The 47,335-nt window shown below is 67.9% G+C and carries 51 protein-coding genes and 2 tRNA genes; 19 read left to right on the forward strand and 34 right to left on the reverse strand.

Going from position 1 to position 47,335, the window contains the following annotated elements:
* Positions 1 to 237: 237 nt before the first annotated feature.
* From WOA58_RS12410 to ilvA, 6 genes are all read right to left on the reverse strand, one after another.
* A tRNA-Met gene (locus WOA58_RS12410) sits at positions 238 to 385 on the reverse strand.
* Between the two features lie 47 nt (positions 386 to 432).
* On the reverse strand, positions 433 to 786 hold the full coding sequence (locus tag WOA58_RS12415) for a DUF5830 family protein (protein WP_340604530.1): 354 nt from the start codon (positions 784 to 786) through the stop codon (positions 433 to 435).
* Positions 787 to 821: 35 nt separating this feature from the next.
* A complete protein-coding gene (locus WOA58_RS12420; RefSeq protein ID WP_340604531.1) occupies positions 822 to 1,988 on the reverse strand; it encodes an MFS transporter in 1,167 nt (388 codons plus the stop codon).
* Entirely contained in the window at positions 1,989 to 3,737 is a 1,749-nt protein-coding gene (locus WOA58_RS12425; RefSeq protein ID WP_340604532.1) for an SLC13 family permease, read from the reverse strand.
* A 93-nt stretch (positions 3,738 to 3,830) separates the two neighbouring features.
* On the reverse strand, positions 3,831 to 3,983 hold the full coding sequence (locus WOA58_RS12430; RefSeq protein ID WP_390220943.1) for an HVO_2523 family zinc finger protein: 153 nt from the start codon (positions 3,981 to 3,983) through the stop codon (positions 3,831 to 3,833).
* A 25-nt stretch (positions 3,984 to 4,008) separates the two neighbouring features.
* Positions 4,009 to 5,265: a threonine ammonia-lyase gene (ilvA, locus tag WOA58_RS12435; RefSeq protein WP_340604533.1), complete on the reverse strand. Its 1,257-nt coding sequence runs from the start codon at positions 5,263 to 5,265 to the stop codon at positions 4,009 to 4,011.
* 208 nt (positions 5,266 to 5,473) lie between these two features.
* On the opposite strand from ilvA, the gene WOA58_RS12440 reads away from it, so the two are divergent.
* From WOA58_RS12440 to WOA58_RS12450, 3 genes are all read left to right on the forward strand, one after another.
* Positions 5,474 to 6,829, forward strand: a complete 1,356-nt coding sequence (locus WOA58_RS12440; RefSeq protein ID WP_340604534.1) for an aspartate aminotransferase family protein — start codon at positions 5,474 to 5,476, stop codon at positions 6,827 to 6,829.
* Positions 6,830 to 7,079: 250 nt separating this feature from the next.
* Complete coding sequence (locus WOA58_RS12445) at positions 7,080 to 8,714, forward strand: BCCT family transporter (RefSeq protein ID WP_340604535.1); 1,635 nt, start codon at positions 7,080 to 7,082, stop codon at positions 8,712 to 8,714.
* 63 nt (positions 8,715 to 8,777) lie between these two features.
* A complete protein-coding gene (locus tag WOA58_RS12450; RefSeq protein WP_340604537.1) occupies positions 8,778 to 9,437 on the forward strand; it encodes a hypothetical protein in 660 nt (219 codons plus the stop codon).
* On the opposite strand, the gene WOA58_RS12455 is transcribed toward WOA58_RS12450, so the two are convergent.
* Positions 9,434 to 10,714, reverse strand: coding sequence for an amidohydrolase (locus tag WOA58_RS12455; protein WP_340604538.1), 1,281 nt, complete (start codon positions 10,712 to 10,714; stop codon positions 9,434 to 9,436). The two genes, WOA58_RS12450 and WOA58_RS12455, sit on opposite strands and share 4 nt — an antisense overlap.
* A gap of 105 nt (positions 10,715 to 10,819) precedes the next feature.
* Between WOA58_RS12455 and WOA58_RS12460 the strand changes: the two genes are divergently transcribed.
* Positions 10,820 to 11,785: a D-2-hydroxyacid dehydrogenase gene (locus WOA58_RS12460; RefSeq protein WP_340604539.1), complete on the forward strand. Its 966-nt coding sequence runs from the start codon at positions 10,820 to 10,822 to the stop codon at positions 11,783 to 11,785.
* Here the strand turns inward: WOA58_RS12460 and WOA58_RS12465 are convergent.
* The 3 genes from WOA58_RS12465 to WOA58_RS12475 all read right to left on the reverse strand — a co-directional run bounded on the left by WOA58_RS12465 (position 11,782) and on the right by WOA58_RS12475 (position 17,569).
* Positions 11,782 to 12,954, reverse strand: coding sequence for a M24 family metallopeptidase (locus WOA58_RS12465; protein WP_390220955.1), 1,173 nt, complete (start codon positions 12,952 to 12,954; stop codon positions 11,782 to 11,784). The two genes, WOA58_RS12460 and WOA58_RS12465, sit on opposite strands and share 4 nt — an antisense overlap.
* 75 nt (positions 12,955 to 13,029) lie before the next feature.
* Positions 13,030 to 14,370, reverse strand: a complete 1,341-nt coding sequence (locus WOA58_RS12470) for a class-III pyridoxal-phosphate-dependent aminotransferase (RefSeq protein ID WP_340604541.1) — start codon at positions 14,368 to 14,370, stop codon at positions 13,030 to 13,032.
* 100 nt (positions 14,371 to 14,470) lie between these two features.
* Positions 14,471 to 17,569 (reverse strand): adenosylcobalamin-dependent ribonucleoside-diphosphate reductase, encoded by a 3,099-nt coding sequence (locus tag WOA58_RS12475; protein WP_340604543.1) that lies wholly within the window; start codon positions 17,567 to 17,569, stop codon positions 14,471 to 14,473.
* A 321-nt stretch (positions 17,570 to 17,890) separates the two neighbouring features.
* On the opposite strand from WOA58_RS12475, the gene WOA58_RS12480 reads away from it, so the two are divergent.
* Positions 17,891 to 18,094, forward strand: a complete 204-nt coding sequence (locus tag WOA58_RS12480) for a hypothetical protein (protein ID WP_340604545.1) — start codon at positions 17,891 to 17,893, stop codon at positions 18,092 to 18,094.
* Here WOA58_RS12480 and trpG read toward each other — a convergent pair.
* The 4 genes from trpG to trpD are packed head-to-tail and all read right to left on the reverse strand — an operon-like array spanning position 18,074 to position 21,916.
* Complete coding sequence (trpG, locus tag WOA58_RS12485; RefSeq protein ID WP_340604546.1) at positions 18,074 to 18,676, reverse strand: anthranilate synthase component II; 603 nt, start codon at positions 18,674 to 18,676, stop codon at positions 18,074 to 18,076. The genes WOA58_RS12480 and trpG overlap by 21 nt on opposite strands.
* Positions 18,673 to 20,265, reverse strand: coding sequence for an anthranilate synthase component I (trpE, locus tag WOA58_RS12490; protein WP_340604548.1), 1,593 nt, complete (start codon positions 20,263 to 20,265; stop codon positions 18,673 to 18,675). The genes trpG and trpE overlap by 4 nt, the downstream gene beginning before the upstream one ends.
* A complete protein-coding gene (locus WOA58_RS12495) occupies positions 20,262 to 20,915 on the reverse strand; it encodes a phosphoribosylanthranilate isomerase (RefSeq protein WP_340604549.1) in 654 nt (217 codons plus the stop codon). Before WOA58_RS12495 ends, trpE begins: the two co-directional genes overlap by 4 nt.
* A complete protein-coding gene (trpD, locus tag WOA58_RS12500) occupies positions 20,912 to 21,916 on the reverse strand; it encodes an anthranilate phosphoribosyltransferase (RefSeq protein ID WP_340604550.1) in 1,005 nt (334 codons plus the stop codon). Before trpD ends, WOA58_RS12495 begins: the two co-directional genes overlap by 4 nt.
* 134 nt (positions 21,917 to 22,050) lie before the next feature.
* Here trpD and WOA58_RS12505 point away from each other — a divergent pair.
* A tRNA-Val gene (locus tag WOA58_RS12505) sits at positions 22,051 to 22,125 on the forward strand.
* A 311-nt stretch (positions 22,126 to 22,436) separates the two neighbouring features.
* On the opposite strand, the gene WOA58_RS12510 is transcribed toward WOA58_RS12505, so the two are convergent.
* Positions 22,437 to 23,099 carry a helix-turn-helix domain-containing protein gene (locus tag WOA58_RS12510; protein WP_340604551.1) on the reverse strand — a complete coding sequence of 221 codons (663 nt, stop codon included), beginning with the start codon at positions 23,097 to 23,099 and terminating at the stop codon, positions 22,437 to 22,439.
* A gap of 105 nt (positions 23,100 to 23,204) precedes the next feature.
* Here WOA58_RS12510 and WOA58_RS12515 point away from each other — a divergent pair, with 105 nt between their 5' ends.
* The 5 genes from WOA58_RS12515 to WOA58_RS12535 are packed head-to-tail and all read left to right on the forward strand — an operon-like array spanning position 23,205 to position 27,780.
* Positions 23,205 to 23,888 carry a helix-turn-helix domain-containing protein gene (locus WOA58_RS12515; RefSeq protein ID WP_340604553.1) on the forward strand — a complete coding sequence of 228 codons (684 nt, stop codon included), beginning with the start codon at positions 23,205 to 23,207 and terminating at the stop codon, positions 23,886 to 23,888.
* Positions 23,889 to 23,947: 59 nt separating this feature from the next.
* Positions 23,948 to 25,273, forward strand: a complete 1,326-nt coding sequence (locus tag WOA58_RS12520; protein WP_340604554.1) for a nickel pincer cofactor-dependent isomerase, group 22 — start codon at positions 23,948 to 23,950, stop codon at positions 25,271 to 25,273.
* 49 nt (positions 25,274 to 25,322) lie between these two features.
* Entirely contained in the window at positions 25,323 to 25,622 is a 300-nt protein-coding gene (locus WOA58_RS12525) for a hypothetical protein (protein ID WP_340604555.1), read from the forward strand.
* A gap of 38 nt (positions 25,623 to 25,660) precedes the next feature.
* Positions 25,661 to 27,001, forward strand: coding sequence for an APC family permease (locus WOA58_RS12530; RefSeq protein WP_340604556.1), 1,341 nt, complete (start codon positions 25,661 to 25,663; stop codon positions 26,999 to 27,001).
* Positions 26,998 to 27,780, forward strand: coding sequence for a universal stress protein (locus WOA58_RS12535; RefSeq protein ID WP_340604557.1), 783 nt, complete (start codon positions 26,998 to 27,000; stop codon positions 27,778 to 27,780). Before WOA58_RS12530 ends, WOA58_RS12535 begins: the two co-directional genes overlap by 4 nt.
* On the opposite strand, the gene WOA58_RS12540 is transcribed toward WOA58_RS12535, so the two are convergent.
* A complete protein-coding gene (locus WOA58_RS12540) occupies positions 27,744 to 28,067 on the reverse strand; it encodes a lycopene cyclase domain-containing protein (protein WP_340604558.1) in 324 nt (107 codons plus the stop codon). The two genes, WOA58_RS12535 and WOA58_RS12540, sit on opposite strands and share 37 nt — an antisense overlap.
* 90 nt (positions 28,068 to 28,157) lie before the next feature.
* Between WOA58_RS12540 and WOA58_RS12545 the strand changes: the two genes are divergently transcribed.
* On the forward strand, positions 28,158 to 29,300 hold the full coding sequence (locus WOA58_RS12545) for a CBS domain-containing protein (protein WP_340604559.1): 1,143 nt from the start codon (positions 28,158 to 28,160) through the stop codon (positions 29,298 to 29,300).
* Positions 29,301 to 29,374: 74 nt separating this feature from the next.
* Entirely contained in the window at positions 29,375 to 29,581 is a 207-nt protein-coding gene (locus WOA58_RS12550) for a hypothetical protein (RefSeq protein ID WP_340604561.1), read from the forward strand.
* Positions 29,582 to 29,603: 22 nt separating this feature from the next.
* Here WOA58_RS12550 and WOA58_RS12555 read toward each other — a convergent pair whose 3' ends face one another.
* The 8 genes from WOA58_RS12555 to WOA58_RS12590 form a co-directional block, all read right to left on the reverse strand.
* A complete protein-coding gene (locus WOA58_RS12555; RefSeq protein ID WP_340604562.1) occupies positions 29,604 to 29,996 on the reverse strand; it encodes a type II toxin-antitoxin system VapC family toxin in 393 nt (130 codons plus the stop codon).
* Positions 29,993 to 30,238, reverse strand: a complete 246-nt coding sequence (locus WOA58_RS12560) for an antitoxin VapB family protein (protein WP_340604563.1) — start codon at positions 30,236 to 30,238, stop codon at positions 29,993 to 29,995. The genes WOA58_RS12555 and WOA58_RS12560 overlap by 4 nt, the downstream gene beginning before the upstream one ends.
* A 58-nt stretch (positions 30,239 to 30,296) precedes the next feature.
* Complete coding sequence (locus WOA58_RS12565; RefSeq protein ID WP_340604564.1) at positions 30,297 to 30,845, reverse strand: GTP-dependent dephospho-CoA kinase family protein; 549 nt, start codon at positions 30,843 to 30,845, stop codon at positions 30,297 to 30,299.
* A complete protein-coding gene (gene spt4, locus WOA58_RS12570; protein WP_340604565.1) occupies positions 30,845 to 31,042 on the reverse strand; it encodes a transcription elongation factor subunit Spt4 in 198 nt (65 codons plus the stop codon). The genes WOA58_RS12565 and spt4 overlap by 1 nt, the downstream gene beginning before the upstream one ends.
* Positions 31,043 to 31,615 (reverse strand): DNA-directed RNA polymerase, encoded by a 573-nt coding sequence (locus WOA58_RS12575; protein WP_340604566.1) that lies wholly within the window; start codon positions 31,613 to 31,615, stop codon positions 31,043 to 31,045.
* A gap of 1 nt (position 31,616) precedes the next feature.
* The gene (locus WOA58_RS12580; protein ID WP_390220956.1) at positions 31,617 to 31,988 is read right to left on the reverse strand and encodes a DUF188 domain-containing protein; all 372 of its coding nucleotides are present in this window, start codon (positions 31,986 to 31,988) and stop codon (positions 31,617 to 31,619) included.
* A 15-nt stretch (positions 31,989 to 32,003) separates the two neighbouring features.
* Positions 32,004 to 33,251, reverse strand: a complete 1,248-nt coding sequence (locus tag WOA58_RS12585; protein ID WP_340604568.1) for a translation initiation factor IF-2 subunit gamma — start codon at positions 33,249 to 33,251, stop codon at positions 32,004 to 32,006.
* A 92-nt stretch (positions 33,252 to 33,343) separates the two neighbouring features.
* Positions 33,344 to 33,784 carry a carboxypeptidase-like regulatory domain-containing protein gene (locus WOA58_RS12590; protein WP_340604569.1) on the reverse strand — a complete coding sequence of 147 codons (441 nt, stop codon included), beginning with the start codon at positions 33,782 to 33,784 and terminating at the stop codon, positions 33,344 to 33,346.
* Between the two features lie 148 nt (positions 33,785 to 33,932).
* Here WOA58_RS12590 and WOA58_RS12595 point away from each other — a divergent pair, with 148 nt between their 5' ends.
* On the forward strand, positions 33,933 to 34,526 hold the full coding sequence (locus WOA58_RS12595) for a hypothetical protein (RefSeq protein WP_340604570.1): 594 nt from the start codon (positions 33,933 to 33,935) through the stop codon (positions 34,524 to 34,526).
* Positions 34,523 to 34,981 carry a hypothetical protein gene (locus WOA58_RS12600; RefSeq protein ID WP_340604571.1) on the forward strand — a complete coding sequence of 153 codons (459 nt, stop codon included), beginning with the start codon at positions 34,523 to 34,525 and terminating at the stop codon, positions 34,979 to 34,981. Before WOA58_RS12595 ends, WOA58_RS12600 begins: the two co-directional genes overlap by 4 nt.
* 1 nt (position 34,982) lies before the next feature.
* Here the strand turns inward: WOA58_RS12600 and WOA58_RS12605 are convergent, their stop codons facing one another.
* Complete coding sequence (locus tag WOA58_RS12605; protein ID WP_340604572.1) at positions 34,983 to 35,618, reverse strand: DsbA family protein; 636 nt, start codon at positions 35,616 to 35,618, stop codon at positions 34,983 to 34,985.
* An 87-nt stretch (positions 35,619 to 35,705) separates the two neighbouring features.
* Between WOA58_RS12605 and WOA58_RS12610 the strand changes: the two genes are divergently transcribed.
* Entirely contained in the window at positions 35,706 to 36,662 is a 957-nt protein-coding gene (locus WOA58_RS12610; protein WP_340604573.1) for a DUF5787 family protein, read from the forward strand.
* Positions 36,663 to 36,798: 136 nt separating this feature from the next.
* Positions 36,799 to 37,971 carry an ABC transporter substrate-binding protein gene (locus tag WOA58_RS12615; RefSeq protein ID WP_340604574.1) on the forward strand — a complete coding sequence of 391 codons (1,173 nt, stop codon included), beginning with the start codon at positions 36,799 to 36,801 and terminating at the stop codon, positions 37,969 to 37,971.
* A gap of 11 nt (positions 37,972 to 37,982) precedes the next feature.
* Here the strand turns inward: WOA58_RS12615 and WOA58_RS12620 are convergent, their stop codons facing one another.
* From WOA58_RS12620 to WOA58_RS12660, 9 genes are all read right to left on the reverse strand, one after another.
* The gene (locus WOA58_RS12620; protein ID WP_340604575.1) at positions 37,983 to 38,285 is read right to left on the reverse strand and encodes a DUF7552 domain-containing protein; all 303 of its coding nucleotides are present in this window, start codon (positions 38,283 to 38,285) and stop codon (positions 37,983 to 37,985) included.
* Between the two features lie 19 nt (positions 38,286 to 38,304).
* A complete protein-coding gene (locus WOA58_RS12625; protein WP_340604576.1) occupies positions 38,305 to 39,213 on the reverse strand; it encodes an ABC transporter ATP-binding protein in 909 nt (302 codons plus the stop codon).
* On the reverse strand, positions 39,213 to 40,352 hold the full coding sequence (locus WOA58_RS12630; protein ID WP_340604577.1) for a FecCD family ABC transporter permease: 1,140 nt from the start codon (positions 40,350 to 40,352) through the stop codon (positions 39,213 to 39,215). The genes WOA58_RS12625 and WOA58_RS12630 overlap by 1 nt, the downstream gene beginning before the upstream one ends.
* Complete coding sequence (locus WOA58_RS12635; protein ID WP_340604578.1) at positions 40,353 to 41,087, reverse strand: DUF7260 family protein; 735 nt, start codon at positions 41,085 to 41,087, stop codon at positions 40,353 to 40,355.
* On the reverse strand, positions 41,084 to 42,268 hold the full coding sequence (locus tag WOA58_RS12640; RefSeq protein ID WP_340604579.1) for an ABC transporter substrate-binding protein: 1,185 nt from the start codon (positions 42,266 to 42,268) through the stop codon (positions 41,084 to 41,086). Before WOA58_RS12640 ends, WOA58_RS12635 begins: the two co-directional genes overlap by 4 nt.
* Positions 42,269 to 42,466: 198 nt before the next feature.
* A complete protein-coding gene (locus WOA58_RS12645) occupies positions 42,467 to 43,072 on the reverse strand; it encodes a hypothetical protein (protein WP_340604580.1) in 606 nt (201 codons plus the stop codon).
* A gap of 2 nt (positions 43,073 to 43,074) precedes the next feature.
* Entirely contained in the window at positions 43,075 to 43,899 is an 825-nt protein-coding gene (locus WOA58_RS12650) for a DsbA family protein (protein ID WP_340604581.1), read from the reverse strand.
* Between the two features lie 76 nt (positions 43,900 to 43,975).
* Complete coding sequence (locus WOA58_RS12655) at positions 43,976 to 44,797, reverse strand: MBL fold metallo-hydrolase (protein ID WP_340604582.1); 822 nt, start codon at positions 44,795 to 44,797, stop codon at positions 43,976 to 43,978.
* Positions 44,797 to 46,140, reverse strand: a complete 1,344-nt coding sequence (locus WOA58_RS12660) for an ATP-binding protein (protein WP_340604583.1) — start codon at positions 46,138 to 46,140, stop codon at positions 44,797 to 44,799. Before WOA58_RS12660 ends, WOA58_RS12655 begins: the two co-directional genes overlap by 1 nt.
* A gap of 124 nt (positions 46,141 to 46,264) precedes the next feature.
* On the opposite strand from WOA58_RS12660, the gene WOA58_RS12665 reads away from it, so the two are divergent.
* Complete coding sequence (locus tag WOA58_RS12665) at positions 46,265 to 47,053, forward strand: helix-turn-helix transcriptional regulator (protein ID WP_340604584.1); 789 nt, start codon at positions 46,265 to 46,267, stop codon at positions 47,051 to 47,053.
* A gap of 63 nt (positions 47,054 to 47,116) precedes the next feature.
* Positions 47,117 to 47,335 (forward strand): thiolase family protein (locus WOA58_RS12670; RefSeq protein ID WP_461782292.1); only part of this gene is annotated, 219 nt, incomplete at its 3' end.

Genomic DNA, 47,335 nt, shown 5'->3' on the forward strand with positions numbered 1-47,335 from the left:
TATATTACACGATCTATTGGGGACTTGGTTGGTTTGTCTGTTCAAAGGCATAAATTAGAGCCGTGGACCACGTAGAGATACAATATCTGGGGAGGGCTCCGAACCACGATCACTCCGCTTCGCTTCGTTCCCTGTTCTCGGCTCGCTTCGCTCCCCGAGACCCTACGGGTTCGTCGCGTCTTCCGGGCAACTTTTCGAGCGTTGCCACTCGTCTTCGACTCGTGGCGGTTCGAAAAGTGCCCGGGGAGGGCTCCGAACCCTCGATCTCCGCATGACCCAGATTCGAGCCGTGGCACGGCGCGTGGGTACGGGAGGCTTCCAAGGCAGCCGCCTCGACTCTGAAACCCTATGAGTGCGGCGCTATGTCCAGCTAAGCCACCCGGGCGCGTTCGTCGGTTGTCGGCTGGCGACCTTTAAGGTTCTCATCTTCGCTCACTCCCGGCCCGTCACCTTCCGGATGCACGACGAGCCGAAGGGGCCGAGTTCGCCCGACTCGAACCGGATGAAATGGCCCGTCGAGAGGCCCGCGCCACAGCGCCGACAGGTGAACTCCCCTTCCTTCGTCACTACTTCGCTCTCGAAGCTGACGAACGCGCCCCGTTCGGGACGGATCAGGCCGTCCTCGCGGGCGATGATCCCGCGCGTCTCGGCGGTGTCGAGGATCTCGCGGGTGAGATGCGGGTCCGTGGTGATCGTCTCGAGGCGATCGACGGCCTCCGACAGGTCCAGGGACTCGTCCTCGCAACGTTCGAGCAGCTCACAGCCCAGCTCGACCGGATCGCTCATCGCCCTCCCTTCCCGGCGGGATCACAAAGCGCTTCTCACACTGCCTGGCGCTCGATCGAGAGCAGGAGGGCGGCGGCGACGACGCCCGCCGCCCCCAGCGCGAACCACGCGGCGCCGTAGTCGAAGAGGTCCGCTACCAGACCGAACGCGGGCGGGCCCAGCAGCGCCCCGGCGTTCAGCGTGAGCTGACCGCCCGAGGTGGCCCGGCCCATCTCCTCGCTGTCGACCAGCGTGCTCATACAGGAGTAGTACATCCCCGTGAAGCCGAGCACGAAGAAGCCGAGCAGGGTGAACGCGACCAGCGCGGCCCACGGGGAGTCGACCAGCACGACCCCGACGAACGCGAGCGCGCTCCCGACGGCCTGGACGAGCAGGATCCGCGTCGTGGCGACCCGCTCGGAGCCGGGGAGGTAGTCGCCGACGGCCCCCGAGAGGACCCGGCCGGCGCTGCCGCCGACCTGGACCGCCGCCAACACCACGCCGGCGAAGCCGACGCTCGCGCCGATGCTCTCGACGTAGAGGACGGTGTAGCCCGTCGTCGTGAACAGTCCCGCCCCGAGGAAGAAGCCCGCGGCGGTCAGTCGCCGGTACTCGGACTGGGCGAACAGGTCGCCCAGGCTCGGTACCGAGACGGTCCCGGTACCGGTCTCCTCGCGATAGACGACGGCGAAGGCGCCGGCCACGAGGAGGGCGACCCCGCCGGCGACGAAAAAGCCGGCCTCCCAGCCGAAGCGCGTGCCCGCGATCCAGGTCACGAGCAGGGCACTGATCCCGCTACCGGCCGTGACCCCGACCTGCTTGATCCCGAGCGCGAGATGCTGGCGGCCCTCGGGGATGTTCTCGAAGATCGCCCGGTTCGTCCCGGGGATCGCGGTCGCATAGAGGGTTCCGAGCAGGGCGACGACGACGAGCAGAACGAGAAACGACGGCGAGAGCGGGACCAGCACGGCGACCAGCCCCATCCCGATCAGCCCGGCGATCAGCACCTTCCGCTCGCCGTAGCCGTCGATGGCCGCGCCCGTCGGGAGCAGCAGAAGGGTGTAGCCGAGCGTCAGCGACGTGATGACGAAGCCCACGAGGAAGTTCGAGAGGCCGAACGCCTGCTGGAAGAACGTCGTCGAGGCGAAGACGGCGTAGTAACAGATGCTCGCCGCGACCTGCCACGCCAGTACGACCGCGACGAGTCGGGTCGAGCGCTCCATCTACATGGCCCACTCGGGTAGCGTCGTGATGTCGATCCCCCACGCGACCGGCAGCCACAGCAGCGCCAGCGCGGTGATCAGGAGGATCCCGATGACGTTGAGCCCGATGCCCACCTTCGCCATCTGCGGGATCGTGATGTAGCCGCTGCCGAAGACGATGGCGTTGGGCGGGGTCGCGACGGGCAGCATGAACGCGAAGGAGGCGGCGGTCGCGCCCGCGACCATCAGCGCGAGCGGGTTGACCGAGATCCCGATCGCGAGCGCGGCGAGGATCGGCATCAGCATCGTCGCCGAGGCCGTGTTCGAGGTGACCTCCGTGAGGAAGATCGTCATCGCGACGACGACAAGCAGGACGACGACCATCGAGACGCCCTCGAGGACGACCAGCTGCCCGCCGAGCCACTCGGCGAGCCCCGTCTCCTGAAAGCCCGCGGCGATCGAGAGCCCGCCGCCGAACAGCAGGATCACGCCCCACGGGATCTGCACGCCGTTGGTCCAGTCGAGCAGGAACGTCCGGCCCCCCTCGTGGGTCGTCGGGATCGTAAACAGCGCGAGCGCGCCGCCGATCGCGACGATCGTGTCGACGTCGTCGGGGACGATCGCCTCGGGCAGGAAGCCCGCGCCGATCCACGAGGCCGCCATCCCGACGAAGACGACGAGCACCAGCTTCTCCTGTTTGCCCGTCTCGCCGAGCTTCGCGAGCTCCTCGTCGATCACGTCGCTCCCGCCGGGGAGCTGGTCGAACTCGGGGTTCATCGCGAGGCGCGTGACGTAGACGTAGACGATCGCGAGGCCGATCAGCGAGATCGGCACGCCGTAGAGCATCCACTCGGCGAAGCCGATCTGCTGGTCGAACAGCTCACCCGCGATCCCGGCAAACACCAGGTTCGGGGGCGTCCCGATCAGGGTCGCGACCCCGCCGACGGAGGCGCCATAGGCGACACAGAGCATCAGCGCCACCCCGAAGCTGAACTCGCCCTCTGCGACGTCGATGTCGAGCCCGCTCTCCTCGACCAGATCGGCGGTCTGGTAGATCACCGCCAGCGCGATGGGCACCATCATCATCACCGTCGCGCTGTTCGAGACCCACGCCGAGAGGAACGCGGTCGCGATCATGAACCCGAGGATCATCCGTTTCGGGTCCGTGCCCACGAGCTTGATCGTCCGCAGCGCGATCCGCCGGTGGAGCCCCCAGCGCTGCATCGCCATCGCGAGGAAGAACCCGCCCATGAACAGGAAGATCAGCGGGTCGGCGTAGGGAGCCGTCGTCGTCCCGGCGTCGAGCGCGCCCAACAGCGGGAACAGCACGATCGGCAACAGGGAGGTCGCGGGGATCGGGATCGCCTCGCTCATCCACCAGGTCGCGACCCACGCCGTCACGGCGCCGACCGCCTGTGCGCTCGGGTCGAGCCCCGCGGGCGTGGGCGCGAGCATGACCAGCGCGAACAGGACCGGGCCGACGACGAACCCGGCCCGCTTTCGAAGCCCGTAGTCGCCGCCGACGTCGAACGGCGAGTCGTCGCCGGAGCCACGCCCCCCGTCGCTTCCGGAACCCGCCGAACCGCCCTCGCCGGCCTCCGTCCCGCCCCGGTCGCCCCCGTCGGCGAAGACCTTCCGGGCGAGCTCCTTCTCGCGTTCGCTCGCGTTGGTGTCCTCGGCGATCCGCCCCCCGTCGAGGCGCAGATACGCCTTCGTCTGTTCGTTCAGCTCCCAGAGATACCCCCATAGCTCCCGCGCCCTCCGTGTCATTATTTCACTGGCTCGCCCGACTCGCCGCTCGTAGTTTAACGGTCGTGTATTACCACCATTTTCCGGTATGGGCCTCGATCCCACCCGGCACGGTCAGTAGAAGGTGTCCGCACAGTCGTAGATCACGCCGTGGTTCGGACAGACGTACTTGCAGTGGCGGTGGTACATCGCCGCCCCGCACTGCGGGCACGGCCGCCCGCCCCGCTCCGCCCCGTCCACCCGTTTCGCCCGACCCTCGTCGCCCATACTCCCCCTCCCGTCGCCTCGTCCGTCAGTCTGTCGCCCCGAACGGGTCGGTCTCGAGGCCCCGCTCGACCACCCGAACCCCGTCGAGCTCCTCGAGAGCGTCGAGGACCTCCCGCAGGTGCTCGGGACCGTTGCCCTCGACCGCGAGCTCCATCGGATGGCGGTTCGGGTCGTCGCCCGGACGCGGCTGGCCGCTCCCGACGTCCGCGAGCTTCGCCCCGCGCCCCGCGACCGCCTCCGCGATCGCGCCGACCCGCGAGCGGTTCGAGACCGCGACGCTGGGGGTCGCGTACCGCCCGAGCTCGACCAGCCCCCGCTCGACGAGCTCCGCGTGGTCGGTGAGGTCGGCGTTCCCCCCCGAGATCACGACCGCCACGTCCTCGCCCTCGACGTCGACCGCGCCCGACAGCAGCACCGCGAGGGGGGCCGCGCCCGCCGGCTCGGCCACCGTCTTCGCGCGCTCGGCCAGCAGCGCAGTCGCCGCCGCGATCGCGCCGTCGGAGACCGCCACGACGCCGTCGACCCGCCCGCGCATCGTCTCGAACGTCGTCTCGAGGAGTCGAGTGTCGGCGATCCCGTCGGCGACGGTGTCGACCCCCTCGAGCTCGTGGATCTCGCCCTTCTCGAGCGACCGGCCCGCGTGGGCCGCGCCCTCGGGCTGGACGCCGACCACCCGAACGTCGGGGTCCTGGGCCTTCAGCGCGGTCGCGATCCCGCCGATCAGCCCACCCCCGCCGATCGCCACCAGGACGGTATCGAGTTCGGGATACTGTTCGAGCAGCTCGAGCCCGACCGTCCCCTGCCCGGCGATCACCCGCTCGTCGTCGAAGGGATGGACGAACTCCAGCCCGTCGCGCTCGGCGAGCTCGAGGGCGTGTTCGTAGGAGCGCTCGTAGATGTCGCCCTCGACGACGACCCCCGCGCCGTAGCCACGAGTCGCGGCGATCTTCGCCGCCGGCGTGATCTCCGGGACGACGACGGTCGTCTCGATCCCCAGCAGGTCGCCCGCGAGCGCGACCCCCTGGGCGTGGTTGCCCGCGCTCGCCGTGATCACGCCCCGCTCGCGCTGGCCCTCGGAGAGCTGGGCCATGCAGTTGTACGCGCCGCGGATCTTGAACGAGCCCGTGCGCTGGGCGTTCTCCAGTTTGAGGCCCACGGAGCGCGCCCCGCTCATCCACGCGAACGTCGTCGAGCGGTCCAGCGGCGTCCGGTGAACCACCTCTCCGAGCCGTTCGCGGGCCGCCTCGACGTCCCCGACCGAGACCGGGCGCTCCCCGCTCATCCCGACCTACCCTCCCGTGGCGTGCTCACTCCCGACATACCTGGTCCATGCCGCGCCCCTCACTTAACTGTACACAGCGACCGTTGACCGAGGAGACGGTTACGGCCGATTGAGACGTCCGGATCCCGCCACGAGAATCGAATTCCGTATACGGCACTTTCGGTAACCGTTGATAAGCTATTTAGTGGTGGTCGCCATGGGGTGGCACATGGCAGGACCACCGATCGAGGAGCTCCACTTCGACGCGCCGGACGTCGGCGAGGTGCCGGGATCCGAATCGAAGCGGCTGCTCGAGAGACAGCGCGAGATCGACAGCAGCGCCGTCGCCTACCCCAACTCCATGCCGCTGGCCTTCGAGGAGGGGAAGGGGGCGACGCTCCGGGACGCCGACGGCAACACGTTCATCGACCTCTTCGCGGGGATCGGCGTGCTCAACGTGGGTCATTCGAATCCCTACGTGATGGAGGCGGTCCACGAGCAGGCCGACAAGCTCGTCCACACCGTCGACTTCCCCAGCGAACCGCGCCTCGAACTGATCGAGAAGCTCGACGAGATCGCGCCGGGCGAGCTCGCGGGCGATAATCGAGTCGTCTTCGGCGGGCCGACCGGCAGCGACGCGATCGAGGCCGCGATCAAGCTCGCGAAGTACAACACCGGCGGCACCGGTCTGATCGGCTTCCGTGGAGCCTATCACGGCCCCACGAGCGGCCCGATGAGCCTCACCTCGAACAAGAAGTTCAAGGGCCACTACACCCCGCTGCTCCCGGACGTCGTCCACGCGCCCTATCCCTATCCCTTCCGGCAGGGCAAGACCGAGGACGAGGCCGTGAAGGACGCCCTCGAGGAGGTACGCTCGATCGTCGAGGACCCCTACGGCGGGCTCGCCAACCCGGCGGGGATCTTCGCCGAGCCCATCCAGGGCGAGGGCGGGGTCGTCGTCCCGCCGGAGGGCTTCCTCGAGGGGCTGCGTGAGATCGCCACCGACAACGCCCTCCCCCTCGTCTTCGACGAGATCCAGTCGGGACTGGGCCGCTCGGGCGAGTGGTTCGCCTGCGAGCACTTCGACGTGACGCCCGACGCGATGACGATGGCGAAAGCCTTGGGCGGGGCCGGCTTCCCCCTCTCGGCGACGATGTACCGCGAGGAACTCGACACCTGGGGCCCGGGCGACCACGCCGGCACCTACCGGGGCCACGTCGTCGCGATGCGCGCGGGCACGCGGGCCATCGAGTACATCCAGGCCCACGACCTGCTGGCTCACGCCCGCGAGCTCGGCGAATACCTCCGGCAACGGCTGCGCGAGGCCGGCGAGGGCAACGAGCTGCTCGCAGAAGTACGAGGAAAGGGGCTGTTCATCGGCGCGGAGTTCTCGCTCGACGGCGAGCCCGCCGACTGGGTCGTCGACAATATCCAGCAGTACTGCTACGAACACGGCGTGCTCGTCTGGACCGCCGGCCGCCAGGGCAACGTCCTTCGCCTGCTGCCGCCGCTCGTGCTCACCCACGAGCTGGCCGAGGTCGCGATGGACGTCGTCTGCGACGCGATCGAGCAGGCGTCCCTCTGATCCCGTCCGGATCCGGACGTTCGTTTCGCTTTCCCCTTCTCTCGGCAGTCAGTAAACGTAATATGTGTGTGCTATCTACAGTAATCGGAACCGTTATTACGGTTGTTGACGATTGTGGTCGATAGGTGACAGCACATACCATGATGGGGGATGGATGGCGAGAGGCCCTCGGGGCGAGCCCCGAGGGCGGCCGAAACGCCGTACCGAGAGATAGTTACGACCGACCCGTCGCCGGAAGGGGAGCCTGACCGTGTCCGACGACGAGCTCGGCGCGTTCGGCCGGTTCCGCGAGGAGATCGACCCGATCGTCTTCCTGGTCGGCGCCGCGATAACGATGAGCGTCATCGTGACGTTCTTCATCGATCCCACCGCCGTACAGAACGCGATCGGCTACCTCAACGGGGTGATGAACCAGTACCTGAACTGGGTGCTGCTCGTGATCGTCTTCCTGATCGTCCTCTTCCTGATCTTCCTCATCCTCGGTCCGTGGGGCAAGATCAAGTTCGGCGACGAACCCCCCGAGTACAGCTTCGTCTCCTTCTTCACGATGCTCTACTCGGCGGGCTTCGCCGCGGGCGTGGTGTTCTGGGGGCCGACGGAGGCGCTGTTCTACTACGCCGACCCCTCGCCGCTGTTCGGCGTCGAGGCGGGGTCGGCCGAGGCGATCACCATCGCGGTCCAGCAGACGCTCTTCCACTGGGCGCTGCCCCAGCTTGCGGTCTTCACGATCATGGGGATCGCGATCGGCTACTTCGCCTACAACTACGAGGGCGTCCCCCTGCGGGTGTCCTCGGCGCTGACCCCGATCCTCGGCAAGGACAACCTCGACGGCCCCGCGGCGAAGGTGATCGACATCCTCGCGGTGTTCGCGACCATCGGCGGCGTCGCCACCTCGCTGGGCTTCATCGGCAGCCAATTCATCAGCGGGCTGGAGTTCCAGTGGGGGATCGACCTCGGCAACACCGGCATCCTGCTGGTGGTGACGACGATGACGCTGCTCTTCACCGTCTCGATGGTCCTCGGCGTCGACAAAGGGATCCGGCGGCTCTCCAACTTCAACATGATCCTCTTCGTCACGCTCATGCTCGTGACGTTCATCGTCGGACCGTCCGTGTTCCTCGTTCTCCTCGGAACCCAGGCCGTCGGGGGAATGATCAGCGACTTCGTCTCGATGAGCCTCTTCACCGGTGCCGGCGTCGAGGGCGGTACCGAGTGGACCAACGCCTGGACGGTCTTCTACTGGGCGTGGGCGCTCTCGTGGTCGCCCTTCGCGGGCCTGTTCATCGCGCGGATCTCGAAGGGGCGGACGGTCAGGGAGGTCGCCTTCACGGGCATCGCCGCGACCTCCGCGGCGACCATCCCCTGGTTCACCTTCATCGGCGGCACGGCCGTCTGGGCCCAGCACACCGGCGTCGCCGACTTCAGCGCGGTGATCGCCGGCGAGATCGGCCCGGAGACCTCCGGCTTCATCCTCTTCGAGGCGTTCCCCTTCGGGACGGTCCTGATGATCTCCTTTATGATCCTGGTGACGACGTTCTTCATCACGTCGGCGGACTCCTCGACGCTCGCCGTCTCGATGATGACCACCGGCGGGAAGGCGAGCCCCTCGACGATCAACCGGGTCTTCTGGGGCGTCGTTCTGGGGCTGACCGCCGCGATCCTCATGATCATCGGCGGCGAGGGCGGGGCCGAGGCGCTCCAGCAGGCGGTCGTCATCACCGGCGCACCGTTCGCGTTCGTCTGTTTCCTCGCGATGCTCGGGCTCGCGAAACAGTTCAGCGCGAACCACGGCCGCGTGATCCTCCAGGACGGCGCGTGGATCATCGGCTCCGGCCCCGACCGTGAGCAGCCCGCAGAGGCCCCGGCGACCGGCGATGACGATTGACCGATCCCGGGCGACCCGGCCGCATCCGGAAGGGTTTTCAGACGACGTACACGGTTTTTGTGTATGACGGATGAGGGCGCGGCGAACGAGCAGTCGGTGGTCGACGGCCTCGCGTTCGATCCCGACCGGGATCGGGGCGTGTTGACCCCGAGTGACCGGGAGTTCCTGCTGGGCCGGAAGACCGACTACACCGACCACTCGAAGAAACAGAAACGAAACCGGATCCGGCGGCGGGTCCGCAACGCGCTGCTCGACTTCACCATCCTCTTCGATCACCTCGACGAGCGCGACCGCGAGACCGTCTTCGACCCCGAGGACGAGGAGCGCGACGCCTACACCCGCGGGATCACCGACACGCTGGCCTTCCTCCACCTGGGGACGATGGGCTACTCGACGCCGTTCAAACAGATGCTCGCCCGCGGGGTCTCGAAGGGCGAACAGGAGCTTGCGGGTTCGGACTACCGGATGGTCAACGTCGAGTTCAACGTCGACCCCGTCGGACGGATCGACGTCGACGAGGTGGTCGAAAAGCTCGACGACGGTCGGTTCGATGAGCTCACCGACGAGGAGCTGCGCGCGTTCGCCCGGCTGCTGGCCGAGAGCGGGGAGTTCTCGGCCGCCCCGATCCGCGAGGGGATCAAGGGACAGATGGACGAGTTCGCAGAGCGGGCCGCAGAAGCCGCCGACCGGCGCGAGGAGCGCATCGACGAGCTGACCGACTAGGGACGTTCGGCCGCGATCCGCTCGATCGAGCCGACGAGCACGTCGACGGCGATCCCGAGGCTCTCCTCGTCGACGTCGAAGTGGGGGGTGTGGTGGCTGTCGGGGTGGTCCGTACCGACGACGAGATAGGAGGCGAGCCCGCCGGCCTCCTGGACCGCCTCCATGAGGAAGGTGGCGTCCTCGCTCGCGCCGAACTCCGCGCTCCTGAGGGGAGTGTCGACCCCGTCGGTCCCGGACGCGACGCCGTCGACGAGGGCCGCGAGCTCGGGGTCGCTGTCCGCGCGGGGCGACTCGCTGTGGACGTCGACGTCGACCTCACAGCCGTGCATCCGCGCGGCCGCCTCGAAGGTCCGCTCGAAGCGTTCCTTCATCGACTCCATCAGCCGGGTGGTCTCGCCGCGGACCTCCGCGGTGACCGAGACCTCCTCGGCGATGATGTTGCTGGTCGTCCCGCCCTCGACCCGGCCGACGTTCACCCGGGTCATGCCCTCGGCGTGCCGGGGGATCCCGTAGGCGTTGCTCACCGCCGTCGCCATCGCCTGGATTGCGTTCGCCCCCTCGTCGGGCTCCTTGCCCGCGTGGGCCGACCGGCCGTGGATCTCGGCGTGTAGGTGGCTCATCGCGAGGGGCTTCTCGATCCCGGCGACGACCTCGCCGGTGGGATGGTCGAGCCCGACGTGGACACAGAGCAGGTACTCGATCCCCTCCATGTAGGGGCCCTCGGCCATCGGCCGCCCGCCGCCGCCGTCCTCCTCGGCGGGCTGGAAGAAGACGGTGAGGGTGCCCTCGAAGTCGCTCTCCTTCACTGCCTCGAGCACCCCGAGCCCGATCGTCATGTGGGCGTCGTGTCCGCAGGCGTGCATCACCCCCTCGTGTTCCGAGCGAAAGCCCTCGCGCGCCGGGAGGTGACCCTCGTCGGCGGCCTCCTCGATGAACAGCCCGTCGATGTCGACCCGCAGCCCGATCGAGGGGCCCTCGCCACACTCGAGGACGGCCACACAGCCCGTATAACCACCCTCACAGGCCGCGAGGACGTCCTCTCGCGCGCCGGCGGCACGCGCGCGCTCGAACCATCGCTCCAGCTCCTCGTCGTCCGGAACCGCCATCCGTTCCTCGCCGTCCATCGCCTCGCGACCCACCGCGAGCTCGTCCACTCCCACCCGCTCGAGCTCGTCGACCAACAGGCTCGTCGTGTAGAACTCCCGCCAGGCCGGCTCCGGATACCGGTGGAACGCCCGTCGCCACTCGACCAGCCGGTCGTGCATCACCCGTGCCATTCTCTCACAACGTCGTTGCTCCACCCACTTAAAAATACACAGAAACCGTGGACGTCGAATACGAAGACTTTAGCGCGGGGCGTCCGATCGGGGGGAATGGTAGCCATGACCGAAGACACACCGGACGTAGTGGTGTTGCGCGAGGGCACCGAGGGGCTCTCGACCGAACCGTACGCCGCGGAGCTACGCGAGCGACTGCCCGACCACGACGTGCGCCGGGCGGGGACGCCGAGCGAGGAGCGCGAACTGATCGAGCGCGCCCGGGTCGCCACCGGGGTGCGGATCGACGAGGCCCTCCTCGAGCGCGCCGAGGAGCTCGAGCTGTTCGCGTGTGCCTTCGCGGGCACCGAACACCTCCCGATCGAGGCGCTGCGCGAACGGGGCGTGGCGGTGACCAACGCCGGCGGGATCCACGCGCCCGGGCTCGCGGAGGGCGTCCTGGGGAACATGCTCGTCTTCGCCCGCCGGCTCCACGAGGGCTGGCGGCGCAAGGGTAACAGGGAGTGGCGTCACTTCCAGTCCGGCGAGCTCACGGACAGTACGGTGACGGTCGTCGGCCTCGGATCGATCGGGCAGGCGCTCGTGAAGCGACTGGAGGGCATGGAGGTCGACACCATTGGAGTGCGCTACTCGCCCGAAAAGGGCGGGCCGACCGACGAGGTGATCGGCTTCGAGGAGGATCCCCTTCACGACGCGCTCTCGCGCACCGACTACCTCGCGATCGCCTGCCCGCTGACGGAGACGACGAGAGGGCTGATCGGCGAGGCGGAGTTCGCGACCCTGCCCCCCGAGGCGGTCCTGATCAACACCGCCCGCGGGCCGATCGTCGACACCGACGCGCTGGTCGGGGCGATCCAGACCAACTCCATCCGGGGCGCCGCGCTCGACGTGACCGACCCCGAGCCCCTCCCGCCGGAGCACGTCCTGTGGGGCTTCGAGAACGTGTTGATCACCCCGCATACGGGCGGGCACACCCCGAAACACTGGGAACGACTGGCGGAGATCGTCGCCGGAAACGTCGGGGCCCTCGAGGAGGGCGACGAGCTCGAAAACCTCGTGGCGTCGCCCTAAACCGGGAAGACCTTCTGGGGGAACGACGAGAACCGTTCCGCTCCGTTGGCGGTCACGCGGAACGACTCGCTGATCTCGACGCCCAGCTCGTCGGTCCAGATCCCCGGAATCATGTGGAAGGTCATGTTCTCCTTCAATACTGTCTCGTCGCCCGGTCGAAGGCTCGCGGTGTGCTCGCCCCAGTCCGGCGGGTAGCCGAGGCCCATCGAGTAGCCGATGCGGTCCTCCTTCTCGATGCCGTGTCTCGCGATCGACTCGCGCCAGGCGAGCTCGACCTCCTCGCAGGTCACGCCCGGTTCCGCCCGATCGAGCGCCGCGTTCAGCCCCTCGACGACGACCTCAGAAACCCGCTTCATCTCGTCGGGCACCCCGCCGACCACGGCGGTCCGCGCGAGCGGCGAGTGGTACCGGTGGCGACAGCCCGCGAGCTCGACGATTACGGGGTCCCCATCGGAGAAGGGCTCGTCCGACCACGTCAGATGCGGCGTCCCGGTGTGCTCGCCCGAGGGCATCAGCGGGACGATCGCGGGGTAGTCGCCGCCGAACGCCTCGGTGCCCGCGATCAGGGTGTGGTAGATCTCCGCCGCGACCGTGGACTCGGGGACGCCCTCGCCCATCGCGTCGATCCCCGCCTGCATCGCGGCCTCCGAGAGCTGGGTCGCCTGCTCGATCAGCTCGATCTCCCGGTTGGACTTCACCACGCGCACCCAGCTTACCAGGAGGGTGGCGTCCGAGAACGTCGCCTCCGGGAGCTCCCTCTGGAGACGCTGGTGGGACTTCGCGGTGTAGTAGTAGGCGTCCATCTCGACGCCGACGTGGGTGTCGCCCCGGCCCATCTCTTCGATCACCCGGGCGACGAAGTCCATCGGGTGTTTCCCGACCGGCGACTGGACGTGGTCGTCGCTGTAGGGCCGGATGTTGTCGTGGTCGATCCAGACGGTGGCTCTCGCGCCGTTCGCGTCCATCTGCCGGCCGACCCAGACGGGCTGGTCGTGGTCCAGCGAGACGATCAGCCCCTGATGGACGTAAAACGACCAGCCGTCGTAGCCCGCGAGGTAGTTCATGTTCGCAGGGTCGGTCACGAACAGGGTCTCGATCCCCTCCTCGCGCATGCGGTCTTTCGTTCGCTCCAGTCGTCGCTCGTACTCCGGTTGCTCGAACGGCTGCACGGTAATCACTAACGAGTGCCACGACACGGCGCCGCCACTTATGTTTTCGTATACGAGAACAACGGAATCCGTATATCAGGCCGCGTCGATCGCCTCGCGGAACAGCTCGATGCCGAGCTCGATCTCGCGTTCGGTGACGTCGAGCGGCGGCAGCAGTCGGATCGTGCTGTGGCCACAGCCCAGCGTGAGCAGCCCGCGCTGGAGGCCCGCCTTCACGACGGCGTTCCGGCGCTCCTTCGTGTCGAACTCGACGGCGAGCATCAACCCCTTCCCCCTGACGTCCTCGACGCCCTCGGGGTCGGCGTCGCGCAGTAGCTCCTGCACCTGCCGGCCGCGCTCGACGGCGTTCTCGAGCAGGTCGTGCTCGTCGATCGCGTCGAGGGTGAGAACCCCTTGGGCCGCCGCGACGAGATCTCCCCCGCCCCAGGTTGAGCCCAGGCGGTTCTTCTCCTCGGGGAAGACGTCCGAGCGGGAGATCGTCGCCCCCGATCGGAGCGCCTTCGCGCTGCAGATCACGTCGGGCTCGATCGAGTAGTGGTCGGCGGCCCACATCTCCCCGGTGCGGCCGACTCCCGACTGGATCTCGTCGACGATCAGGTGGACGTCGTGGGTCTCACAGACGCGCTGGACTTCGTCCATGAACGCGTCGCTCGGGAACCGGTAGCCGCCGACGCCCTGGACCGGCTCGAGGACCATGAAGGCGACCTCGGCGGGGTCCATGTAGCCCCGTTCGGGGTCGAGCATCCGCTCGAGCTGCGAGCGCCCGCCCGCGAAGAAGCCACACGAACAAGTCGACTCCTCGCAGGTGCGGTCCTCGCAGAACGGGACGGTCCGCGTGCCGGCGATCTCGGGATAGGCGCGCGTGTAGACGTCGCCGGCGCGCGTCATCGAGAGCGTTCCGAGCGTCCGGCCGTGGAAGGCCCCGAGGAAGGTGATGCCGTACTTCCGTTCGGGGGTGTTCGCATACGAGATCTTCATCGCGTTCTCGATGGCCTCGGCCCCCGAGTTCGAGAGGAAGACCGTGTCCATGTCGTACTGCGAGGACGCCTCGACGAGCCGCTCCATCAGTTGGGCCGCCCCCGGGATCTCGGGATCCTCCGGGCCGCCCGCGGACCCGGCGTAGAAGTCCTGGCCGGCGATCTTCAGGGGATCGACGAGGTCGAACTCGGCCATTCGATCCGTTATCTTCGGGTTGTTGTATCCCAGCGGCGCGGCGCCGATGTGGCAGGTGAAATCGAGGAAGACGTTGCCGTCGAGGTCGGTACAGAACGGTCCCTCCGCCTCCCCCGAGACGTCCCACGCGAACTCGTGGGCGTGCTCGCTGGGCGCGGAGTACTGGTGGTGGTACTCGACCCATTCGCGCGTGCGCTCCCCGGGGAGCCGCCGAACGCTCGGCTCCGCGTTATCACGATCCATACACAGGAACCGTATACATCGTTATTAACTCTTGTCGTCGGCGGGCGCGAGGGCGGGCGCTACCGGGTGGGGCCAGAACGGAAAAATCGAGAGGACTACCTCAGCACTCCGACCAACCGCAGGACTCGCAGGTCTTGCAGCCCTCCGAGTAGTAGAGCGTCATCGAGCCGCAGTCGGGACACTCGGGGCTCTCGCCCGCGTCGATGAGGTCCTGGGGGGCGCCCTCGCTCGCGTCCGATCCGCCGGAGTCGACGGCGGCCCCGCCGTCCGTCTCGGGGGCGTCGGGCTCCACCGAGCCCTCACCCTCGAGCTCGGTGAGGTTCTGCTGTTTGGGGTAGCCCCGCTCGATGTCGCCGTCGAGATACCGGCGCAGCGCGGTGCCGATCGCGTCCGGAATGGAGTTGACCTGCTGGCCCTTGTCCCAGGCGACCTTCGGCGAGCGGATGCCCTGGAGCTCGCTCGCGATCTCCTCGGGATCGACGCCCGACCGCAGCGCCGTCGAGATGGTCTTCGCGAGCGCCTCGGTGAAGCTCGCGGTGAACCCGCCCGAGTTGCCGATGTTGGCGAACAGCTCGAACGGCCGGCCGTTCTCGTCCTCGTTGATGTTGACGTAGAGCTTGCCGTAGCCCGTGTCGATGCGCTGGGTTACGCCGTGGAGCACGTCCGGCCGGGGGCGCTTCGTGGCGTACTGGCCCGATTCGCGGGTGATCTCGAGGTCGTCCTCGAGGACCGCGCGGACCTCCTCGTGGGTGAGGAACTCGTCGATCCCGCCGAAGACCTCGCTGATCTGCTCGACGAGCGCTTCGGCGGCCTCCTCCTCGTCGGCGAACTCGGCGTTGTCCGCCCGCGTCGTGAGCACCTGCTTCGAGCGGGTGCCGTCGCGGTAGACGGTGACGCCCTTGCCGCCGTTGTCGTAGATGTAGCGGTAGACCTCCTCCATGTCCTCCTTCGAGGCGGAGTTGGGGAAGTTGCAGGTCTTCGAGATGGCGCTGTCGACGCCCCGCTGGCAGGCACACTGCACGGCGGCGTGGTCCTTGCCCGCGAGGTCCGACGTGACGACGAACAGCTCGCCGATGGCGTTGGGCACCGTCGAGAGCCCTTCGACGCCGTCGAACTCGTTGTTCTGCATCTGCTCCTGGGCCTCGTGCTTGACGGCCTCGACGTCGACGTCGTTGTCCTCTAGAACACGGAGGAAGTAGTCGTCGAACTCGACTAGCATCTCGTCGCCCTGGACGTCGTCGCTCACGTTCTTGTAGTAGGCGACGTTGTAGATCGGCTCACAGCCGCCCGTAGTGTTGCCGACCATCGAGGTCGTGCCCGTGGGCGCGATGGTCGTCGTGTTGTGGTTCCGGATGGGGTAGCCGTCGGCCCAGTCGTCGGCGTCCTCGCCGGTCTGGCGCTCGAACCACTCGCGATACTCGGTGGGGTTCGCGTACTTCGAGTCGGCCCAGTCCTCGAACGGGCCGCGTTCGCCCGCGAGCTCGTGGCTCGCGCGCTTCGAGCCGTGGTTGATGTGGGTCATCAGCTGGCCGGCGATCTCGTTGCCCTCTTCGCTGCCGTAGCGAACGCCGAGCTGGATGTAGAGCTGTGCCAACCCCATGACGCCCAGCCCGATCTTTCGCATCTCCCTCACTTTCCGCTCGATCTCGGGCACCGGGAAGTCGGACATCGTGACGACGTTCTCGAGGAACCGGGTGCCGAGCTCGATCCGGCGCTCGAACTCCTCGACGTCGATGGCCTCGTCGAGGTAGGCGTCGACCGCGGCCTCGAGCGAGTCGAACTCCGCGCCGTGCTCGTCGTGCCAGACCCGCCAGTCGGGCGCGTCGGTCGCCGCGAGCGTCGAGAGGTTGATGTGACCCAGGTTGCAGGCCTCGTACTCCTCCAGCGGTTGCTCGCCACAGGGGTTGGTCGCGAGGATGCGGTGGTCCGGGTTCTCCTCGACGTCGAAGGAGTGTTCCTTGTTGACCCGTTCGAGGTAGATCACGCCGGGCTCGCCGTTCTCGTAGGCGCCGTCGAGGATGCGGTCCCAGATGAGCTCCGCCGGAATGGAGAGCTCCTCGCCGACCTCGACGTGCTCGCCGAGGCCGTACCGGGAGTACATCTCCTTGGTCTCGGCGGTCGCGATGTGGGGCTCCTCCGTCCGGGGGTTCTCGAAGACGTACTCCTCGTCGTTGTACAGCGCCTCCATGAACCCGTCGGTGACCCCCACCGAGATGTTGAAGTTCGAGAGGTGGCCCTCGACGGCGTTACGGAGGTGTTTGGGGACCTTGCCGTCGTCGTCGATCAGCTCGCGGGCTTCTTCGAGTGCTTCCGAGAAGGTGGTGTAGGTGTAGTCGTCGGGGTCGTTGAGCTTCAGCGTGTGGGCCAGCGAGACGTCCTTGTTCTTCGCGTGGATGAACTCGATGACGTCGGGGTGGCTGATCCGCATCACGCCCATCTGGGCGCCGCGTCGCGCCCCGCCCTGTGCGATCGTCTCGCACATCTGGTCGAACGTGCGCATGAACGTGATCGGGCCCGACGCGATCCCGCCGGTGCTTCCGACCGAATCGCCGTAGGGGCGTAGCCGCCAGAACGCATAGCCCATCCCACCGCCCGACTGGAAGACCTCGGCGGCCTCCTTTGCGGTCTGGTGGATGTCGCTGATGTCGTCGTCGGGCGAGTCGACGAAACACGCAGAGAGCTGCTGGAGCTCGTCGCCCGCGTTCATCAGCGTGGGGCTGTTCGGGATGAACGAGAGCTGCTCCATCAGCTTCCGGAACTCGTCGGCCTTCTCCTCGACGTGCTCGCGAACCCCGCCGGGCAGCTCGGGGACGACCGTCTCGTAGGCGAACTTGTTGACGTTGTACACCGAGAGCTCGGCCTCGGCGTCGTCGTCCGCCGTCGTTCCGGCCCCGAAGACCTCCGCGGCGAGCTCGTCGCGCCGTGGGTGGTCGGGCTTGAGCTGGTCGGGCGAGACGGTGACCTCGACGTCGCGCTTCTCGGCCTCGAAGACGGCCTCGGCGAGCGCGATGTTCCGTGCGACGCGAACGAAGAGGTCCTCCTGGGACTCGACGAGCTCGCCGTCCGCGTCCTTGCGGAGATACCGGGCGGGGAGGATGTTCTCGTAGGCGTTGGCGGTCAGGCGCTCCTTCAGGGTCTCGCCCTCGGTACGCTTGACCGGGAGGGTGAGCTCCTCGGCGTCGAGGTCCGCGCGGCTCACGCGCGCACCTCCGCGACACCGGTAGCGACGGACTGGCCTTCGATCTGACTGGATAGATGGTTTCGGCTACGTACCATTTGTAACGGCAACCGAATACACAGCCAGTCCTATGAAGCTTTACTTTCCAGAAATGGGAATTGTGAAAGAATAACAGGGATGCCTCTGTCCATCAGAGTGGCGCCCCCCGTTCTCACCGCTCGTGAGAGGGTAGGGGCGGGGCCCACTATAACCTGTCCAAACCGGGGTGGAAGTGAACCGGCCGCCCGACGCGCATCGCCCCTCGGCAAGAAAGCTTATTTATTCCTATACTAATGTGGAGTTATGGACGCACAGATGCCCATGGAGGCCTCCCTCGTCGGCGACCCGAGCATGGTACTGCTCGTGTTGGCGGCGCTCGTGGTGGTGATCCTCGTCGGGCGGTTCCTGTTGAAGCTCGCGTGGCGGTTCGTCGCGATGACGACCGCGGCGATCGTCGCCTTCTACGCCGTGACCGTCGTGGTTCCCTCAGTGTTCGCACTGGTGTAGGAAGTTCTCGATCACGTCGTGACCCACGCCCGTGAGCACGCTCTCGGGGTGGAACTGGACGCACTCGATGGGGTGCTCGCGGTGGCGGATCCCCATCACAAGCTGCTCGCCGGCGTGGTCGGTCGTCGCCGTCACCTCGAAGCAGTCCGGTACGTCGGTCGCGATCAGCGAGTGATAGCGCCCGGCCTGAAACCCCTGTTCGAGCCCGGCGAAGACGCCCCGGCCGTCGTGCTCGACGGGAAAGGCCTTCCCGTGGATCGGCTCGGGCGCGCGACCCACGCTCCCGCCGTAGGCGTAGACGGCGGCCTCGAGCCCGAGACAGACCCCTAGGGTCGGGATCTCGGGACTCACCTCGCGAAGCACCTCCGTGGTGACGCCGACGTCCCTCGCGTTCTTCGGGTGGCCCGGCCCCGGCGAGATGACGATGGCGTCGGGCTCCGTGGAACGGATCTCGGAAAGCGAGGCGGTGTTGCGAAGCACCTCGGTTTCGGCGCCCTGTTCTGAGACGTACTCGACGAGGTTGTAGGTGAAGGAGTCGAAGTTGTCGACGAACAGCACGCGCTTCGTGCGGGCGAGGCTCATTGGAGCACCCCCTCGGACTCGACCTCGATGCGCTCGATCGCGTCGAGGACGCCGCCCATCTTCTTCTCGGTTTCCTCGTATTCGGCGGCGGGGTCGCTGTCGGCGACCAGCCCCGCGCCCGCCTGGACCGTGATCCGATCCCGCTCGCCGTGCTCGATCGTCGCCGTCCGAATCGCGATCGCGGTGTCGGCGTCGCCCGTCCAGGAGTAGTAGCCGATGCCCCCGCCGTAGATCCCGCGGGGCTCTCGCTCCAGTTCGTCGATGATCTCCATCGCGCGGATCTTCGGCGCGCCCGAGAGGGTGCCGGCCGGGAACGCCGCCCGGGTGGCGTCGAACGCGTCGAAGGGGCCCGTCCGTCCGGCGCCCGAGGGCTCCTCGTCGACGTCCGAATCGGCCGCGAGCTCGCCGGTCACCGTCGACTCGATGTGCTGAACGTGGCTGTACTTCAGCACGTTCATGAACTCGTCCACCCGTACGGAGCCCGGCTTCGAGACCCGGCGGACGTCGTTTCGCGCCAGATCGACGAGCATGGTGTGTTCGGCACGCTCCTTGTCGTCAGCGAGCATCTCGCCGGCGAGCCGGCGGTCCTCGACCGGGCTCGACCCCCGCGAGCAGGTGCCCGCGATCGGGTTGCTCGTCACCAGCCCGTCGCGCACCGAGACCAGCGTCTCGGGGCTCGCGCCGACGACGGTTCGCTCGCCGTAGCCGAGCAGGTACATGTACGGCGAGGGGTTGATCTCCCGCAGCGCCTCGTACAGCCCGAGGGGATCGATCTCGCCGACGAGCTCGCGTTTGCGCGAGAGCACGCCCTGGTAGATGTCGCCGTCGAGCACGCGCTCTTTCGTCTCCTCGACGATCGCCTCGTACTCCTCGCGGGGGTCCGCGCGTTCACCCTCACGGACGAACCCGCCGGTCTCCGGTTCGTCGGCGTCCTCCAGCGCCTCGCGAACGCGCTCGACCTCCGCCTCGAGCGCGTCGTAGAGCTCGTCGGGGTCGTCCTCCGGGAAGACGATCGGGGTAAGTGAAAGCGTGAGCGTGCCCTCGACCTCGTCGAAGACGAGCGTCCGGGTGCTCAGGACGAACTGAGCGTCGGGCGTTCCACCCTCGTGGCGTTCGACACCCACCTCCGAGAGCCAGAGGTCGTAGACCGCGTCGTAGGCGAGAAAGCCCACCAGCCCGCCGTGGAGGTGGCCGTCCTCGGGGAATCCGATCCGCGGGACCTCCGGTAGCGTCTCTCGGAGGGTATCGAGGGTGTCGCCGCCGTTGGGCTCCATCAGCGCCTCGAGCCGTCCGTCGCCGAGCACGTCGACGTCGGCCGACTCGGGCCGGACCGTGACGACCGCCTCGGGGTCGTAGCCGACGAAGGAGTAGCGTGCGTGGCGGGTCGCGGTCGCGCTCGCGGGCTGAAAGGCGCCGTCGGGATCCGAGGAGGCGACCTTCTCGGCGCTCTCGAGCAGGTAGCCGTACTCCGTGTTGAGCGCGCCGTAGGCCGCGAGCGGCGTCGTCTCGCTATCGAGCTCCGCTCCGACGTAGACGACCGACGGCTCCTCGACGTCCGTGCGCTCGCGGAACGTCTCGCGGTCGATCATCGTGCCGGCACCTCCTCCTTCGCTTCCTGCGCCCGGCGGACGAACTGGTCCACGGCCTCGTGGTCCTTCACGCCGCCCTCGCTCTCGACCCCGCTGGCGGCGTCGACGCCGAAGGGCTCCGCGCTCTCGATAGCCCGCGCGACGTTCCCGGGGGTGAGCCCGCCCGCGAGGATCACGGGGGAATCGAGCTCCCGGACGAGTTCGCCCGTCCGCTCCCAGTCGTGGGTTCGTCCGGTGCCGCCCGCCCCGCTCGCGTCGGTCGAGTCCACCAATAGGGTGTCGGCGACCGAATCGAACGCGCGGGCCTCCTCGGGCTCGCTTGCGTCGACGGACTTGATCACCGGCCGGGTGATCGTTTCCTTCACTGCTTCGAGGTCGGTGGGCTCGAACGGGCCGTGAATCTGGAGGACGTCGGGGCGGGTGCGTTCGACCAGTTCGATCGCCTCCTCGGGGGTTTCGGGCATCGTCACGAGCACGCCGGTCACGAACGGGGGGACCCCTTCGAGGAGTTCCGCGGCCCGCTCGGGATCGACGGCACGGGGGCTGTCGACGGGGACGCCGCTGATGACGCCGATCGCGTCCGCGCCGACCTCTACTGAGGCCGCGACGTCGTCCTCGCGGGCGTGCCCGCAGACCTTCACGCGGGTCACTGGACCACCGTCCCGCGCATCGATTCGAGCTTCTCGGCGGCGCCGCCCCCGTCGATGGCGTTGGCCGCGATTTCGGCGCCCTCCGCGAGCGAGTCGGCCTCGCCGGCGACGTAGATCGCCGCGCCCGCGTTCGCGAGGACGATCTCGCGTTTCGCACCGCCGACCTCGCCGGTGACGATCCCCTCGAGGTCCGCGGCGTTCTCCTCGGGCGTGCCGCCGGAGACCGCGCTCACGGGGTGGGATTCGAGCCCGAGGTCCGCCGGTTCGAGGCTGTACTCCTCGATTTCGTTTCCGCGGACTTCGGCGACGCGAGTCTCGCCGTGGAGTCCGATCTCGTCCATGCCCGCGCCGTGGACCACGAGCGCGCGCTCGACGTCCATGTGTGAGAGCGCGCGGGCGAGGATAGGTACCAAGACGGGGTCGTAGACGCCGACGACTTGGGCGTTCGCGCCCGCAGGATTGGTCAGCGGCCCGAGGACGTTGAACACCGTGCGCATCCCGAGCTCCTTTCGGGGACCGATGACGGCCTTCATCGCGGGGTGGAAGACGGGCGCGAGCATGAACCCGATCCCCTGGTCCTCGATCGCGCGTTCGACGGCCGGCGGTTCGGCGTCGATCTCGACGCCCAGTTCCTCCAGGACATCCGCGCTGCCCGAGTTCGAGGAGACCGAATAGTTGCCGTGTTTCGCGACGGGGACGCCGGCGCCGCTGGCGACGATGGCGCTGGTGGTCGAGACGTTGATCGTGTCGTAGTCGTCGCCGCCGGTCCCGCAGGTGTCGACCAGCGGGGTTCTGTCGGGTGCGATGGTCCGCGCGGCCGCGCGCATCCCCTCGGCGAAGCCCGCGATCTCCTCCTCGGTCTCGCCCTTCGCGCGCAGCGCCGCGAGCAGCGCGCCGATCTGGGCCTCGGTGGCGCCCTCGAAGACCGCCGCGGCCGCCTCCCGTGCCTCGTCCTGTGTCAGGTCCTCGCCCTCGGTGACTCGCTCGATTGTGTCCTTCATGAGTGATCTCCGATGTACGATGTCGGCTTGTAATGGACAAGTAAGTACATCGGCTTAAGCGTGTCGTCGCGCTTTCTTCGAGTCGAAAGCTTCAATTACTCCGGCGGGGTATCCGGAAGTGCACGAGGCAGCGAGGGTTGGTGGTCTAGTCAGGCTATGACACCTCCTTGACATGGAGGAGGCCGGCGGTTCAAATCCGCCCCAACCCATTTCTCGACGACACAACCTGACGAGCGCAGCGAGTCAGCTGCGTCGGCGGAAATGGTTACGAAGGATTTGAAGCAGGGAGTGAAACGAGCGTTAGCGAGTGGAATGACCGAGGTTCAAATCCGCCCCAACCCACTAATTTTGCGCCGAGCACTCTCGCGAGGCGCAAATTCGTCACGTTGGTAGGATTTGAACCCAGAGGACGAGCGGAGCGACGTTCTCGCGGTTCAAATCCGCCCTCACCCACTGTTCTGTACCGGGCGGTAGAGACGAAGTGTGACTGTTGTATTCAGCAGAATTGGGGAGGCCCACATCACTCGTCGTCGGGCGGAGTAATGGTGAAGACGTTTTCCATTATCAGCCTGTGAGCGCGCCGAATCCGGGCGGAGAGGGCCTGTTGGGAGATCCCGAACTCCTCGGCCAGCTCGCTTCGCGTTATTCCTCGTGGGTTCTCGTAGTATCCCCCTTCCAGTGCCGCGATGATCGTTTCATGTTGGGCCTCCGTAAGCGCTAGCTGGGACTTCGAGAAGGGACGTGAGGGACGATAGAGACGCGTGATGTCGATCTCGAAGTCGTTATCGTGAACGTATCCACTGAACTTCGAGACGGAGTTCTCATCGTCGAACCGTAGCTGGAGCTCCCATTCCCTGTCGTGCCCCATCGCATTGAGCAGAACCGCACCCGTCTCCGTATACGCGTAAGCGACCGTTTCGACGTTCTGCACCCAGACGGCCCGGTAGAGAACGGCTTTGTTGAACTCGTCGAGTTTGACGAGGTCATGGACTGACGGGTCGTTCCTCGCCGCCGTCTCGAACGCCTCGTGATTACCGCGTGATGCCCAGAAATAGGGCATGATCTGATCGGGGCCCTGAGCGACGAGGCGTTCGATCTCGATGAACATGCCGGGGATTCGATCTAGAGTTTCGGCGAGCGCGAAGCGCTCGGTTGGAACGGTACACTCGACGATCACACTCATGATTCACTCTCAACACGTCTACGCCTCATATAAAGGCATTTCATATACAATCTGTGCCGATTCCCGATCCAGCGCTCTAAGCCGCCCTGTCCACAGGGGAATACCATGGCGACCATCATCGAGATCCGCATACCCGTCGAGGAGTTCGCATTGGCAGAGACCATCGAGAACGCATCGGAGCTTCGTATCGAAATCGAGCAGCTCGTCGCTCAGAACTCCGAGTCGGCCATGCCGTTCGTGTGGGCCACTACCGATGATCACGCCGCCTTCGAGCGAGCACTCTCCGGTGACCCCAGCGTCGAGGAGTTCTCGGCGCTGGCCGAAACCGGCGAGGACCGACTGTATCAGTTGAGATGGGCCACCGGGGTCGAGCACGTACTCTACCTCATCTTGAAGAAGGGGGGAGGGATACGGAACGCAAGCATACATACGAACGACGACGCATGGACTGTTCAACTACTCTGCCCTGCGCGCGATATGAGCTCGGAGATCTACGAGTTCTGTGAGGACAACGATCTCTCGCTCACCGTCGATGCTATTTATGACCTCGACGGCAATAGGGGTTCAGGACACGGACTAACGAAACGTCAATACGAGTCGCTCCTCGAAGCCGACGAGATGGGCTACTACGACGTCCCACGGCACATCACGCTCTCGGAGCTCGCAGAGCGGCTTGACGTCTCACACCAAGCTCTCTCCGAGCGCCTCCGACGTGGGCATGGCGCCCTCGTCGACCGGCATCTGAACTCGACGGGCCCGCTTCGGCTCGAAGAACCACACAACCGGTAGTATCGGTCCGATTCGTTCCTCCACGGGTTTCTTTACCCCCTCGCCCCCTTCCATCGGGTATGCCAACTGATCTCGTGGTACCCGAGGAGACCATCCGAGAGGCCTGCGGGGAGGTCGAGTTCCCGCGGATGGGAGTGATCGAACAGATCTGGGAGACCGACCCCATACCCACCGACGAAATCGAAGATCGAGCAGCAGCAGCGGTCGAAGAGCTCCCCTTCGACGAAGTCCCGGAGGGCGGCGAGGTGGCGATCGGCGCGGGCAGTCGAGGAATCGCGAACCTGCCCGAGATCGTTTGCGGCGTGGTCCGGGGCGTCGAGGAGTCGGGCTACGAGCCGTTCGTCTTCCCGGCGATGGGCTCTCATGGGGGTGCGACCGCGGAGGGACAGGTCGACAAGCTCGCCACCCTCGGCGTCACCGAGGAGTCGGTCGGCTGCCCGATCCGGGCGACGATGGAGGTCGTGGAGGTCGGACGCACGCCCGAGCGCGACGTACCCGTCTATGCCGACGCCAACGCCGTCGAGGCCGAGGCGATCGTCCCCGTGAACCGGATCAAACCCCACACGGACTTCGGCGGCGACGTCGAGAGCGGGCTCTCGAAGATGCTCGTCATCGGGATGGGCAAGCAGCGCGGCGCGAAGACCGCCCACGACTGGGCGGTCGACTGGAGCCTCCGGAACATGCTCCCCGAGATCACCGAGATTCTCTTAGAGCGACTGCCGGTCGCCGGCGGCGTCGCGATCCTCGAGGACGAGCACGACGACACCGACAGCCTCGAGGCCATCCCTCCCTCCGGGTTCCTCAAACGCGAGGCCGAACTCCTCGAGACCGCGTGGGAACGCATGCCCAAGCTTCCGTTCGACGCTATCGACGTCCTCGTCGTCGACCAGCTGGGCAAGGACGTCAGCGGGCAGGGGATGGACACCAACGTCACCGGCCGGCGCCATTTCACCATCAACGAGCCCGAGCCCGACTCGCCCGAGGTGAAGCGGATCTACGTGCGCGGCTTCACCGACCGGACGAAGGGTAACGCGATGGGGATGGGCCAGGCCGACTTCGCTCATCGGGACGTCTTCGAGGGGCTCGAACCCTCCAAGACCCTGATCAACGCGATCACCGCGAGCACCGTTCGCGGGGTGCGCCTCCCGCCGGTGGTCGGGAGCGATCGGGCGGGGCTGACGGCCGCCCTCGGCACCATCGGCCCCGTGGCGGGCTCCGAGGCGCGCGTCCTCCGAGTGACGGACACGATGCGCCTCCAGCGCTGTTACGCCTCCGAGGCGCTCTGTGAGGCCGCCCGCGAACGGGAGGACCTCCGGGTCGTCAAGGAGGCGGAGGAGCTCGAATTCGACGCCGAAGGGGAGTTCGCGGCCGGCGCCCCGGAGTAGGGGTTCGGGGCGGCGATAGGGCTTACCCGCTGGATCCCCAGCCTATCCCATGCAGCTTCCCGACCCCGGCCTGCTCTTCCGGCTCGCGGTCGCGGTCTTCGTGATCGTCACGCCGACGCTGATGTTCCTCGGGCTGGTGCGCCTGCTCGAACGCGTCCGCGACGACGACCTGATCTACCGGCTCATGACCGAGGAGGAGCTCCGAACCGTCGAGCGCTCGCACTCGCTCGCGGGCTTCGTCGAGGAGGTCACCGGGACGACCCCGGGGACGGTCCGTTGTCCCGACTGCGGGGCGATCAACGCCGCGGGCATGGGGAGCTGCGTCGAGTGTGGCGCGAGGGTCGGCTGACCGATAGCTTATAGGGGTGCTACCGCTTCACTCGGAGCATGGCTACCGAGGTGCGCGTCGAGACGGAATCGGAGCTCGAACGGACCCTCGGACTGCGCGCGGCGCTCGCCATCGGCATCGGGACCATGATCGGGGCGGGGATCTTCGTCTTCCCGGGCATCGCCGCCGGCCGGGCCGGCCTCGCGGCGACCGCCTCCTTCGGGATCGGCGCGGTGATCGCCCTGCTCGTCGCGCTTCCGGCCTCCGAGCTCGCGACGGCGATGCCCAAGAGCGGCGGCGGCTACTACTTCGTCTCGCGGGGCTTCGGCACGCTTCCGGGCTGTGTCGTCGGGATCAGCCTCTGGATCGGTCTGGTGTTCGCCAGCGCCTTCTACCTCGTCGGCTTCGGCGAGTACGCCGCCGCGATCGTCGGGACCGGCGGCGGGAACGTGGTGGTCGGCGTCGCCCTCCTCGGGGCGGTCGTCCTCACCGGCGTGAGCGTCGGCGGCACCGAGCGTGCGGGGGACCTCCAGAACGTCATCGTCACCCTCTTGCTCGGTATTCTCGCGGCGTTTCTCACCTACGGCACCCTCGACTCGCTGGGCGTGATCGGGGCGACCAGCCCGCCGGAACGCTTCGCGCCCCACGGCGCCTGGCCCGTCCTGACCACCGCCGCGCTCGTCTTCACCTCCTATCTGGGGTTCGTCCAGGTCGCGACCGTCGCGGGCGACATCCGGGATCCCGGGCGGAACCTCCCGATCGCGATGGTCGGGAGCGTCCTCGTCGTCGGCGTCCTCTACGTGACGATGATCTACGTCTCGACGGCGGCCTTCGGCAGCGCCCGGCTCGCCGAGCTCGGTGAGACCGCCCCCGTCGAGGTCGCGCGCAGCTACGTCGGCACCCCCGGCGCGATCGCGATCCTCGTCGCCGGCCTGCTCGCGACGGTCTCCAGTGCGAACGCCTCGATCCTTTCCGCCTCGCGGGCGATCTACGCGCTGAGCAACGACGCGCTCCTCCCCGACGAGGCGGGCCGGCTCAACCGACGCTACAGCACCCCACACGTCGCGATCCTACTCGCGGGCGGGCCGGTGATCGTTCTCGTGCTGTTCGGCCCCGTCGAGACCCTCGCGGAGGTGGCCTCCTTCCTCCATCTGGTGATGTACGGGCTGATCTGCCTGACGCTGATCGAGCTCCGCCGGAGCGACCCCGACTGGTACGACCCGGTCTTCCGGGCGCCCGGCTACCCCGTCCTTCCGGCGATCGGCGCGCTCGCCAGCTTCGGGCTGATCGCCTTCATGGCGCCCGCCTCGCAGGTCGTCGGGCTCCTCGTGCTCGCGACGGCGGCGGGCTGGTACCTGCTCTACGGCCGCGAGGTCTCGCTCCGGGGTGTCCACGGATGAGCCCGGACCCCGACGCTTCCCGGTCGGTCGGGGCCGACCCGACCCGGTTCCGGGTGCTCGTCCCGATCGACGCCTCGCGCGACGTCGAGCCGTCGCCCCATCTCTACCGGCTCCTCGAGGCGTTCGACCCCGTCGTCCTGGGCTACTACCCGATCCCCGAGCAGACCACCCCCGAACAGGCCCGGGGGGAGTTCGAGGACGAGGCCGTCGACCGCGTCGAGGGGGTCCTCGCGCCCCTGCTCGCCGACCGGGCCGGCGTCGAGTCGCTGCTCGTGTTCACGCCCGACCGGGTCGAGACGATCGAGCGGGTGGCCGAGGAGTACGCCTGCGACGCGGTGCTCGCACCGGGGGCGATCGAGCGCCTCGAGCGCGTGCTCGTCCCGGTCCGGGGGGGAACGAACGTCGGGCGGATCGTCGCGTTCGTCGACGCGCTGGTCGAGGAGGTCACCGTCGGGGTGACGCTGCTTCACGTCGCGCCCGAGGAGGACCGCCGCGAGGAGAGCGAGCTGGTCCTGCGTGGGGCCCGCGAGCGCCTCGTCGAGCAGGGACTCGACCCCGGATTGTTCGACCTCGAGGTCCGCGTCGCGGATCGCCCGATCCCCGCCATCGCCGAGGTGGCGGCGACCCACGACGCGGTCGTGATCGGCGAGACCGAGCCCTCGATCAGGGACCGCCTCCTCGGGGACCGACCCGAGCGGCTCGTCGAGGCGGTGGGCTGTCCCGTGCTGATCGTCCGGCGGGATCACGACGAGTCGGTGTCGGGTTCCGAGACGTCGTGAAGCGTCTCGTGAAATCCGAGCACGAGCGAGGGGACGACGACGATGAAGCAGTGTTCCTCGATGGGGATGCCCGCGACCTCGTAGCCCGTCCGCTCGACGATGTCGAAGACGCCGACCTCGAGGGTGTACCAGTCCCAGAAGTACGCGACCGGATAGAGCACCGCGATCGTCTTCGCGGCGCGTCCGAGCGCGCCCGCCCGGCGGAGCAACAGCCCGGCGATCGCGCCCCAGAAGACGATCGTGGCGAGATACGTGTAGCGTCCGAGGACGGTGATGTCGAACCGCATACCGCATACGAGGGGTGGGGAGTGCTAAACGGTATCGCCGTGCGAATGACTAACGTTGATTACGGTGGACGGCGAAGTTCGAACGAGACGATGGATATCGATGATATAGCGACCACCGAGTACACGGAGGCCGACGTCGGAGAACGCTTCGGGAAGATCCGAGCCGCCTTCGAGGAGTCGAACCCGAAGGCGATCGTGATCACCGATGACGGCGAGTACGCCGGCATCGTGACCGAGCGCCAGATCCTCCAGTCACACGTCGAGGACAACACCAAGGCCTCGGCGTTCATGCGTTCGGCCCCGGGGATCGACCGCGGGGAGGACATCCGTGAGGTCGCGCGCATGCTCGTCGAGGGCGGCACCTCCGTCGCGCCGGTCTTCGAGGGCGAGGAGCTGTGGGGAATCATCACCGCCAACGCGGTCCTCGAGAGCGTCCTCGAGAACCTCGACGCGATCACCGTCGAGCAGATCTACACCGACGAGGTCGTCTCGGTCAACCGCGACACCACCGTCGGCCGGGCGATCAACCTCCTTCGGGAACACGCCATCTCCCGGCTGCCCGTCCTCGCCGACGACGGCCAGCTCGAGGGCGTCGTCACGACCCACGACCTCCGGGACGTGATCATCCGCGACATGGACAAGGCCACCGTCGGCGACCGGGGCGGCGACCTCGAGCGCATCCTCGATATACCGGTGTACGACGTGATGAACAGCCCCGTCGAGACCGCCTCCCGCGAGGAGGCCGTCAGCGCCGCGGTCGGTCGGATGTTCGACCACGACTACAACGGGCTGATCGTCACCGCCGACCCGGACGACCGGCAGGTCACGGGCGTCGTCACCAAGACGGACGTCCTGCGCGCGCTCACCTTCACCGAGGACGAACATATGGACGTCCAGATCACCAATATCGCGCTGCTCGATACCCTCTCCCGGGAGGACGTCCGCGCGGACATCACCGGCGTCACCGACAAGTACCGCCGGATGCAGGTCCACCACGCCCACGTCCGGTTCCAGGAACACAAGGAGAAGCTCCGCGGGACGCCGCTGATCCACTGCCAGATCCGCCTGCGCACCAACCGCGGGCAGGTCGCCGGTAGCGGCGAGGGCTACGGCGCGAACTCCGCGTTCCACGTCGCGCTCGACAAACTGGAGCGCAACGTCCTCGAGATGAAGGGCGTCGAGAGCGACGAGGAGTACGAGGGGCAACTACTGAGAAAGCTCAACGAGATCTGAGACTCCCCGTTTCGATCCGACTGCGTCACCGATTCGGCCACAGACCTTATCGTCAAACGATATACATGTATGCTATGAGTACACAGAACACCACCCCACCGAAGTCGTCGCTCGCGACGAAAGTCCTCTATCTCGTCGCCTCGGTCGTCCTCGCACTGGTCGCCCTCTGGATGACACCGCTCCTGATCGGCCCGGTCGGATCGACGACCGTACTGATCGTCTTCCTCGTGACGCTCGTGGCGTCGTTCGCAGCGTTGTTGCTCGTCGACGCTCGTCAGTAGTCGAACTCGGCCATCCCGATGATCAGTACGATTCGACGGTCAACCCGTCGATCCGCTCGAAGTGATCGACGTTTCGCGTCAGGACCGGTTCCTCGTGAACGAGCCCCGTTGCGGCGATGATCGTATCACCCATACCGACGGCCCGGCCCTCGGCCGCGAGCCGTCCGTCGATGCGTCCGGCCTTCTTCATCACGGCGCTATCGGCGGGGTAGACCTGTTTCGAATCGAGAACCGCTTCTATCCGTTGGCGTCGGTTCGCGGGATCCCCGACCCGCTCGATGCCGTGGTATAACTCGAACAACGACACCGACGAGAGACGGAGCGGGATCCGCCGGGACTCTAGATCTCCGATCCGCCCCGTCGCCCGATCGTCGCCCTGCATCACGTCGATCAGAACGTCGGTATCGACGATCACGGGTCCATCCGGTCCGTCAGCCGGTCGAGACGTTCCCGGGAACGGTCCTCGCTCCCGTCGATCGCCTCGCGCATCTCCGCAGCCTCCTCGTCGGTGAGGACCCCCGACAGATCCAGCAAGGAGCGCTCGCCGGCGATCCGCTCGACGGTATCAGAGAACGACTCGCCGTCCCGTTTCCGGCTCTCGAGACGCCGGTAGGCCTCCTCGGTGAGCCGGACGTTCCGGTACTCCGTCTCGCCCATGTATACAGATGTGTGCAGGAATCGCTTAACCGTTGTGGCGGCTTCGAGCGAAGTCGAACTACCCGTCCAGAAGCTCCCACAGCCGCTCGTGGTCGCCGCCCATGCGCTCCAACAGCCCGCGCGCACGCTCCTTCGTCCCCTCGTCGACCTCTACGTGGACCATCCCCTCGCCGGGCTGGCCGTAGACGACGCTCGCGCCCTCGGGCGCGAGGACGAGCGCGGGCAGAACCACGAGGTCCTCCTCGCCGTCGACGTCGATCGCGACGGGCTCCTCGCTCCCGAGCGCCTCCCGGAGCGCCCGGAGCATCGACTCGGAGAGGGTCGCGGCCGGGTTCGTCGCGGTGATCCGGCGGGCGCTGCTGGTCTCGAGGACGTCCGCGACCTCGGGCTCGACAGCGTCGCGCTCGGTCAGCCCGTCGACGACGGCGACGTCGGGGGTGTGGCCGATCCGCTCGAAGTGGTAGGAGACGACGTCGCCGACGGCGATCAGGGGTCCCGAGACGTCGCCCGAGAGCACCTCGGCGTCGGTCTCGACCGGCCCCATCGGGTCCTTGAACGCCCCGCGGAGCTCGTCGGGCAGCGTGAGGACGACCTCGCTGTCGCCCATCAGCGGACCTTGAGCGCGTACTCGCCGGGCTCGGTGACCTGCATCTCGCTCGCGATATCGCTGTCCTCGGGGTGGGAAATCACCACGTAGCCCGCCCAGTCGTCGGTGAAGGAGGTCGACCCGCAGGAGGGACAGGCGTTGGTGTCGGGCTCGACGACGCGGTGACAGTCCCGACAGACCTGGCGGTCGCGGGCCATCTAGTCGTCACCCGCCGCCTGCTGGCGTCCCTCGTGCTCCTCGGCGAGCCAGCCGTGTTTCCCGAGTCCGGGCTGTTTCGCGGTCAGCCCGATCTTCGAGTCCCGGGGGTTGCGTTCGTCGATGCTCTTGGTGACGATCCGCGCGCGTACGGCGTCGTCGACCCCGAGGGTGCGGTTCGACTCGTTGGAAGCGAGCTGCTGGTTCTCCGCGTCGTAGGAGAGGTACTCGTCGGAGATCTGTGAGACGTGCAGCAGCCCGTCGACGGGGCCGATCCCGACGAACGCGCCGAACTCCACGACCTCGACGACCGTCCCGTCGATGACCTCCTGCATGTTGGGATCGAACGTGACGGCGTCGAACTCCGCCTCGTAGTAGACGCCCGGCCGGTTCGGGAGGACCGCCCCCTCGCCGATGTCGTTGACCGAGACGACCGAGACGACGCTGCCGACGTCCTCGTCCATTCGTCCCTCGAGCTTGTCCTGGAGCAGCTTGCGTACCATGTCCGTCGAGACGTCCGCGAGCCGCTCGGGCGGCACCTCGACCGTGTCCGTGAGTGTGACCCGTTTATACATATTATGGCTGAGTGACTGCGAGTTCGTTCCGGCCCCTTAAACCAATTACTGGAACGCCGGCGTCGTGCAGGCGCTCGCGCAGCGGACCGTCGTTCGTGACCACGTAGTCGCACTCGCCCGCCCGCGCGAGCGAGACGATGGCGTCGTCAGCGTGTGACTCCCCGCTCTCGACCGCGATCGGCCGACAGCGCTCCGCGAGGTCCAACCCGACCGAGGCGGCGACCGCCTCCTCGCTCGCCCCGCCGGCGAGGTTCCGCAGCTCCCGACGAACGGCGTCGGGAACGACGAGCTCCGCCTCGGGAAGCAGGCGCTCGACCTCCTCGAACACCCGCAGGTCGCATTCGACCGGCATCATCAGGGCGTTGGTGTCCATGCAGACGACGGTCATCTACTCCTTCAGGGTACCGATCCCGATGAGCCGCCAGCGCGTGCCGACTCTGCGGTTCATCGCGATCTGCGCGCCGACGGGCGCACAGACCGGCCGCTTGAGCGAGACCTCGCACTCGCCCTCGCGGGCGCTCGTGACCGCGCCGACCGTGGTGGCGGTGCCGATCGTCATCATCAGGGGCTCGCCCGTGGAGATCGGATCGACGGTCTCGCCCTCGTCGGCGCCGACGACCCGCTCGAGCAGGTCGACGTCCATCGTGAACGACTCCCAGGTCGGCGGCAGCGTCCCCGGGATCCCGGCGATCTGGCCCGCCAGCGCGTCGCCCTTCGTCAGGCTGGGGTCGAGCCCGGTGCCGACGCCCAGCAGGCCGCCCGGCACCGCCCGGTCGACGTCCTCGCCGCCGGCCTGGATCGAACGGACGTCCGTGTGGATGGGCTGCCACTCCGACTGGCCGCCCTCCTCGACCTCGCGGCCCGGTCGGACCTCGAGCTCGTCGCCGACCTCCAGATGGCCCGAGACGAGGCTCCCGCCGATCACGCCGCCGGTCAGCCCCTCCCAGGTCGTCCCTGGGCGGTTGATGTCGAAGCTGCGCGCGACGTGCAGTCGCGGGTCGGCCTCGGGGTCGCGCTCGGGCGTGGGGATCTCCTCCTCGATGGCGCCCATGAGGTAGTCGATGTTGACCTCCTGCTGGGCGCTGATCGGGACGATCGGGGCGTCCTCGGCGACGGTGCCGGAGACGAACTCCTTGATCTGTTCGTAGCTTCGCTGGGCCTGCTCGCGGTCGACCAGGTCGACCTTGTTCTGGGCGACGACGACGTTCTCGATCCCGATGATGTCGAGCGCCATCAGGTGCTCCTCGGTCTGGGGTTGGGGGACGTCCTCGGTCGCGCTGACTACGAGGACGGCGCCGTCCATGATCGAGGCCCCCGAAAGCATCGTCGCCATCAGCGTCTCGTGGCCCGGTGCGTCGACGAACGAGACCGTGCGGACGACCTCGCTCTCCGAGCCGTCGGGGCAGGTCTCCTCGACGGTGTAGCAGTCGGGCTCCTCGACGCCCGGACAGCGCCGGAACGTCGCGTCCGCGTAGCCCAGACGGATGGAGATCCCGCGTTTCATCTCCTCGGAGTGCTGGTCGGTCCACGAGCCCGAGAGGGCCTGTACCAGCGTCGTCTTGCCGTGATCGACGTGGCCGACCAGTCCGATGTTCACCTCCGGTTGCTGTTGGTCTCTCGCTAGGGTTGCCTCCATAGTAATTTGATGACTGTTCGCCCCGAACGACTGATAAACCTACTGTTCTCCTACCTTCGAGCGGTGTGAACGCACCGCGTACGCGGCCCCGATCACCCGTTCCCGATCTCGTCGGGCTCGTCCTCCGGTTCGGCCGGCAGTTCGAGGGAGATCTCCCTGTCCTCGCCTGCCTCGATCGAGAACGCCGCCTCGTCCTCGCCCTCGTCGTTGCTCGCCGTGACGGTGTACTCGCCGGGTTCGACCCCCTGGAGGACGACGGTTCCCTCGGGATCGGTCTCGAACTCCTCGTCGTCGTACGTGCCGCCGTCGACCGTCACGGTGGCACCCGGAACGGCCACCTCGTTCCCGTCGACGACCTCGATGAAGACGTTGGCCCCCTCGATCTCCCGGGTTTCGCCCCCGTCGGCGGGCTCCTCCTCGACCTCGCCGGGGTCGGTGCCGCCCCCGCCGCCCGTACAGCCGGCGAGCGCGGCGCCGGCGGTCGTGCCGGCGAGCGCGACGAACCCTCGTCGGCTCGTCCGTTCCCGTTCCATGTTTCGAGGGAGGCGCCGCTCGCTGAAAACCCCCCGCGCTGCGAGGGAAAGGCGGCCGTCGGCTCGTCGTCCGGGGTCTGACCCGCCGTTCGACGAACGAACCAGTAACGGAATGGGTGTCGGACGCCAAGCTCGGGACACGAGACAGATGAAGACGCGACTCCTCTCTATCGTCGGCGTACTGGTGTTCGTCTCGGCAGTCATCCACCTCTCGTTAGGGATCTCGGGGCTGGTCGAGGCGGTTTCGGGCGACGGATCGGTCCTACTGCCGGCCCTCTACCTGCTGGGCGGGCTCGCGGCGATCGCGCTGCTCGGGACGATCGTCCTGACCCCCGTCGCCACGACGGCCTACGCGGCCGGCACCGGGTTAATGGCGCTGTTCCTGCTGGCGTACGCGGACGTTCACGCCTTCGGCGTCGCCGAGTCGACCCTCGGGGTCGACCTCCACGACCACGGCGGCGACGGCCACAGTCACGACGATGGACACGATCACAACGGCGACGGTCACAGCCACGATCACGACGAGAACGGTCACGGACACAGCCACGACGACGACCACGATCACGACGGCGACGGCCATAGCCACGACCACGGACACGACGATCACGACCACGACGACGGCACGCTGACCGTGCTCGCCGACCACCTCCTCGAGGACGCCTACGCGCTGGTCTCGAAGTCAGTCGAGGCCGGCGCCGCGGTCGGATTCGCGGTCCTCGCGTCTCTGGGTGATCGCGAATGAACGGGCGCGTCCTCCGATACGCCGCGGCCGCCCTCGCGGTCGTCGTCGCGGCCCTGCACCTGTTCCATCCCGACTTCGGGATCTTCGCGCTGATGACGTATCTCTCGATCCCGGCGCTTCCCGACCCGCGGCCGCTCGCGTTCGTCCTCTCGGCGGTCGCGATCCTGCTCGGAATGGCGCTGGTCGCCGACGGGGCCGTCCCGATCCGGACCGCCGCGCTCGCGGGGATGGGGCTCATGGTCGTCTACGTCGCGGGCTACTTCGGCTGGCACATGTTCGGCCACGGCGTTTGGTGGCCCTGGGGGTCCGGGCTCGGCGGGCACAGCCACACGTTCGGCGAGGTCCTGCTCGGCGAGGGCCACCTCCGCTCGGACCCGATTGCGCTGGGCTCGAAGGTCGCCGAGCTCGCGCTGTTCGTCGTGCTCGCGCTGCTCTACGCCGAGGAGTCGGGCTGAACTAGTTCAGCTCCGCCTCGATCGCCTCGCGCAGCTCCCCGCTGTCAGGCGCCTCTAGCTGTTCGTCGTTGACGAAGACGGTCGGCGTGGCCGTGACGTCTCGGTCCTCGGCCTCCGCGACGCTGTCGTTGATCTGCTCGCAGAAGGGTTCCTCCTCGATCGCCTCTCTGACGACGTCCTCGTCGGCGCCCAGCTCCGCTGCGAGTCCCGCGACGTCGTCCTCGCTGTACTCGCCCTGGAACTGATACACTTCCTTGATGAACGCGTAGTAGGCCTCCTCGCCGGCGTCCTCTGCGACCGCGAAGGCGGCGTTCGGCACCCGCCAGGACCACTCGTCGCCGATCGTCACCGGGAAGTCGCGGTGCTCGTAGGCGACCTCGCCGGCCTCGACGAACTCCTCGACGGCCGCCGGATAGACCTCCTGGGCGTATTGGCCACAGCCCGGACACTCGAAGTCCTCGTAGGCCGCGACCGTCACGTCGCTGTCGGGGTCGCCCGCCGGCTCGACGTCGACGTCCCGCTGGTCGCCCGAACACTCGCGCTCACCGCCGTCGTCGCCGCCCGTACAGCCCGCGAGCGCGCCGGCAGACAGCGCGCCGGCGCTCGCGAGCAGCGCCCGCCGGGAGTATCCCTGCATGCCCGACGGTTCGGGAGGACAGGGTTAGGCCTGTCGTTCGATGGGTTCGGGTGACAGGCTTTTCTCACCGCGGCGCCTCCCTCCGGTGTGCGTGAGTTCGCCTTCGAGCTGTCGGTCTGTGCCCGTCTCGAGCGCGAGACGGCGGGAATCGTCTCGCGCCAGCTCGGCGGCGCGGTCGCCGCCCCGGGCAGCCGGATCCTCGACGTCGTTCACGTCGAGCCCGGCCCCGACTTCGACGAGCGGGCGGCGATCACTCCCGAGACGATCCCCGCGCTCGCGATCGAGGCCGACGTCGGCACCGGACGAGCCCGCTACTGGCGGGAGGCGGTCGCGGGCGGCGGCGAGTACGTCCGGGAGGCCCTCGAGCGCGCGGTCGAGATCGGATTCCTCGAGCGAACCCGCCGCGGCGGCCGGGAGTATCTCCGCCAGACGACCCGCTATACCGACTGGTTCTCGACGATCACCGCGATCGAGAACAAGCCCGACCTCGCAAGCCCGGGCGACCTCGAACGCCAGCTCCGCTTCGACGTCTCCCTGGGCTTGGTCGACCGGGTGGTCCTCGCGACCGGAAGCTACGTGACCCGCGCGCATCTCAACCGGATCCCCGAGTCGGTCGGCGTCTGGCGGCTCCACGACGGCGAGCGTGAGGTGATCAGGGAGGCTACGCCGCTCGACTCCACGGGATGGGGCCTCGAACTCGGCGAATCCCGGCCGCTTCGGACCGACGTCTCGCCGGTCCCGCCGGCCGAGAAGGCACGGAAACGCCGCCGGATCGCCGAACGCGCCTACGGCAAGGGGTGGCGCCTCGACCCGCCGGCCTGTGCTCACGGAGACGTCGGCGAGGTCGAGGGCGCGAGCGTCCCGTACTGTTCGTACTACGACCGGGTCGTCGACCCCGGCGAGTGTGGCCCGTCCTGCCCCGGCCACGAGCCCGCCGATCCGCCCGAGGCGGAGCCGGCCGCCGAACGAGACCGTCGAACCCCCTGGGTCACCGACCCCGAGGGCACCAAGCGCCGCCAGGCCGGCCTCGATAGCTTCCGCTGATCCGTTCCTCCCGGCTCGTGTTCCGGGCTTCTCGTTCTCACCCCTCTCCCCGCCCGGGGACGACCGCATCCGACGAACGTTTTAGGTCAGCCAAAAGGAGAACGCTTTTCTATTTTTAGGTAAGCCTAAAACACGTATGCAACGCAGACGACTGCTGACGTCCGGTGCGGGACTGATCGCGGCCGCCGTTGCGGGCTGTATCGGCGGGGACGACGACGAGGCGAGCGAGGGAAGCGAGGGGGCCGGGACCGGAAACGAGGAGGAGACCGGAGCGGGCGACGGGGACGGCGGGACGCCCTACGAGGTGACCGTCGAGCCGGCGGGAACACACACCTTCGAGGAGGTGCCCGAGACCTACGCGACCATCCCCGGCGCGTGGATGGACCTCTCGATGGCCTTCGGCATCCAGCCCGAGGGGCTGGCGTATCTCGAACGCCACCCGACGAAGTTCTACGACCAGCTCCCCGGCGTCGAGTTCGACGAGGAGGAGGTCGTGATCTTCGGCGACGGGGAATCGGCGCGCAGCTACGACAAGGAGGTCTTCTACGAGATGGACGCCGACGTCCACCTGATGGACCCGCGCATGCTGCAGGAGTACTCGGGCTGGAGCGACGAGGACGTCGCGGAGATCGAGGGGAACGTCGCGCCGTATCTGGGCTCGCAGATCCGCTTCGACTTCGACGGCCAAGAACCGTACTACACGATGTACGAGGCCCTCGAGAGGAACGCGGAGGTCTTCCAGCGCCAGGAGCAGTACGAGGCGTGGGTCGATCTGCACGAGGAGTTCATCGCCGACGTCGAGGCCGAACTGCCCCCCGAAGACGAGCGGCCCTCGGTCGCCGTCTTCTGGCGCGGGCTGGACGCCGACGCGGGCGAGTTCAATCCCGCGCCGATCCACGAGAAGCGAAACGACACGCAGAGCTACCGGGATCTCGGGCTCGTCGACGCCTTCGAGGGCCAGCACGTCGACGGGCCCGTGGGCTACGAGACGCTGCTGGAGATCGAGCCCGACTACCTCTCGGCGCTGAACCTCTCGTCGATGACCGGCGAGGAGTGGCAGACGGAGGTCGTCGAGCCGCTGGAGAACCACTCGACGGCGAGCGAGCTGCAAGCAGTGCAGAACGGCAACGTCGTGCGCGCGGCGGGCCAGTTCATGGGCCCGATCGTCCACCTGTTCTCGACGGAGGCGCTCGCGAAGCAGGTCTTCCCCGACCGGTTCGGCGAGTGGCCCGGCGATTCCGAGGCGATCCCCGACGGGGAGCAACTGTTCGACCGCGAACGCGTCGCCGACATCGTCAACGGCGTCTGAGCGGGCGGCGCTCATCGCGAGCCGTGGATCGCCCCGGCTCCGGGCGGGCTCGGACCGTTTTCGGCCGGCGGACACTCCTGATGGACGACGACGTCGTAGCGCGGAAGCGTCGGATCGTAGCGGCGAAGCGCCGCCCGATACTGTTCGGTAACCCGGGCCGCCACACGGGCGGCCGGTCGGCTCTCGAATCGCAGCCCGGCCGCCGGGACCGGCCGATCGCCGAGCCGACGGCAGCGCAGGACGTACTCGCCGGTCGGGCTCGCGAGCGCCTCGACCCGCGTGCGGAGTTCGACCAGCGGGGGGTTCGTGGTCATCGTGAGGTGGCTGATCGGCTCAGTCCTCGGGCTCGTGGCGCGCGCGGATCGGCATCACGCGGGGGCCGCGTTCGGTGGGTTCGACCGCCGCGTCGACGCCGAACACCTCCGCGAGCAGCTCCTCGGTGACGACCTCCTCGGGGCGGCCGCGCGCGTGGATCGCGCCCTCTTTCAACGCGAAGACGTGGTCGGCGTAGCGGGCGGCCTGGTCGATGTCGTGGAGCACGACCACGACCGTGATCTCGCGTTCCTCCTTGAGGGTGCGGACGATCTCCATCACCTCGAGCTGGTGGTGCATGTCGAGGAAGGTCGTCGGCTCGTCGAGCAGCAGGACGTCGGTCTCCTGGGCGAGCACCATCGCGATCCAGACGAGCTGCTTCTGCCCGCCGCTCAGGCTGCTCACGTCGCGATCCCGCAGGTGGTCGATGCCCGCGAGCGAGATCGCGTCCCGGACCGCACACTCGTCCTCCTCGCCCACGCTCTCGAAGAAGCCCCTGTGAGGGTACCGGCCGTGATAGACCAGCTCCTCGACGTCGATCGAGCCCGGCGCGACGTTCTCCTGGGAGAGCAGGCCAAGCCGTCGGGCCAGCTCCTTCGCGCCGAGCTCGTGGATCTCCCGGCCGTCGAGGACGACCGAGCCCGAGTCGATCGGGAGCTGGTTCGCGAGCCCCTTCAGCAGGGTGCTCTTTCCCGACCCGTTGGGCCCGATCAGCGCGCTGACCTCGCCGGGCGGGACGCGGATCGACTCGCCGTCGATCACCGGCTCCGAGCCGCCGTAGCCGATGGTGAGCCCCTCGCCGGCGAACGTCGCGCCGTCCGTCCGTTCGGGCCCGCCGCCCGCGCGCGCGTCGGTCGAAACGCCCGTGTCCGCGGGGGTCGAGCCGGTCGATGCACCCAGTCTGGTTCGGAGGTTCGTGTGGTGGCTCATCAGATCTCACCGAGTTGCTGTTTCTTGCGCATCAGATAGAGGAAGTACGGCCCGCCGATCAGCCCGGTGACGATCCCGACGGGGATCTGGACCGGGCTGAGCGCCAGGCGCGCGCCCACGTCGGCGGCGACCATCAGCGCCGGGCCGGCGAACAGGCAGCCGACGATCAGGCGCTTGTAGTCGCTGCCGACGACGTTTCGCACCACGTGGGGGACGATCAGGCCGACGAAGCTGACGATCCCCGCCGCGGCGATGCTCGCGGCGGCGGCCAGCACCGCCACGCCCGAGAGCGCGAAGCGGACCTTTTCGACGGACATCCCGAGCGCGCTGGCGGTGCGCTCCCCCAGTAAGAGAACGTTCAGCTGCCGGGAGCTCACGAGCGCGAGCGCCATCGCCACCAGCGTCCAGGGCAGGATCATGCGGACCTGCCCCCAGTCGGTGCCCGTCAGCGAGCCGGTCGTCCAGGAGATGGCGTTCTGGACGACGCCGATGTCGTCGGCGAAGAAGAAGATCCCCGTCTGTAGGGAGTTGAGGACGGTGCCGACGATGACGCCCGCGAGCACTAACCGGACGGGGCTGGTCCCCCCCTTCCAGGCGATGGCGTAGACGATGAGGAAGGCGGCCGCGCCGCCGACGGAGGCGATGACCGGCAGCAGCGTCGTCAGCCCGCTGAAGACGACCAGCGTCAGCAGGATCATCAGACCCGCCCCCGAGGAGACCCCCAGGATGAACGGGCTCGCGAGCTCGTTTCGGGTCACCGCCTGGAAGATCGCCCCCGAGACCGCGAGGTTCATCCCGACGAACGCGCCCACGAGCACCCGCGGCATGCGGATGTTCCAGACGATCAGCGTCTCGCGGGAGAGCTCGACGCCCGCCGAGAGCCCCAGCGTCGCCGCCAGCTCCTCGCCCAGCAGCAGCTCCGCGATCACGCCCGGGTTCGTCCAGACGACGGGATCGAACACCGCCCGCCAGGCCTCCGCGAGGCTCATCGAGTAGGCGCCGAAGCTGACCTGGACGAGCCCCGCGGCGACGACGATCAGCGTGCTCGCGAGAGCGAGCGATATCAGCTGGGCGTCTGCCAGCCAGCCGAACCGTCCCGCCCGGGTCGAGCGCTCGGCGGCTCTGTTCTCCCCCGCCATTCAGACCCGCCTCACGAGGTGGTCCCGGACCGTCCGCTGGGCCTCAGTACATAGTCCGTCGAGGCGCGTCGCGGTGACGGGCACCGGGTGGTCGACGGGAAGTTCCTCGTAGAGGTACGCCCGGAGGTCGTCGTGGCGCACCCCCGCCTGGCCCTCCGCGCCCGTCGTTCGGCCGAGATGGGCCTGCCGATCGGCGACGAGCCCCTCACAGTCGTCCCGAAAGCCAGCGAGACGTGCGTGGCGCTCCCGGAGCTCCTCGAACCCGAGCTCCGGGAGCGGCCTCTCGTCGACTTCGATCAGCCACTCGCGGACCGAGTCGACGACGTTCGCCGCGCGTTCGAGGGAATCGGCCTCGGCCCCGAGGGCGCCGTCCATCGCGGCGAGCTCGGCCCCCCGGCGCTCGCTCTCGGTTCGGACCGCGCGCCGCAGCGCCGGCGTTACCCCATTGGTCGTGAGATGGGTCGCGACCTCCTCGCCGAGCTCCGCCGCGAGCAGCTCCCCGGTCGGGCGCTCCTCACAGACCGTCGCCACCGTCTCGGCGAACGCCTCGCGGATCGGCCGGGCCCGTGTCCCGCCGCTCGTGGCGACGAGCGTCTCGCCGGCCCCGCTCGACGAACTTCGCGTGGAGACGGACTCCAGGCGCACGCGGAACCTCCGGTAGGCCGTTTGCTTCGCCTCGATCGCCTCTCGTTCGCGGCGGACCCGCTCGTCCGCGCGGTCGATGGTGGTCGTCATTGGCCGTCGACGATCCCCGAAAGCTCCTCCCGATCGAAGAGCTCCTCCTCGTCGAACTCCGCGGGAAAGAACGCCCGGGCGGCGCGTTCGGTCGTAAAGAGATTCTGGATCGGGCCCTGGTAGATCGGGCCGCCGCGGAACACCCGTCCCTCCTCGACGGCGGTCAGTTCGCTCGCGACCGGGTGCCCCTCCATGAACGTCACGACGGTGTCCTCGAACTCCTCGGCCGATTCGTCCTCGTGGCCACGCACGAGCAGGGCGTCGGGGTCGACCTCGAGCATCGTCTCGAAGTCGATCTGCCCGCGATCGCTCGTCGAGAGCCCCTCGATCCCCGTCCCGGCGAGCGCGTCCTCGATCCCCAGGTCGTGGAACTGCTTCTTGTTCGTCCCCTCGTCGGCGAGGCGGTACGGCGAGAACTGCTCGGGCTCGTCGCCGTCGCCGAAGACCAACAGCGCGTTCGGGCGCTCCTCGGGCAGTCGGTCCTGCACGTCGGAGACGAACCCGTCGTGGAACTCGACGAACGCCTCGTAGCGTTCTTCCTCCCGATAGACCCGTGCGACCCTCTCGAAGGCCTCGTAGAGTGTGTAGTACTCGTAGTCGTGCCACTCGTCCGTTCGCCGGAAGATCGTGTTCCCGAGGAAGGGGGCGACCGCCTCGTCGATCTCCTCGACGTCGCTCTCGTCGAGGCCGAACGCCTCGTTGTTGATGAGCCATTCCGGGTCGATCAGGTGGAGGTCGGCGTCGAGTTCGTAGAAGACCTCCCGGTCGATCCCGCTCTCGCCGAGGACGTCCTGTACTCCCTCCGTGTCGATCGACACGCCGTCGAGTTCGTCGTAGTACTCCGTGTGATAGCGGTTCGTCTCGGCCATCGCTATCAGGGAGTCCTCGACGCCGAGCGCGACGCACATGTCGGCGTAGCCCGGGAAGTAGGTCACGACCCGCTCGGGCGGCGACTCGAACTCGACCTCGCCGACGGGCTCCATCGAGACGGTGTATGAACCCTCTCCGCCCTCGTCCTCCCCACCGCCCTCGCCTCCGTCCCCGCCCCCGCTGCCCTCGTCACCGTCTTCCCCCTCTTCGTCCGAGCCGCCGATACAGCCGGCGAGCGAGAGCCCGACGGCCGATCCGCCGGACAGCAGCACGGTCCGACGCGTGTGTCTCCCCTGCGGGCTATCTGCCATACGGTTTAGGGCTACCTAAAGAGATATAGTCCTTTCCGTTTTTCGGCGACCCTAAACCCTCTCGGTCGTCGTCGAAACCAGGGCCGGATCCAGGGTCTCCTGGCGAACAGGACAGTCGAACCGGATGTAATGGAGAATGGACGCGCCGGTCGCCCGCGGCAGTGGCCGGCGCTCACGAGAAACGAGCTCTTCTGGCTTCTAGAGGTCGACCGGACAGCCCGCGACCTCGCCGCCGCGCATCCCTTCGGCGAGCCAGTATGTAGAAAGCACGAGCACGACGATCCCCAGCAGCGCGAACTCCAGCCCTTCGAGCGGCAGGAGCGCGAGGACCCAGCCCGCGCCGAAGACGCCGAGCGCGCCGGCGACGACCGCCGACCCGCAGGCCGCACAGCCCGCCCCGAGGGTGCCGAAGACCACGCCGCCGACGCTGCCCGAGCTCCCGCCCAGCGAGACGCGGTGTTCGCGCAGGTGATAGAGCAGCATGGCGACGTTCACGCCGGTGAGCCCGCCGATCGCCACCAGCAGCAGCGAGGTGGGCAGATCGAAGCCCGTCCCGACGAAGGGAAAGAGGTTGAGCAGGATCGTCAGCCGGTCCCCGAGGGGCAGCGGGCCGAATATCACGAGATCGCGCACGAGGGGGACGTTCTGCGTGACGACGAACAGCGTCAGCCCCACGAGTCCCGCGAACAGCGCGACCGCGGCGTAGAGGGGGATCGAGAGGACGAGCCGCGCGGTCCGGCCCATCCGCCGCCAGTCGCGCTTCCGGGTGGGCAGCCAGCCGCGTTCGCTGCGCTTGGCCGCCATGGTCAGAGCTCCAGGGCGGTCCTGAAGACCTCGATGTTCTGGTTGCCCCGGATCTCGGTGACGAACTCGCCCTCGCGGAAGAGGTAGAAGACGGGCGTCTCGCCGCCCGCGCCGGCGTCCATCCCGGCGTCGAGGTTCGCGTCGAGCTCGGAGCCGTAGGCCTCGCTTTCGGCGTCCTCGGCGACCGCGTCGCCGTCGACGTCGGTGTTCTCGTTCAGGAACTGGGCGGTCCGGTCGTAGACGTCGTCGAGGCCGAACGAGCCGTGTTCGTCGTAGTAGAACTGCTTGAGCTCCCAGAACGCCTCCTCGTCGCGGTCGTGGGTCGCGAGCAGGGCCTGCGAGCCGGGCTCGCTGATCTCGTAGTCACGGACCGGGTAGGGCCGGAAGACGACCGCCGCGTCGCCGGGCTCGACCAGCTCGCTCTCGATCTCCTGGAAGTTGCCGTCGTGGAAGGCCGCACAGACCCCACAGGAGGGGTCGGAGAACTCGACGATCGTCCCAGGGGCGCTCGCGGGATCGCCCAGCGTCGGCTGGTCGTCGATCCCTTCCGCCGCCGGGTGGTCCTCGGGGGTGTTGTCGCCCTCCTCCTCGTCTTCCTCTTCTTCCTCCTCGCCGTCCTCGGGCTCGTCGGCTTGCTCGTCCTCGTCGCCTTCGTCGTCCGCGCCGTCGGTCGGCTCGTCGTCCGCGTCGTCCTCGGGTGCGGCCGGCTCCTCGCCGTTTCCGTTCCCGTCGTCGGCCTCGCCTTCCTCGCCGCCGTCGTCGGTACAACCGGCGAGCAGCGCCGACAGCGCGGCCCCATACGCCAGTATCTCTCGCCTGCGAGTCATTGTACGTGACCGGCCGGCCGCGCCAATAGGCGTTCCGATAGCGAGTTCCGGTCAACGACGTATCAGAACCGCCGGGCTATCGGAGCTCGTAGCGCTCGCCGTCGATCGCCAGCGGCTCCTCGAAGGCCTCCCCGGGCGGGTAGAAATGCGCGAGGTGGACCAAACGGGTCCGCCCGGCGTCGAGCTCGTCGGCCAGCGCCAGCGCGCCCTCGCGGGTCATGTGTTTGGTCCCGAAGGTGCGGGGCGTCCCGTCGGGCGCGTGGTGGTTGCCCCCGATCGGGTGGTGCTCGCACAGCGACGCGGGAACGATCGCGTCCGCGAGCAGGAGGTCCGGGTCGGCGAGCGCTTCCTTCGAGCGGTCGGGCAGGTCGTAGCTGGTGTCGCCCGTCAGCGAGAGCTTCGCCCCGTCGGTCTCGACCACGAGGCCGTAGCAGACCAGCGGCGGGTGGTCGACCGGGACGAGCGTCACGTCGAACCCGCAGGTCTCGAAGCTCTCGAAGGGCGCGTGATCGTGGACCGTGATCCGGTCGAGGTAGTCGTACTTGTCCCTGATGGTGCCGGCGACGCTCTCGCCGGTCGCGGGATCGACCTCGCTTGCGGCGTGAACCGGGAGATCGTCGAACAGCCGGTAGGCGTTGCCCAGCCCGTCGAGGTGGTCGAAGTGGATGTGGCTGATGACCATCGCGTCGGGGAGGGGAACGTCCTCGGTGAGGAACTGGTGGCGGAAGTCGGGGCTGGCGTCGATCAGCAGCGACTCGCCGGTCCGCTCGTTCTCGACGTGAATCGAAAAGCGGCTGCGCTCGACGCCGAGCTCGCGGGCGCGCTCGCAGGTGCCACAGTCACAGCCCGGCGTCGGCGTGCCGGTGGTGTCGCCCGTCCCCAACAGCGTGACCTGCATCAGTGGTCGTGATCGTGGTCGTGGTCGTGCCCGCCGGGGTCCCCGCCCGCGACCAGCGCCTCGTGGTCGCCCTCGATCATGTCGAGGTCCTTCAGGGTGTCACGCTCCTCGAAGTCCGTGACCGCGTCGAGCAGGTCGCGCTGGGTCAGCGTGCGGCGGTTCTCGGTCAGCGCCTCCAACACCGCCTCCCGGAGGACCATCCGGAGGTCACTGCCGGTCAGCCCCTCGGTCTCTTCGGCGACCTCCTCGGGGTCGAACCCGGTGATCTCCATCTCGCGGGTGATCACCGAGAGGATGTCCGCGCGCATCCGGTCGTCGGGCTTCGGGAAGTTGACGATCTCGTCGAAGCGGCGCCAGGCGGCGGCGTCGAGCTGGTCGGGGTGGTTGGTCGCGCCGATCAACAGCACCTCGTCCTGGATCAGGCTCACCTCGTCGATCGACTTCAGCAGGGTGTTGACCGCGCGCTTGATCGCGGCGTGCTCGTCGCTCTTTCTGGTCTTGGCGACGAAGTCGAACTCGTCGATGAAGAGGATGCAGGGCGAGAGGCGTTTGGCGACCTCGAAGACCTTGTCGACGTTCTTCGCGGTCTCGCCGAGATACTGCGAGGTGATCATCGACAGTTTGACCTCCACGAACGGGAGGTCGAGGTCGTGGGCCAGCGCCCGCGAGGTGGTCGTCTTGCCGGTCCCGGGCGGCCCCACGAACAGCAGCTTGCCGATCTCCCGGAGTCCGATCCGTGCGAGGTAGTCGCGGTGCTCGATGGCCTTGACGATCTTCGCGATCTCGGCCTCCTGCTGTTCGGTCAGCACGAGGTCGTCGAGCGTCATCTCGATCTCCTCGGGCGCGCGGATGTCGACCAGATCGAGCATCTCGGCCTCCTCCTCGTCGTCGGGGTCGAAGTAGGTCTCGAGCAGGTTGTCGATCCAGACCCGGTCGGCCTGGATCGGCCGGGCGTTCTCGCGGGCCCGTTCGTAGTCGACGGGGACGTCGATGTCGCGGTCCTCGTAGAACCCCGAGAGCGTCGGGTTCTCCGCCAGTCGCTCCTCGTCGGCCCGATCGGCGAACCAGTCGGCGGCCAGATCGGGATCCGACAGCGAGAGCCCGCCCGAGAACTCCTCGCGCTGGGTGAACAGGAGGTCCGAGACCGCCTCCCAGGGCTCCTCGACCCCCGTCGCCTCGCGGGCGACCTCCTCGGTCACCGAGAGCGGCCGCTCGATCTCCCCGTCGTCCCAGTAGACCTTGCGGTACTCGGCCGGGAGGTCGTTCTCGTCGAAGCGCCGGTCGGTGCTGTAGGCGTGGGCCGTCAGTAGAAACTCGACCACCGAAAGCGCCGAATTGCTCATTCCTAGCCCCTTTATGGTCCTGGATTCTTAACGCCATCGACCGAGCGGTGACCGCGTCGTCCCGTCGCGCCCGATACTTATAGAATAACCAACCTTTTTATCTCCGAAACTCTAACTATCAGTCATGAGGACACGATCCCGCGACCTCCTCGAGCTCGTTCGCCGCCGAGAGGCGGTGCTCGGGTGTCTGGTCGACACCCCGCGGGACAAACGTGACCTCACGTGCCAGCTCGACGTCTCCCGCCAGACGGTCGATCGGGCGATCCGCGAGCTCGAGTCGGCCGCCATGGTCGAGCGGGTGGAGGGCGACTATCGGCTGACGCTGTTCGGCGAGCTGCTCTATCGCGAGTTCGCGTCGCTGCTCGATCGTTTGGAGTGTCTCTCTTCGGTCCTCGATCTCCTCGCTCACCTCCCGCCCGACACCGCTATCAGCGCGGACGTCCTCGTCGGGGCGGAGGTCGTCCCTGCCGGCCACCCGTTGCCCCACGAGCCGATCCGGCGCCTCGAGGAGCTGGTCGAGGGCGCCGATCGACTCGCGGGCTACTCGCCGGTCGCGTTCCCACAGCACGTCTCGCTGTTCCACCACCAGATCACCCGAACGGACACCGAGATCGAGCTCTTCCTCGATACGTCGCTCATCGAAGGGCTCCGTTCGGGGTACGACGAGGAGCTCCGGGAGGCGCTCGCGGCACCGGATTTCACCCTCTATCGGCTCCCCGAGGCGGACCGCCCCGACCTGGGGATCGTCCTCCTCGACGATTCGACCGTCTGGCTCGGCGTCTACGGCGACGACGGAAACGTCCGAGGCGCGGCCGTTACCGGCACCGATGCCGCTGTCGCCTGGGCCCGCGACAGGCTCGCGGACTGCCGTGCCGCCGGTCAGGCGGTCCCCGCCCCCTCCCCCGATGGATAAACTCAACGTTCGATGACGATAGTTTCGGGGCCGTTTAAGTTCGTCCCGCCCGAAACGGGTTCGATGCCATCCGATACGACGCCGGTGATCGTCCAGGCGCTTCGCACCCCACAGGGGAAACAGGACGGCGCGCTCGCGGAGGTGCGCAGCGAGGACCTCTCGATCCCGCTGATCGACGAGATCCTCGCCGAGACCGGCCTGAGCGGCGACGAGATCGACGACCTGATGTGGGGCTGTGCACAGCAGCGCACCGAACAGGACAACAACGTCGCGCGCGTCATC

The organism is Halalkalicoccus tibetensis (assembly GCF_037996645.1).
Taxonomy (GTDB): domain Archaea; phylum Halobacteriota; class Halobacteria; order Halobacteriales; family Halalkalicoccaceae; genus Halalkalicoccus; species Halalkalicoccus tibetensis.

What these genes read in the sequence shown, in the direction of transcription:
- WOA58_RS12615 (WP_340604574.1), top strand. Translation starts at nt 36,799, where the DNA reads ATGCAACGCAGACGACTGCTGACGTCCGGTGCGGGACTGATCGCGGCC.
- WOA58_RS12665 (WP_340604584.1), top strand. Translation starts at nt 46,265, where the DNA reads ATGAGGACACGATCCCGCGACCTCCTCGAGCTCGTTCGCCGCCGAGAG.
- WOA58_RS12450 (WP_340604537.1), top strand. Translation starts at nt 8,778, where the DNA reads ATGACGGATGAGGGCGCGGCGAACGAGCAGTCGGTGGTCGACGGCCTC.
- WOA58_RS12470 (WP_340604541.1), bottom strand. Translation starts at nt 14,370, where the DNA reads ATGGATCGTGATAACGCGGAGCCGAGCGTTCGGCGGCTCCCCGGGGAG.
- ilvA (WP_340604533.1), bottom strand. Translation starts at nt 5,265, where the DNA reads ATGAGCGGGGAGCGCCCGGTCTCGGTCGGGGACGTCGAGGCGGCCCGC.
- WOA58_RS12425 (WP_340604532.1), bottom strand. Translation starts at nt 3,737, where the DNA reads ATGACACGGAGGGCGCGGGAGCTATGGGGGTATCTCTGGGAGCTGAAC.
- trpE (WP_340604548.1), bottom strand. Translation starts at nt 20,265, where the DNA reads ATGATCGACCGCGAGACGTTCCGCGAGCGCACGGACGTCGAGGAGCCG.
- WOA58_RS12430 (WP_390220943.1), bottom strand. Translation starts at nt 3,983, where the DNA reads ATGGGCGACGAGGGTCGGGCGAAACGGGTGGACGGGGCGGAGCGGGGC.
- WOA58_RS12650 (WP_340604581.1), bottom strand. Translation starts at nt 43,899, where the DNA reads ATGACTCGCAGGCGAGAGATACTGGCGTATGGGGCCGCGCTGTCGGCG.
- WOA58_RS12460 (WP_340604539.1), top strand. Translation starts at nt 10,820, where the DNA reads ATGACCGAAGACACACCGGACGTAGTGGTGTTGCGCGAGGGCACCGAG.
- spt4 (WP_340604565.1), bottom strand. Translation starts at nt 31,042, where the DNA reads ATGGCCCGCGACCGCCAGGTCTGTCGGGACTGTCACCGCGTCGTCGAG.
- WOA58_RS12635 (WP_340604578.1), bottom strand. Translation starts at nt 41,087, where the DNA reads ATGACGACCACCATCGACCGCGCGGACGAGCGGGTCCGCCGCGAACGA.
- WOA58_RS12550 (WP_340604561.1), top strand. Translation starts at nt 29,375, where the DNA reads ATGAGTACACAGAACACCACCCCACCGAAGTCGTCGCTCGCGACGAAA.
- WOA58_RS12420 (WP_340604531.1), bottom strand. Translation starts at nt 1,988, where the DNA reads ATGGAGCGCTCGACCCGACTCGTCGCGGTCGTACTGGCGTGGCAGGTC.
- WOA58_RS12440 (WP_340604534.1), top strand. Translation starts at nt 5,474, where the DNA reads ATGGCAGGACCACCGATCGAGGAGCTCCACTTCGACGCGCCGGACGTC.
- WOA58_RS12580 (WP_390220956.1), bottom strand. Translation starts at nt 31,988, where the DNA reads ATGGACACCAACGCCCTGATGATGCCGGTCGAATGCGACCTGCGGGTG.
- WOA58_RS12585 (WP_340604568.1), bottom strand. Translation starts at nt 33,251, where the DNA reads ATGGAGGCAACCCTAGCGAGAGACCAACAGCAACCGGAGGTGAACATC.
- WOA58_RS12605 (WP_340604572.1), bottom strand. Translation starts at nt 35,618, where the DNA reads ATGCAGGGATACTCCCGGCGGGCGCTGCTCGCGAGCGCCGGCGCGCTG.
- WOA58_RS12575 (WP_340604566.1), bottom strand. Translation starts at nt 31,615, where the DNA reads ATGTATAAACGGGTCACACTCACGGACACGGTCGAGGTGCCGCCCGAG.
- WOA58_RS12640 (WP_340604579.1), bottom strand. Translation starts at nt 42,268, where the DNA reads ATGGCAGATAGCCCGCAGGGGAGACACACGCGTCGGACCGTGCTGCTG.
- WOA58_RS12655 (WP_340604582.1), bottom strand. Translation starts at nt 44,797, where the DNA reads ATGCAGGTCACGCTGTTGGGGACGGGCGACACCACCGGCACGCCGACG.
- WOA58_RS12535 (WP_340604557.1), top strand. Translation starts at nt 26,998, where the DNA reads ATGAGCCCGGACCCCGACGCTTCCCGGTCGGTCGGGGCCGACCCGACC.
- WOA58_RS12545 (WP_340604559.1), top strand. Translation starts at nt 28,158, where the DNA reads ATGGATATCGATGATATAGCGACCACCGAGTACACGGAGGCCGACGTC.
- WOA58_RS12590 (WP_340604569.1), bottom strand. Translation starts at nt 33,784, where the DNA reads ATGGAACGGGAACGGACGAGCCGACGAGGGTTCGTCGCGCTCGCCGGC.
- WOA58_RS12515 (WP_340604553.1), top strand. Translation starts at nt 23,205, where the DNA reads ATGGCGACCATCATCGAGATCCGCATACCCGTCGAGGAGTTCGCATTG.
- WOA58_RS12620 (WP_340604575.1), bottom strand. Translation starts at nt 38,285, where the DNA reads ATGACCACGAACCCCCCGCTGGTCGAACTCCGCACGCGGGTCGAGGCG.
- WOA58_RS12455 (WP_340604538.1), bottom strand. Translation starts at nt 10,714, where the DNA reads ATGGCACGGGTGATGCACGACCGGCTGGTCGAGTGGCGACGGGCGTTC.
- WOA58_RS12630 (WP_340604577.1), bottom strand. Translation starts at nt 40,352, where the DNA reads ATGGCGGGGGAGAACAGAGCCGCCGAGCGCTCGACCCGGGCGGGACGG.
- trpG (WP_340604546.1), bottom strand. Translation starts at nt 18,676, where the DNA reads ATGAGCCTCGCCCGCACGAAGCGCGTGCTGTTCGTCGACAACTTCGAC.
- WOA58_RS12565 (WP_340604564.1), bottom strand. Translation starts at nt 30,845, where the DNA reads ATGGGCGACAGCGAGGTCGTCCTCACGCTGCCCGACGAGCTCCGCGGG.
- WOA58_RS12600 (WP_340604571.1), top strand. Translation starts at nt 34,523, where the DNA reads ATGAACGGGCGCGTCCTCCGATACGCCGCGGCCGCCCTCGCGGTCGTC.
- WOA58_RS12595 (WP_340604570.1), top strand. Translation starts at nt 33,933, where the DNA reads ATGAAGACGCGACTCCTCTCTATCGTCGGCGTACTGGTGTTCGTCTCG.
- WOA58_RS12525 (WP_340604555.1), top strand. Translation starts at nt 25,323, where the DNA reads ATGCAGCTTCCCGACCCCGGCCTGCTCTTCCGGCTCGCGGTCGCGGTC.
- WOA58_RS12540 (WP_340604558.1), bottom strand. Translation starts at nt 28,067, where the DNA reads ATGCGGTTCGACATCACCGTCCTCGGACGCTACACGTATCTCGCCACG.
- WOA58_RS12530 (WP_340604556.1), top strand. Translation starts at nt 25,661, where the DNA reads ATGGCTACCGAGGTGCGCGTCGAGACGGAATCGGAGCTCGAACGGACC.
- WOA58_RS12660 (WP_340604583.1), bottom strand. Translation starts at nt 46,140, where the DNA reads ATGAGCAATTCGGCGCTTTCGGTGGTCGAGTTTCTACTGACGGCCCAC.
- WOA58_RS12625 (WP_340604576.1), bottom strand. Translation starts at nt 39,213, where the DNA reads ATGAGCCACCACACGAACCTCCGAACCAGACTGGGTGCATCGACCGGC.
- WOA58_RS12645 (WP_340604580.1), bottom strand. Translation starts at nt 43,072, where the DNA reads ATGGCGGCCAAGCGCAGCGAACGCGGCTGGCTGCCCACCCGGAAGCGC.
- WOA58_RS12480 (WP_340604545.1), top strand. Translation starts at nt 17,891, where the DNA reads ATGGACGCACAGATGCCCATGGAGGCCTCCCTCGTCGGCGACCCGAGC.
- WOA58_RS12510 (WP_340604551.1), bottom strand. Translation starts at nt 23,099, where the DNA reads ATGAGTGTGATCGTCGAGTGTACCGTTCCAACCGAGCGCTTCGCGCTC.
- WOA58_RS12560 (WP_340604563.1), bottom strand. Translation starts at nt 30,238, where the DNA reads ATGGGCGAGACGGAGTACCGGAACGTCCGGCTCACCGAGGAGGCCTAC.
- trpD (WP_340604550.1), bottom strand. Translation starts at nt 21,916, where the DNA reads ATGAAGGACACAATCGAGCGAGTCACCGAGGGCGAGGACCTGACACAG.
- WOA58_RS12415 (WP_340604530.1), bottom strand. Translation starts at nt 786, where the DNA reads ATGAGCGATCCGGTCGAGCTGGGCTGTGAGCTGCTCGAACGTTGCGAG.
- WOA58_RS12520 (WP_340604554.1), top strand. Translation starts at nt 23,948, where the DNA reads ATGCCAACTGATCTCGTGGTACCCGAGGAGACCATCCGAGAGGCCTGC.